General features: G+C 37.4%; 54 protein-coding genes and 1 tRNA gene (2 of these 55 running past the window's edge). 33 read left to right on the top strand and 22 right to left on the bottom strand.

From position 1 onward, the window contains the following. On the top strand, window positions 1–698 hold the final stretch of the coding sequence (locus ACKTS5_RS03800) for a prolyl oligopeptidase family serine peptidase (protein ID WP_408042511.1). 1468 nt of this gene lie to the left of the window's left edge; the window shows 698 of its 2166 coding nt (coding positions 1469–2166); its start codon lies off the left edge, out of view; the stop codon is at window positions 696–698. Window positions 699–771: 73 nt separating this feature from the next. Here ACKTS5_RS03800 and ACKTS5_RS03795 read toward each other — a convergent pair whose 3' ends face one another. From ACKTS5_RS03795 to ACKTS5_RS03700, 20 genes are all read right to left on the bottom strand, one after another. Continuing rightward, window positions 772–1101 (bottom strand): hypothetical protein, encoded by a 330-nt coding sequence (locus tag ACKTS5_RS03795; protein WP_408042510.1) that lies wholly within the window; start codon window positions 1099–1101, stop codon window positions 772–774. Between the two features lie 7 nt (window positions 1102–1108). Further along, window positions 1109–1567, bottom strand: a complete 459-nt coding sequence (locus ACKTS5_RS03790) for a hypothetical protein (RefSeq protein WP_408042509.1) — start codon at window positions 1565–1567, stop codon at window positions 1109–1111. A 7-nt stretch (window positions 1568–1574) separates the two neighbouring features. Continuing rightward, complete coding sequence (locus ACKTS5_RS03785) at window positions 1575–2180, bottom strand: N-acetylmuramoyl-L-alanine amidase (protein ID WP_408042508.1); 606 nt, start codon at window positions 2178–2180, stop codon at window positions 1575–1577. Window positions 2181–2183: 3 nt separating this feature from the next. Then, complete coding sequence (locus ACKTS5_RS03780; protein ID WP_408042507.1) at window positions 2184–4577, bottom strand: hypothetical protein; 2394 nt, start codon at window positions 4575–4577, stop codon at window positions 2184–2186. Window position 4578: 1 nt separating this feature from the next. Next, window positions 4579–6681, bottom strand: a complete 2103-nt coding sequence (locus tag ACKTS5_RS03775; protein ID WP_408042506.1) for a cohesin domain-containing protein — start codon at window positions 6679–6681, stop codon at window positions 4579–4581. A gap of 89 nt (window positions 6682–6770) precedes the next feature. Further along, window positions 6771–8282: a PKD domain-containing protein gene (locus tag ACKTS5_RS03770; RefSeq protein WP_408042505.1), complete on the bottom strand. Its 1512-nt coding sequence runs from the start codon at window positions 8280–8282 to the stop codon at window positions 6771–6773. A gap of 7 nt (window positions 8283–8289) precedes the next feature. Beyond that, complete coding sequence (locus ACKTS5_RS03765; protein WP_408042504.1) at window positions 8290–11205, bottom strand: PKD domain-containing protein; 2916 nt, start codon at window positions 11203–11205, stop codon at window positions 8290–8292. A 47-nt stretch (window positions 11206–11252) separates the two neighbouring features. Continuing rightward, window positions 11253–11903: a hypothetical protein gene (locus ACKTS5_RS03760; protein ID WP_408042503.1), complete on the bottom strand. Its 651-nt coding sequence runs from the start codon at window positions 11901–11903 to the stop codon at window positions 11253–11255. An 11-nt stretch (window positions 11904–11914) separates the two neighbouring features. Continuing rightward, complete coding sequence (locus ACKTS5_RS03755; RefSeq protein WP_408042502.1) at window positions 11915–12916, bottom strand: hypothetical protein; 1002 nt, start codon at window positions 12914–12916, stop codon at window positions 11915–11917. A gap of 1 nt (window position 12917) precedes the next feature. Continuing rightward, window positions 12918–13193 carry a hypothetical protein gene (locus ACKTS5_RS03750; RefSeq protein ID WP_408042501.1) on the bottom strand — a complete coding sequence of 92 codons (276 nt, stop codon included), beginning with the start codon at window positions 13191–13193 and terminating at the stop codon, window positions 12918–12920. Next, window positions 13180–13467, bottom strand: coding sequence for a hypothetical protein (locus ACKTS5_RS03745; protein ID WP_408042500.1), 288 nt, complete (start codon window positions 13465–13467; stop codon window positions 13180–13182). Before ACKTS5_RS03745 ends, ACKTS5_RS03750 begins: the two co-directional genes overlap by 14 nt. A gap of 12 nt (window positions 13468–13479) precedes the next feature. After that, on the bottom strand, window positions 13480–13794 hold the full coding sequence (locus ACKTS5_RS03740; protein ID WP_408042499.1) for a PAAR-like protein: 315 nt from the start codon (window positions 13792–13794) through the stop codon (window positions 13480–13482). A 6-nt stretch (window positions 13795–13800) separates the two neighbouring features. Then, a complete protein-coding gene (locus ACKTS5_RS03735; protein WP_408042498.1) occupies window positions 13801–14637 on the bottom strand; it encodes a hypothetical protein in 837 nt (278 codons plus the stop codon). Window positions 14638–14640: 3 nt separating this feature from the next. After that, complete coding sequence (locus ACKTS5_RS03730; protein ID WP_408042497.1) at window positions 14641–16104, bottom strand: hypothetical protein; 1464 nt, start codon at window positions 16102–16104, stop codon at window positions 14641–14643. Window positions 16105–16107: 3 nt separating this feature from the next. Next, a complete protein-coding gene (locus ACKTS5_RS03725) occupies window positions 16108–16869 on the bottom strand; it encodes a DUF6046 domain-containing protein (protein WP_408042496.1) in 762 nt (253 codons plus the stop codon). Window positions 16870–16871: 2 nt separating this feature from the next. Beyond that, window positions 16872–19145, bottom strand: a complete 2274-nt coding sequence (locus ACKTS5_RS03720) for a hypothetical protein (protein WP_408042495.1) — start codon at window positions 19143–19145, stop codon at window positions 16872–16874. A gap of 207 nt (window positions 19146–19352) precedes the next feature. Next, the gene (locus ACKTS5_RS03715) at window positions 19353–19691 is read right to left on the bottom strand and encodes a hypothetical protein (RefSeq protein ID WP_408042494.1); all 339 of its coding nucleotides are present in this window, start codon (window positions 19689–19691) and stop codon (window positions 19353–19355) included. 80 nt (window positions 19692–19771) lie between these two features. Then, complete coding sequence (locus ACKTS5_RS03710; protein WP_408042493.1) at window positions 19772–20197, bottom strand: hypothetical protein; 426 nt, start codon at window positions 20195–20197, stop codon at window positions 19772–19774. 17 nt (window positions 20198–20214) lie between these two features. After that, a complete protein-coding gene (locus ACKTS5_RS03705) occupies window positions 20215–21444 on the bottom strand; it encodes a DUF2586 family protein (protein WP_408042492.1) in 1230 nt (409 codons plus the stop codon). 19 nt (window positions 21445–21463) lie between these two features. Further along, window positions 21464–22114, bottom strand: coding sequence for a hypothetical protein (locus ACKTS5_RS03700; RefSeq protein WP_408042491.1), 651 nt, complete (start codon window positions 22112–22114; stop codon window positions 21464–21466). Between the two features lie 310 nt (window positions 22115–22424). Between ACKTS5_RS03700 and ACKTS5_RS03695 the strand changes: the two genes are divergently transcribed. The 28 genes from ACKTS5_RS03695 (at window position 22425) to ACKTS5_RS03560 (ending at window position 50641) form a co-directional block, all read left to right on the top strand. Beyond that, window positions 22425–24857 carry a tetratricopeptide repeat-containing sensor histidine kinase gene (locus tag ACKTS5_RS03695; RefSeq protein ID WP_408042490.1) on the top strand — a complete coding sequence of 811 codons (2433 nt, stop codon included), beginning with the start codon at window positions 22425–22427 and terminating at the stop codon, window positions 24855–24857. Window positions 24858–24884: 27 nt separating this feature from the next. Beyond that, complete coding sequence (locus ACKTS5_RS03690; RefSeq protein WP_408042489.1) at window positions 24885–25619, top strand: LytR/AlgR family response regulator transcription factor; 735 nt, start codon at window positions 24885–24887, stop codon at window positions 25617–25619. A 75-nt stretch (window positions 25620–25694) separates the two neighbouring features. Continuing rightward, window positions 25695–26429, top strand: a complete 735-nt coding sequence (locus tag ACKTS5_RS03685; RefSeq protein WP_408042488.1) for a YqjF family protein — start codon at window positions 25695–25697, stop codon at window positions 26427–26429. A 4-nt stretch (window positions 26430–26433) separates the two neighbouring features. After that, entirely contained in the window at window positions 26434–27078 is a 645-nt protein-coding gene (locus ACKTS5_RS03680; RefSeq protein ID WP_408042487.1) for a hypothetical protein, read from the top strand. A gap of 206 nt (window positions 27079–27284) precedes the next feature. Continuing rightward, window positions 27285–28043: a hypothetical protein gene (locus tag ACKTS5_RS03675; RefSeq protein ID WP_408042486.1), complete on the top strand. Its 759-nt coding sequence runs from the start codon at window positions 27285–27287 to the stop codon at window positions 28041–28043. A 91-nt stretch (window positions 28044–28134) separates the two neighbouring features. Beyond that, on the top strand, window positions 28135–28551 hold the full coding sequence (locus ACKTS5_RS03670; protein ID WP_408042485.1) for a DoxX family protein: 417 nt from the start codon (window positions 28135–28137) through the stop codon (window positions 28549–28551). After that, window positions 28544–28996 (top strand): MarR family winged helix-turn-helix transcriptional regulator, encoded by a 453-nt coding sequence (locus tag ACKTS5_RS03665; RefSeq protein ID WP_408042484.1) that lies wholly within the window; start codon window positions 28544–28546, stop codon window positions 28994–28996. Before ACKTS5_RS03670 ends, ACKTS5_RS03665 begins: the two co-directional genes overlap by 8 nt. A 3-nt stretch (window positions 28997–28999) precedes the next feature. Continuing rightward, window positions 29000–29413, top strand: coding sequence for an organic hydroperoxide resistance protein (locus ACKTS5_RS03660; RefSeq protein WP_408042483.1), 414 nt, complete (start codon window positions 29000–29002; stop codon window positions 29411–29413). A gap of 205 nt (window positions 29414–29618) precedes the next feature. Next, window positions 29619–30788, top strand: a complete 1170-nt coding sequence (locus ACKTS5_RS03655; protein WP_408042482.1) for a flavin monoamine oxidase family protein — start codon at window positions 29619–29621, stop codon at window positions 30786–30788. Between the two features lie 810 nt (window positions 30789–31598). Next, on the top strand, window positions 31599–31775 hold the full coding sequence (locus ACKTS5_RS03650; RefSeq protein ID WP_408042481.1) for a hypothetical protein: 177 nt from the start codon (window positions 31599–31601) through the stop codon (window positions 31773–31775). A gap of 55 nt (window positions 31776–31830) precedes the next feature. Further along, entirely contained in the window at window positions 31831–32568 is a 738-nt protein-coding gene (locus tag ACKTS5_RS03645) for a GLPGLI family protein (RefSeq protein ID WP_408042480.1), read from the top strand. Window positions 32569–32607: 39 nt separating this feature from the next. Further along, a complete protein-coding gene (locus ACKTS5_RS03640) occupies window positions 32608–35241 on the top strand; it encodes a carboxypeptidase-like regulatory domain-containing protein (RefSeq protein ID WP_408042479.1) in 2634 nt (877 codons plus the stop codon). A gap of 206 nt (window positions 35242–35447) precedes the next feature. Beyond that, window positions 35448–35879 carry a hypothetical protein gene (locus ACKTS5_RS03635; protein ID WP_408042478.1) on the top strand — a complete coding sequence of 144 codons (432 nt, stop codon included), beginning with the start codon at window positions 35448–35450 and terminating at the stop codon, window positions 35877–35879. Between the two features lie 138 nt (window positions 35880–36017). Then, window positions 36018–36713, top strand: a complete 696-nt coding sequence (locus ACKTS5_RS03630; protein ID WP_408042477.1) for a YiiX family permuted papain-like enzyme — start codon at window positions 36018–36020, stop codon at window positions 36711–36713. Window positions 36714–37160: 447 nt separating this feature from the next. After that, window positions 37161–37481 carry a hypothetical protein gene (locus ACKTS5_RS03625; protein WP_408042476.1) on the top strand — a complete coding sequence of 107 codons (321 nt, stop codon included), beginning with the start codon at window positions 37161–37163 and terminating at the stop codon, window positions 37479–37481. A gap of 114 nt (window positions 37482–37595) precedes the next feature. After that, window positions 37596–38156, top strand: coding sequence for a hypothetical protein (locus ACKTS5_RS03620; RefSeq protein WP_408042475.1), 561 nt, complete (start codon window positions 37596–37598; stop codon window positions 38154–38156). Window positions 38157–38325: 169 nt separating this feature from the next. Beyond that, entirely contained in the window at window positions 38326–39126 is an 801-nt protein-coding gene (locus tag ACKTS5_RS03615) for a hypothetical protein (RefSeq protein WP_408042474.1), read from the top strand. Between the two features lie 145 nt (window positions 39127–39271). Further along, window positions 39272–39544, top strand: a complete 273-nt coding sequence (locus ACKTS5_RS03610) for a hypothetical protein (RefSeq protein ID WP_408042473.1) — start codon at window positions 39272–39274, stop codon at window positions 39542–39544. A gap of 116 nt (window positions 39545–39660) precedes the next feature. Then, window positions 39661–40497: a hypothetical protein gene (locus tag ACKTS5_RS03605; protein WP_408042472.1), complete on the top strand. Its 837-nt coding sequence runs from the start codon at window positions 39661–39663 to the stop codon at window positions 40495–40497. 9 nt (window positions 40498–40506) lie between these two features. Then, complete coding sequence (locus ACKTS5_RS03600; protein WP_408042471.1) at window positions 40507–41058, top strand: hypothetical protein; 552 nt, start codon at window positions 40507–40509, stop codon at window positions 41056–41058. 200 nt (window positions 41059–41258) lie between these two features. After that, a complete protein-coding gene (locus ACKTS5_RS03595) occupies window positions 41259–42110 on the top strand; it encodes a hypothetical protein (protein WP_408042470.1) in 852 nt (283 codons plus the stop codon). A gap of 36 nt (window positions 42111–42146) precedes the next feature. Continuing rightward, window positions 42147–42596 carry a DUF4844 domain-containing protein gene (locus tag ACKTS5_RS03590; protein WP_408042469.1) on the top strand — a complete coding sequence of 150 codons (450 nt, stop codon included), beginning with the start codon at window positions 42147–42149 and terminating at the stop codon, window positions 42594–42596. A gap of 917 nt (window positions 42597–43513) precedes the next feature. After that, window positions 43514–44098 carry a DUF6624 domain-containing protein gene (locus ACKTS5_RS03585; RefSeq protein WP_408042468.1) on the top strand — a complete coding sequence of 195 codons (585 nt, stop codon included), beginning with the start codon at window positions 43514–43516 and terminating at the stop codon, window positions 44096–44098. Between the two features lie 472 nt (window positions 44099–44570). Continuing rightward, a complete protein-coding gene (locus ACKTS5_RS03580; protein WP_408042467.1) occupies window positions 44571–44738 on the top strand; it encodes a hypothetical protein in 168 nt (55 codons plus the stop codon). 106 nt (window positions 44739–44844) lie between these two features. Further along, on the top strand, window positions 44845–45885 hold the full coding sequence (gene gwsG / locus ACKTS5_RS03575; protein ID WP_408042466.1) for a grasp-with-spasm system ATP-grasp peptide maturase: 1041 nt from the start codon (window positions 44845–44847) through the stop codon (window positions 45883–45885). A gap of 173 nt (window positions 45886–46058) precedes the next feature. Continuing rightward, entirely contained in the window at window positions 46059–47057 is a 999-nt protein-coding gene (locus ACKTS5_RS03570; protein ID WP_408042465.1) for a hypothetical protein, read from the top strand. Window positions 47058–47148: 91 nt separating this feature from the next. Beyond that, the gene (locus tag ACKTS5_RS03565) at window positions 47149–49341 is read left to right on the top strand and encodes a peptidase domain-containing ABC transporter (RefSeq protein ID WP_408042666.1); all 2193 of its coding nucleotides are present in this window, start codon (window positions 47149–47151) and stop codon (window positions 49339–49341) included. Between the two features lies 1 nt (window position 49342). Then, a complete protein-coding gene (locus ACKTS5_RS03560; RefSeq protein WP_408042464.1) occupies window positions 49343–50641 on the top strand; it encodes an HlyD family secretion protein in 1299 nt (432 codons plus the stop codon). 138 nt (window positions 50642–50779) lie between these two features. Here the strand turns inward: ACKTS5_RS03560 and ACKTS5_RS03555 are convergent. Continuing rightward, window positions 50780–50852, bottom strand: a tRNA-Met gene (locus tag ACKTS5_RS03555). A gap of 139 nt (window positions 50853–50991) precedes the next feature. Between ACKTS5_RS03555 and era the strand changes: the two genes are divergently transcribed. Further along, window positions 50992–51873 (top strand): GTPase Era, encoded by an 882-nt coding sequence (gene era / locus ACKTS5_RS03550; RefSeq protein WP_408042463.1) that lies wholly within the window; start codon window positions 50992–50994, stop codon window positions 51871–51873. On the opposite strand, the gene ACKTS5_RS03545 is transcribed toward era, so the two are convergent. Further along, the gene (locus tag ACKTS5_RS03545; RefSeq protein ID WP_408042462.1) at window positions 51870–52385 is read right to left on the bottom strand and encodes a GTP-binding protein; all 516 of its coding nucleotides are present in this window, start codon (window positions 52383–52385) and stop codon (window positions 51870–51872) included. The two genes, era and ACKTS5_RS03545, sit on opposite strands and share 4 nt — an antisense overlap. A 122-nt stretch (window positions 52386–52507) precedes the next feature. On the opposite strand from ACKTS5_RS03545, the gene ACKTS5_RS03540 reads away from it, so the two are divergent. The 3 genes from ACKTS5_RS03540 to ACKTS5_RS03530 form a co-directional block, all read left to right on the top strand. After that, window positions 52508–54031, top strand: a complete 1524-nt coding sequence (locus ACKTS5_RS03540) for a choice-of-anchor I family protein (RefSeq protein ID WP_408042461.1) — start codon at window positions 52508–52510, stop codon at window positions 54029–54031. Between the two features lie 65 nt (window positions 54032–54096). Continuing rightward, window positions 54097–55407, top strand: coding sequence for a ribosome biogenesis GTPase Der (gene der / locus ACKTS5_RS03535; protein WP_408042460.1), 1311 nt, complete (start codon window positions 54097–54099; stop codon window positions 55405–55407). A 180-nt stretch (window positions 55408–55587) separates the two neighbouring features. Then, window positions 55588–57671, top strand: the 5' portion of a protein-coding gene (locus ACKTS5_RS03530; RefSeq protein ID WP_408042459.1) for an outer membrane beta-barrel protein. Its footprint extends 682 nt past the window's final position; the window shows 2084 of its 2766 coding nt (coding positions 1–2084); its start codon is at window positions 55588–55590; its stop codon lies off the right edge, out of view.

Here is a 57671-nt window from a genome sequence, read left to right as displayed (position 1 = left end):
TCAGTTCCTATGGGGCCTACGGACTTTCAGGAACTCCTTTGATGTACCCTATTTTAAAACACTGGGTAGAACTAGGAGGCGTCTATGCGGAAGCGCACGTGCGCGGTGGTGGCGAAAAAGGAGATGCTTGGCGAAGAGCCGGATATAAAACTACTAAAGCCAATTCGTGGAGAGATTTTATTGATTGTACCCGCTACCTCGTCAATCAAAAATATACCAGTCCGAATAAAATAGCGGCTTGGACGGCAAGTGCCGGTGGCGTTTGTGTAGGACGTGCCTTTATTGAAGCTCCCGAACTATACTCAGCGGTAATGATCCGCTCAGGAGTATTGAATCCACTTCGTTCAGAATTTTCTCGCAATGGAAAAAACAATATCAAAGAATTTGGAAGTGTTAAAGACTCAACGGAATTCTTAGCCTTACGAGCTATGGATAGTTATCACGCAATACAAAACAATACCCGATACCCAGCTGTGTATTTAACCGCTGGAATTAATGATGCCCGAGTTCCGGTTAGCCATTCATCAAAGTTAATCGCTCGATTACAAGACGCTCACCCCGAGAATACCGCTTTGTTGTCAGTTGACTTTAACGGTGGGCACAGTTTTGATGCCGCTCAACAAAAGCGAAATAAAGAACTCGTTGATTTTATCACCTTTGCGTTTTGGCAATTGGGCAAAGAAGACTTTCAACCCTAGCCAGTGCTGGGTTCATAAATATCAAATAAAAAGGTTGCCAATTGGCAACCTTTTTTCTTAGACCAACAATTTGCTAGACTTTCAATAACTGAGCTTGTATCACCTTAATCAGCTTTCCTAATAGTTTATTCTTTAGGTGACCGATACTGGTTTTATGCACTCCTAAAAGCTGTAAGCTATTCAGTTGTAATAAATTTTTCTGACTCTTTACCAGCCAGGCATACTCCTCCAAACTCAATTCTTTCATCGCCAGTAACACAGTCCAACGCTTGAGCTTTTGTTTACTCTCCAATAAAAAAACGTCGAGTTCTTTGAGCGTATCCTCCTGCACATCGCTCCACTTATCAGACAACACACCTGTTAATTCCGCTCTTAACTCCTTTAAAATCATATCAAAATCCATCTACCTATCAATTTAAAATTAACTGTAATACACCTTCTTTACTCCTCGCATCTTTTTGAGCTTCATAAGCGATCAACGCATCAAAAGCTGCCATAATCTGTACTTTTGCCTCTGCGACAAAGACCGCTGGTAATTTTCCTTTACTTTTCCAGCGTCCTAAATAACCTCCCAATAGGTTTCTATCTTTATCGATGAGTACCTTCCACATAGAAAGGGAAATTTTTTGATGCTTTTTATGTTGCTCATAAACCATCAAACTGTCAATTTTGTTCATCAAGGCTCGCACTTCTGTTTCATAGGATTCATAGGAATATACTCCTTTATCGATCAATTCCTCAGAACTGGTTTTAATCGCGATGGTCTGTTTATGAGCATAGGCATCATAACTCGCTGATTTCATAGTGTCACAAGCGCAGAACAGTGACACCAAACACAGCCCTATTAATAATTTTAGTACTCTTTCCATAAGTTGTTTATCTTTTTTTAAATAGTTCGTTATTAATTCGTTGAATGGCAGCCACGTGATAGTCTACAATTCGCATTCTTCCTGCCGAAGTACTCAAGTAGTTTTTGTATTCTGTATAATTATCCATAAAAAAACTCTCGGTTAAAACAGCAGGCATCTTAGTTTTGGTTAGGACGTAGAACCTCGCTTCTTTATCCAAATCTCCATCTGAATAATCAGTTCGCAAGCGATCATTCGGGAACTCTTGTTGAAAAGCTTCACCAAATCTACTCGCAATAGCATCGCTTTTAGTATCTCCTGGCGAAGTAAAAAACTCTGCTCCTGCACCTCCCCCCGCATTGGCGTGAATACTGAGATAGAAACAAGGAATTCCTGCATAGTTATTAGCTCTCTTTACACGTGTTCGCAAGCTGATATCCTGATGTTCTGGTACCAGATTGATGTAGGGAATTTGGAGTTTTGTCAACTCCTGCATAATTCCATTGACGATGGCCCTATTAAATTCGCCCTCGTAAAACACCTCGTTATCCTTCCATCTTACTTGCTTTCCCTTTGTCTGATAAAGTCCATTGATCAATCCGCCGTGACCATTGTCTAGTAGTACTGTCATCATCGTTTATTTACAGTCATTTAAATCTCCTATAAGAATTCCGATAAAAGATTGATTTGTTTCATTCTTTTGCAATGGATTAAACTCAAGTTGTTCAGGAATCGCTGCCGACCAAGGATTTGAAGCCACAGGAAAACTGTGATTGACAGGTACAAATTGCCATTTTTTAGTAATCAAATCATTGCCATTCAATACTTGTAAAACAATGTTAGCATCTGTCATATCAATGCTTTTTGATCCGTTTACATCAGCAGCTAACAACTTATATGGACTTGTCAAAACACCGCCGTTATTGATGTGGTTTAACAAACTGATGTAATCGAAAAACTCAATACAACCAGCTACTGGCGTGGTGTAATTGGGCTTCACCGTATACTTTTCAGACGGCAAGCCAGCAAACGAATAACCGCTGGCATCTGTTGTTGTATTCCTATTTGAACCAGAAGACTGTAATTGGAGTTGAACCCCCGTCAATACGGTACCTTTAGGTGTTCGTATCGTTCCGGAAATAGTATAAGATGCCCCCGCTATAGTGATGCTACTGGGCGTCGATTTACCACATGCATTGATGGCTTGTACACTAAGTATCCCTCCGGTAAAACCCGCTGTTGTCACCAAGGTAATCTCACGTTGATTTGTAGGAGTTGAAGGTACCGCAGTCATTCCGCTAGGTAAGGTCCATTGATAACTCACTGCTTGTTGAATACCGGTAACTGCATATTTTAATCCAGATTGACCTGCACTCACACTGGTGGGGCCCGAAACAATTCCGGTTCCACTAGGAACTCCTTGCACGATTACAAAAAGGGTTGCTGGTATGGATTGGCAGTACTGATTTACGGTATACGCCTTCACATTACCACTGGTTGCTCCAGATCCAAAAGCAACGGTAATACTATTTGACCCCGCTCCTGAAATCACGCTTGCTCCCGCTGGTAATTCCCATTTGTAACTGCTAACTCCTGCAACAACCGCTACGGTATACGTGACCGCATTTTGCCCTTTACACACCTTGACAGCTCCACTAATAGCTCCAGGTGTTGGAGGTTTGGTTCCTAATCCTGGTGGCGTACTCCCCGCCAAAGGATGCGTGGCATCGTGATACTGTACACTAAAACCCCAGAGCCCACCGGACCTGTACTCCGGACAATCAAAAGATGCCCGACCTTGTGATCTACCAGCCATGATCACCTTCCCTTTTTTATTCGTCCCTAAGCGGAAAGTATTCTCCGAGCTGATTCCTGCCGAGGCTTTCGCCCATTGAAAACCTCCTTGAGTGTTGTACTTTGCTAAATAAGATTTTGATAAGTTTACCGAAGTTCTAACACCTTTCAATTCCGTGCCTCCTGGAAAGCGTAAACTGGTATGAAAATAGCCGGTTGCATAGACACCTTGCGTATCGGCAGCGATATCTGTTGCAAAAGGAGGTGGATTTCCTTCACCCTCCGCAGTTCGAATCCACAATTCATTTCCACTGGGCCCGTACTTAGCGATAAAAATATTATCTGAATCACTCCCTATCGGTACTGCAGCTCCTGCAAAAAAAGATTCCTTATGATAACGATGCGCAGTGATGTATCCATTTCCATTGGTATCATTTGCCAAGCGCACTGGTCCAGAACTTCTAATTCGAGTATGCTTTAAATACGCTACGGAATTGGCTCCATTGGTGAACTTAGCATAATAAATATTGGTAAAACCAGAATCTGAAACAATTTTATGTGGTCCTAACTCCAACGTAGCGTAAAAATTACCAGCGATGTACAAATGCTTTCCGTCAGAACTAATGTCTGTAGGTCGAATATCAGAACGGCTCCAAACGACACTTCCATTTAACGGATTAATCTTAGCCAAAAAAGGTTGACTCCCACTGGTTCCAGTTACGTAACAATTTCCATTGGCATCTACTACAAGTTCTGTTAACCCTTCATTATTTCCAGCACCTCCAAACTGTTTTGCCCAGATAAAGTTTCCGAGTTTGTCATACTTAACCATAAAACCCGCTCGGTAATGCTGGGTAGTACTCAAGCTTACCTTTGAACTTCCAGTTCCAAAAACGATACTGGTCTGAAAATATCCCGAAGCGTATACATTTCCAGTAGCATCTACGGCTACTGACAATCCTCTTGAATTTCCACTACCTGCTACTCGAGACCAGATTACCGTCCCTTTATCATCGTATTTCGCTATAAAAAAACCAGATCCGCTATGTGTTTTCTCCAAAACTATCCCCGAATAATAATGTCCGGTTGTATAACTATTTCCATTACCATCCATGGCCAATCCGTTGATAACAGAAGTACCACTGACAGTATTTACGGCCCATTGAGCCAGCTGTGCACGTCCTTCATAAGAGAAGAATAGCACGATAAAAACTACGATTATTCGATATCTTTTCATCTTAATTCACTATTATTTTTTGTATGGATTTACGTCCTTCTTGTTCACTCTCGAGCAAATACATGCCTTTCGGTAAGAAACGAAGATCTAATTGCTTTACTCCTTTTGTCATTTCCAAAACAAAAGTTTGGTTCAGTACCACTTTCCCTGTAGGATCCATCAATTTTAGTCGAACCTGCTCTCCCGTGCTTCCCTTTACTTCAATGGTAAACACCGAGCCTGGGTTTGGATATATTTGGGGGAGTGTTGAGGAATTTGAAGGAGAAATTTCCAACTTTTGAACATCCATTTTAAGGCGATTCAAGCCCTCGTCAAAAGCCATCATAGGAACAATACTACCCTCCATTGCCATCCTAGAGCTTTTCATTAAAGGCCTTTTCCTTTTAAACTTTAAGGCCAACAAGGAAACTCCGCGACCATGACTATGCCCCTCAGCCTGATTATCGGTGTACAACAGGGATACTTTCCCCGGATCTTTCGCTAACAATTCGTAATCCAAATCACTGCGATTTAAAACTCCAGATTCTAAGCCCAAAAAGTGAAATTCGTTAGCATCATAAGAGAACGTAGCCTGAAAAGCAGAGATATCAACATAGTTATCAACAACTTTTAAACACACACTAAACTCTTCACCAACAATACTTTCACATTCAAAAAACCCTAACTCAACAACCTTATCAACACCTCTATTGTTAACAACATGGTCGTTATTAACATCTCCCACTTTAATTCCGACAAAATCTTGATTCTTAACACTAGCATCAAGTGGTGTCATAACAATTCGATGTGGAATGGTGGATACAAAAGGATTTTGGGGATTTGGAAATACAAAGTTTTTAGGAACAAACTTCCAACTTTGTGAAAATCCAGCTTGTCTTTGCAGTATTACTTTTCGAAGAGTGATAATATCTGCCACATCAATGGCATTGGAAGCATCCGTATCAGCTGCGATCAATTTATAGGGTGACAGTGCAATAGATTTTCCTAGCAGGTACTTTCTTATCAGTAAAATATCAGCCACATTGATACCATTGGTCATTGCCAAGGCTCTTTGAACCGTAAGTGTCCCACCACTTTCGGGCAAGGTGTTAAACAAAAACGTTCCGGTAATATTGTTGAGCTGCTTCTTTTCTTTAGTATCGGTAGTAAGAACTACGGTTGACTTCGGCAAGGGTTTATTATCTTCATTTACGATAGTTCCTGATATTTTCAAATATGCTAAGATTTTAATCATCGCCTTAGCGTTAGCACTCAACTCTTCTTGTGCCTGATTGTTGAAAACCTTTAAATCAACTACCTCCAAAGGAAACTCCCCTACCGATTGTCGGGCCTGAAATGACAACTCAAACAGTATTTCATCATTGTCAATCGCTGTATTTAGCAGTTGTGGTTGATCCCAAACAACGCGAACTTCCCCTGGTGTCAATTCAAAAAAATTAGCAGTGCTCATCCCCGTTAAATCACGGTGAAAATTCGTCACTGACTCAAATTTCAATGCATTTTTTGGATATTTAAAAACTGCCTGAAACCCTGCTACTCCCGCAAAGTTTTTTGCTCTCACAGGAATTTTAAAGCTGCTTCCAACTCCGACCACCTGTGAACTCAGTGCCAACTGACAGGCACCAAAAGTCATCATTCCTCCTGCTGTCTCTGTCGTCATGGGAGCTCCTTGAGCGTTCGCTACTTTACTAGTTAAAAAGGTAAATTTCCAGCGCTCTCTTAATTTGGTTATCACCTTGAGTTTTACATAAAACAATACTGATTGCTCAGAAAGCGTATGGGGTTTAAAGCCCGTATCAGCCCAAACGACACTCAGCACTCCACCTGAATACCTATAATTTAGGTTTGAAAAATTTTTAAGTGCCGCATGTACTTTCGTCAGTGCAACAAACTCAAACTTCTCTTCTGGCAATTGCATTTTTAATTCAAAGCCTACCGCATTGGTAAACTTGTCAACTCGAATCGGGATTTCTATCAATTCAGAGGCATTGGCAACGACTTCAGGAGTGCTAAAAGCCACCTGAGCTGTTACCCACAAGGTTTGTAGGAGACTTATCAAGAGTATAAGCCTCCTCTTTCGGTAAATTTGTAGTTGTTTTTTCATGGTTATAATTAATTTGATTACTTACTTTTAAGCAAGAGTAGCCCTCAAGAGCTCTCCTCTTGTATCGATATGTATTATGATTGATTGCTTTATTTTTGGGCTGCTAGTAACTTGACAAGCTGATCGGTATTCTTGATTTGAATATGAGCCTCGGTACGTCCAGTTGTATTTCCAGCCCCTACAGAAACGGCAAATTCTGCACGTCCTTCGTTGTTTAAATTGACTAAAAATTCTTTTTCACCCAGCAGTAACCCTACCTGAGGAAGGTGAACAAAAACGTTTCCTTTGGAGACATTTGTTTTTATGGAAGCGATCATGGTTACCGCGCTACTTGGAGCTCCCGCTAGTTTAACGCTGTACGATTCAACTTTGTTCCACGGTCCAGTAAGTTGACGATTCAGGAGTAAACTCACTGTTTGCTGAACTTCTACGGTTACTAATGAACTGATCTCAGCTCCCTGAGGGTCTCTTGCGGTAATTTTGAATTGATAATTTCCTGCTTGAAGTCCGTTTAACTGCAACGAAGGAGCATTCACCGGTTTCCAGTTGGCTAGCGTACCCGCTGTTTTGGTCCAGGTATATTTCAAAACATCCTTATCCGGATCCGTCGCCGCTGCTATGAGTTCTGTTTGAGCCCCTCCGTCTTGCGCAGTGTAGCTTAAAACAGTTTTTCCTGTCACCTTGAGTCCCTCAGGAGGTCGGTTTGTGTAGCGTACATAAATAATATAACGCGTTGTGCCTTTTGCCTGCTTACGGAGATCTGGAATACTCATTCCTTGAATCGGAACTCCTGCATTGCCATCACAGTCTACCCAACCATAAGGTAACTTGATACCGTTCCAGGCAACGATGAGCCCTAGTGGCACCGCTCCAATAAACCCTCCTTGACTTTTTCGCAGAGTTCCCTGCTCATCAATGAGCAAGCACTGTTCGTGAATTTCTTTGCTCTTAGCCTTTTGATAAAGGGTCACAGCCCCTCCAAAATGTAGCTTTGCTGGCACCGAGCCTTTATTGATTTCCAACATCTTACCGGTATCTAAAAATCGCCCGTCAAGCTCCTTAGTTCTTACCACAGCTCGTTCTTGTTCTGACACATCTAACGCTGAAATTGCGTGATTGCCAAGATTTAAATCTCCTTGCATCACTCCAGTTCCATTTAAGGAGAGCAATTTTGTATGCAACTCAGGGATATGCACAAGCGACTGAAAACTAGACAACTCGAAATACGAAAAAGACACCCTTTTCTCTTCAGTGGTCACAGGAACAGGAATTTGATGAGGAATTTCTTGGACAAATGCTGCAATTTTATGAGTGTATACCTTTCTTTTCTGTCGATCTCCGAATTCCAAAAATTCTTCAATCGTTTTCACTCTTAAAAAAGGAGTACTTACCCCCTGAGCAACATAAATAAGCTCCCCGGCAATAACCACCCAGCCTCCTTGAGACTGTGTGGTGTTTTGCAATACGTACTTTCCAGTTGCAATTCCCAGTTGTTTTGAAAAGCTAGCAAACAAATTGCCAGCATACATTTGTTGCATATCCGCAAGCGTTTCTTGTTCTAACAAAAAGCCACCTGCTCTGGTAAAATCAATACTATTCATCGGTCTTTTATTTTTTAGGATCACCTGTATGTTCGTTGATTTCTGCATTGTGCGCAACGATCCCTCCAACACTAAAATTATCAACCGATTCTACATCGAGTACGGCCACTTCAATGGGTTCTTCCACCGTCAGGACCTCAGTAATATCAATGGTATTTCCTGAAGGTGCTAATAAGCTCATTCCTTTTCGAAGATCCATAGGTTTTATCCAAGCAAGCTCATCTCCTCCTGTACAAGTTAGTACTGGATGCGCTGCTGTAACTCTAATATGCTGGTCATTTGCTAAAGAAATTTGTAAATATTCATCAACCACAAACGTCGATTTTCGCAATACCGTTACCGGACATAATGTTCCTTCCGATATTCTTCCTTTCCAATTCATATAATCACCCTCTGAGGCATCTATCCTATTCGGGTAATCCAGTCCTATTAATGTATCCCCTACCTCGACATCACCTAACCTTTTTTCACCTCCATCATACAACGGCACGGTAGTGGTAACATCGAAACACTTGATTCCTTTACTCACCGCCGAAGCAGATGTTGACATGCCCCTCAACGTAAATTCGGCGCGTATAGACGAGCGGGTAACCACATCGGCAGACAATTCAAAATTCAATGAAATTTCTCCTGTACTGCTCATGTCTGCAAAGGTTTTTGTTCGAGATCCATTCGATGACATCCCTAAACCTGAGCCACTTCGGTCAATTAAGACACCATTTCCTTCCAGAACTTTAAATTGTACTCCGAGCGTAATATTATCATCTCCATAATTTGGAGGTCCTTTCAATACTACCCTAAACACATACTTCGAATCTGTACTGGAAACATGGACTATGCGTATGGTTAAATGAGGGTATTCCTTGTACATCGCAGTTCGCGAGCGCAGACCGTCAGAATCGGTTACAAACACCGAGAAATTGTGATATCCGGGAGCGAGCTGATTAGGAGCTACATCAAACGAAGCACTGCGAATTGGCTTGGGCAACATCGTCGACTCTGTCCAATGATAGGTTAAATTACCATTGGCTCCATCGGCATCATTCCCTGTGGCAGTAACGCGAATTGCACCGTTTCTACCTGGAATTCGGGCGATTGAAATATCCGAAATCGTAGGAGCTACCAAAGCCTTTTTCACCAACACATTAGTATCTGCCTGTGCCTGCATTCCATCAACATCAGTCACGGTAACTCGAAAAACATAGGATCCTTCCTGTAAATTTGTCACTGAAGTTGCTGTACTTGTAGGACTTGAAATCGTTGCTCCACCCCCCGAAACTTTTGTCCATCGCACAGACAGCGCATCTTGGTTTTCATCACTTACAGTTGCAGATAGATTCACAGAATTTGTTGGCAATTGAATGGTCTGATTAGCATTCACACTTACCTTTGGAGCCTTTTTTATCTTAGCTACTGTGACGATCACTTCTTTTGACGTGCGAGCCCCACGATCATCTGTAACTACGGCTACAAAACGATGCGTTTGAACGCCCAAGCCCGTCAACTGGATAGCAGCCTCAGTACCTATCACTGTGCCCGCAGCATTTTTCCATTGATAACTCAAGGTTCTTTTTTCTGGATCACGAGCCACTATAGTTAAACGGGTACTGCTCGTTCCGCGCACCACGGTTAAACTCTTAGTTCCATCAATTCGATCAATAATAGGTGCTTGATTTTCGGTTACCGTCAATGTCATTTGATCAAACCATGACAGTCCTTCATTATCCGTTGCTGTAAGCTTAAATTGATAAATTCCAGGGCGTAGTCCTCGTATTTTGGTTTTCAATGCATTGGGAGTTTCAAACACGCAGGGCAAGCCGGGAGGAACAGAGGTATAGGTCCATTTCGTCGAGGCTATAGTTCCGTCTTCGTCTGTACTCGTACCTTCTAAAACGGCATAATCTATACCAGGTTTCCAAGGCAACTCCAAACTTTGGTCAGTTCCTGCCTGTACCAAAGGATACTTGTTATATACCCCAACATACATGATGTAACGCACCGGTCCCATAAATTCACTTCTCAAATCTGGAATATTAAATCCATTTACCGATCTCCCTAGGTATCCATCGCAAAGTATCCAACCTGCAGGAATAGTCGTTTGGTGCCAAAGTGCTATCATACCAAGTACAACACTACCTATAAAGCGCCCACCACTTTTCATTAACTTTCCATCGGCATCCAATAAAACGGGATGTTGATCGGCTCGTGTGCTTTGCGCTAGCCCTGACATGCTTACCTCACCGTGCAAATGCACATTTTCCCAATCGGCTTCGTGATTGATACTCAAACTAGATCCTGTATCTACCAATGCCCTTCCTAAAGGTTTTTTGGGATACGCTTTTCCACGCAGTTCAGAGTGGCCGAACCACAGTTCTTTTGCTCGAATAAAAGCCTTTTCTCCCTCCTTTACATTCAGTGCACTGAGCTTATGTCCGCCTAAATTGAGATCCCCCTTCATGGTATTTGAGCCATCGAGTGTTAGGTACAAATTTCCCAAATCAGGAATATTGGTAATTCGCTGTAAATCGTCGAGTTTATAAAAAGTTGTATGCACCGTTTCCTCCGAGGTATTTTTTACAGGTACCGGATTTGCGGGAATAGACGCCACATAACTACCTTCCCAAGTGACAAACACCTTGTGTTTAGCACCTGACCGAAAAATTAATGCTCTTTTCGACTCTTTAACTTGAAGAAATGCTGTTGGATTCGCCGTTGGTGTTATCGGAATGAGTTCTCCTTGAATAATAGCCCAACCCCGATCAACGGCGTTTCCTGGAAACAACAGATAGTTTTTGGTTTCTTCAACTCCCAAATGTTTTTTAAAAGCCATAAATAACTGATCTTTATAGGCAGTTTGCATTTTGGCTAATGTATTTTGTTCCAGAGGAAATCCTCCGGGTTTCGAAAAATCAATTTGATGCATAACAATGCTTTTTAAGTAATTAGAAACTAGAATTTAAGGGAAAAACACTAGTATTTATAGGTTTCATAAGTTTTACCTGTCAATTTGTAAAACCTCAACAACTCATGAAACTTAGAGGTTTTGACCGCTACGGGAGCAAGGGCTGAATTTTGAGGATTTGGACGATCTTCAAAGTAGAGTTCATTCACTAATTTTTGAATTTTCTCGACCCCTGAAACCCCCGTTAATTTCTCTTTAATATTCAGTGCCTCCGGAATCAATATTCTAAAATCGGCATACTCCATTTCAGTATAGTCTTTGGTTTCTACCAGATACAACCCTTTACCTGATGATACCGTCACCTCATTTCTTCGATACACCAAGGGGGCTTCGTAGCCCAAACGGTGTTCTTCGTGTAAATAAATATGTTGAATGGTGGGCTGTAAGCTTTCAGCGATATAGATGTATTTCTGCTGAATTTTATCTTGTAGGCTTATATTCGGATTGTATGAAATTGCTGTATTAAACTGTTCATTCAACACTTTTTCTAAATACATCACCTGCCCGCTGTGTTGCATTTTATACAGGTTCTCTTGGTACAAACTAAACAAGGGGCTCAGCATCGTATGCATCCATACTACATGCCTCTTTTTACGAAGTGTCGGAGGAAATAGCCACAAGAGCAGCTTATTCCAATCTAAGGTCATATAATTCTTCATAATAGTACTGATTAACGGTGATCTCTATAAAATGTATAGGGTAGGTATCGGAACGATAATTTTACCTTTGCCAAATCGAAATATCCAGAACGTGGTATAAAGTACTCCTCCCTATCCGGAACAGTTACTAACGGAGCACCTGCAGGCCCTGTTTGTATTTTTCTAATCATAGGAATTTCAACGCCATCAGCTTTTTGAAGGGCGTCTATCAAATACGTTCGAACCAGTCCGCCGTTGAACTCTAAGCCTTTTAAAAAATTCATAATAGCCACTTTTGCGGTATGGACTTCCGGCTTTGCAATCAACACTCCATTGTTCTCATCAAAAAGGTGATTCTTTGCTGCTGGCGTTTCGGGATTTAGATAGTGTGGAATATCTATCGGATTGATGTATACTTTTAGTGGATCCACGTACATATCGACTTCCAAATGCAATACATCTCCATCAATAGAGCTTATTTGAATCTGGTTTCCGGCATCTTTGATTTGGCGCATGTATTCACGAAATACAACCAGCTCATCCTTACTTAACTTGCGAATTTGACCGGTACTACTCTCTCCTGCAACTTTCATAAAGATCACACCTACTTGATTGTGAAAGTAATTCGCCACTGCGGCATTGATTTGATCTTGCGATTTCGGGTTGACATCTCCTTTGAGAATGGTATCTAAATCAACCTCTCCCACTGCACAAAATTTCACGACTTTTTTAGCGTTCAGCTCGCTAGCCGCAAGTCCTAAAGTATCAAACTGAAAAAAACCTCGATCCCACTTCAAGGGGTGTCCATATACAAATTGCAATGCTTGCTCGCGATACCAACTCAGGGTATGTGGGCGGGAAACCATGGTATTTTTTTCCACTATTTTCTCATGTGTCCATATTGCGGACGCCGTAATGTAAGACCACAACTTCCAAATGGAAGTCTTAGAACTATTGGTCAGGGCTTTCAATTCGGGTATCGACTCTTTTTGTCGAAACATTTCCTGCTGTATTTCAGCAATTGTTCTTGCCATTTTACTTGATTTTTAAATTCTTAATTCGACGTAAAATTTCGAGTTCTTCCTCGGTATGTAAGGTGGCTGGCGCTAGGTAACCCCTATGGTTTTCTCGGAGGGCATCGCGGTATTTCCCTGAAGAGGGGATGCTAATGTCTTCGTATTCCGAAGGCAACTGAGTGAGGCTATTCCAATTGTTGGCCTCTAAGATTTCGAAAATGCGATCCACACTGCCAAAATGAACAATGGCCAAATCCAGTACATTCTGATTTTCTAAAAGTCTAGTAGTTTCCATCGATCTGAATAGCATTTAAATTCGTCACATCAATTAACCGCACTTTGAAGTTGTCAAACTCTAGCTGCTTTTCAATTTCAGCTTCTAAACGGAGTTTGTTTATCGCTGAATTTCCCCTCAGGTAATTCTCTATTCCTACCCCCAATAATGGATACTCCTTATAACTTCCCTTTTGAGCGAGTAAGAGATGTTCTATGTTCTGCTGACTCGCCTCTGCCAAGTACAAATCTCCTTGGTAAAACAGCAAGTCTTGGTCTATTCTAAAATCAATCATAGTTTGTATTTTTTAAGTTTTTGTAATTTTTCCGATACCTCCTCCAGGAACACAGAGCAGTTCGGAGGATTCAAGTAAGAGTTCATTGGATCCCTGAAAAACATTTGATTGGAACCCCTTCCACTTTTGTATTTGTGGTGAGCAGGCTGCATTATTTAAAAGGGCACAATTCCCAAAAGGCTGAATAGTGGTATCCGCAACCGTGGCTACTTTCTTATTCCGTATCCAAAACTTCTTATTACTTGCGACTTGCAGCGGTTGTACTCCTGCTGACTTGTCGCAACGCAATAGAGCTCCTTCACATAAAAATTTGGTACTAACTGGCATGATTCATCAATTTATTTTCACGCTATCACTTCCTTTAATAGCCACCGATTTCCCAGTAATTTGAACTTCTCCATCATTACCAGCAACCAGCTCTAACTGCTTTGCTTCCAAGCGTACCTTCGTATCACTTTTCAACAGAACGCCCTCCTCTTCACTTATGCGAATTTCATGCGCCTCTTGCTTTGCTTTCAACACCAACTTCTTTTTTTCAAAGCACACTGTTGACTGTACTTTCTTATCCTCGAAATAACGGTATTGCACCCGGTCTTTGGTATGGATTACATCGCTCAATACTTCCTCTTCTTCTCCTTGATCTTTCGTGGGAGGTTTCACAAATTGTATCGTAGTTTGCTCCTTGGTCACAGCTGCTTTAAACTCATTATTAAAATTCAGCTGAAAAGCCTGTAGATTCAACTTCAACTCAACAAAGGACACTTTCTTTTCACCTTCTTGTTGCGCAGTTTCCTCTTGTACATTCAACAAGAGTCCTTCCAGCTCCGAATACTGACTTACAAAGTTCTTCCCTACCAAGTTGTCAACCGTCGAAACCATGACCCAACTCCCTAACTTAGGAATACAAATCAGGCCTCCTGCTTCACTTTGCAAAGAAGCTTTTAAACGCACATTGTGCAGCTCGAGTCCCTCGCTATTGCTTTTACCTGATTTCACCTCTTTTACCACTTCCTGAAAAGACTCGTGATCTTGTAATATTCTTACCGAAATCACATAATCAACAGGATCACTTTGGGTATCAAATTCATTGTGACTTACTATTGCCGGAAAAGTGCTTGGCAACTCCTTTTTTCGAACGAGTTCTTTTATTAAATATCCTATTTCATTCATAGCTTATCCTTTGGTAATTGATTGCATTACTACACCTTCGAGTTTGACATTGGCTGTTAACAAACTTCCGCCTTCTTCCGCTAGAATGGCAACTTCTATGGTTTCCAATACCGATTGTTCCATGCGAATCCTTGGATCAGGATCGGCATTAGCTCCCAGAAATATGACCTCTCTATAGCCATTGACACCAAACGAATGCTCTACAGCATCGACAAAGTACTTTTGGTTCTCCAAATGAAAATCAGCAATCGTACCTTGTTTCGACTGGTCTCTCAGTTCTATGATATCTCCAGGACGTATAAAGTCACCAACTTTTTCTCCTTCACTAGTGGTATAAATAGTTTCGCCAAACGTTGTAAAACTTCCTCTGAAGCCACTGTATTTTAACTGCTTAAATTTCTTTACCGCGAGTTTCATTACCTTGCGAATCACAGGATCTAACATTTCCATGCGGTCTCCGACATAGATTTTCTTTGCTGTTTTTCCTCCTAGTGTTTGCTTGGTCAGCTTAAAACTAGGGTCATAAAATTTATACGTATACTCTTCAAAATCATCTTCATCATCACCCGGTTTGGGTCTGGGAATTACAATACTCAACTTATCCGACTCTGCTTTACCTTGCAGTACGTATTTCACACGTACTTTTACGTTGTGATAATCGATATACACTAAATCATCATCAATAATATTGTCGTGGAATCGGAAAAAGCCCAACGGTTCTTCGCTTGTCAGTGCTGCGAAATTGATATTGGAAAAGCTAGGTCTCGATTTCCAATCAGCCTCTGATAACACCGGACTTACCACAGGTAATTTTTCATACTCTGTTCCAATACACAAAACAGGAATATAAGTACGCTCACCCTCTGTAGTGACCGATGTTTGTACATAGCGCATAAAGCTATAAATACCGTACTCCTCTTTTAACAGCTCAAAAAAATCGAGAACTGTATGATTTTTTAACACCAAACTCCCTAAGGACAGATCGACAATAGCCGAGCTCCTCAAGGCTATTTTTCGCTGCTCAAAAAACACTGCTACGTGACGACTCACAAACTCAAATACACTGACGTACTCGAGTGATTTCCCTACTTTTATGGGATAGGACTGACTGAGGAGTTTAGACTTTAAAAAGAACATGTGATCCTCACAAACTAACACCACAGGAACCCTGCCTTGTATTTCCCTGATCACCCCTTTAAATGCCAAATCACGCGGTGTTTCGTAGCCTAAATAGATTTCGATATCCGGATGAGTTTGCAACCAACGCAGCATACGAGAACGGAATTTTTTATCCAACACATCAAACTCTTCCAACTCTCCCTGAATAAATCGCGGTAAACGCACTGTTGCTGTATCCGTAAAAGATCGCCAGGACTCTTCTATTTTGATTTCATTGACGAAATTGATAATCAGAGGCTTCTGTTTATCCACTTCATGCACTACTATTTTACATGCTAATCGTAACATCCGCTAAAAATTTGAAAAGATTTCCTTCGCTGTACTCTTCGCAATTCCGCTCGCTGAGAAATCGCGTGAACGTTTCTTTATTTCCAAAGGAACCTCAGAGAGTGCGTTAAAGCTAAAAGGCTGAATATTCTTCATACCGTTATTACTCGGAAAATCATAATTTGTTACGACCAATTCAAAGACTCCCAGCTTACGCAACACTGGGTGAATGACTTTTAGCGCATAATTAGCATCCAAAATCCTCCTTAACTGGACCACCTGCGCAGTTGGATATCCTTTACCATGGGTTGCGAGTACCCCGTTCACGGTAATCTCGTGATCTCCGTTAGAAATAAACTCTTTAACCGTATAATCTCGGCCTTGAATGGCTGTAGTTACAATATTTTTACTTCTTTGAACATTCAATGCAACTCCGTCTAACCGGAAACCAAAAGTGGCTCCAAAGAGTTCTGTTACAAAGGCATTTTTTTCAAAGACTCCTTTGCCTTGCACCTTAATATCAACGACATCTCCTTCTGGGATTTCTATGACTAAAGGAGCAAAAACAGGCAAATTGAACGTACCGCCAGCCATGATAAACTCATCTACTTCGGTTAGCTCTTTTACCGACTCTAAAAAGTACTCTTCTGTCAAGTTTCTCAAACTATCGAGGTACTCTCCCTCATTGGTCGTAGTCAAAATATTTGTGACGTTTCTCACCATTCCTCTGCTGTTCTTCAATCGCAGCGAACTGAGTAAATTGGGTATGTTATACGTAAAACTCATGGTTATCGTTGGGTGTAAGTTGAAATTTTAGCATCCTGTAATGCTTCTTTTAATATTTTGGTCATCATACGTTTTACTTCGGGCATCGATTCTTTCAGCTGGGTGACATTAATATTCAACTCTCCAACTAAGGTATCGATGTGCAACCCTTCTCCTGCTAGGTTTGCTCGACCAGAAAAACCGGTTCCTGGCTTCGCAGTAATTTGTACTCCAGCACCTTTGACCTCAGCACCATCTCCATCTTTTCCGAAAACACTGTGAAATCCGGTCGTAATAACCTCTGATGACTTGTTCACTACGGTATTAACCACACTTCCTGCGTTGGTTGCCAAGCTCTCTAAAAATGACCATACATTTTTGGGGGCTTCACGATGGACTGTACCCTGATTGTTGACCGCCTGAATTACCGAAAACACACCGGAAGCCAAGGACTCGAAAAATTCTGAAAACAGTGACCTCATCAAGGATAAAGCGGCTGTAAACTCCTCGCTAAAAAGCGCTACCTGAGCTTGGACATTCTCCATCACACCCGCTAAATTTTCAAATACACTTATCAAGGAAATTACCTGCTGATTAACCGTGGTAAACAGCGCATTAAATTGGCCTATAAGCATCGCTATTTGTTCGGAAATTTTCTGAAATAACACCACAGTACTGTTTATAATTAGCTGTACTGCTTTTACTACCGCCACTGAAAGCCTTCGCCAAAGCGATATAATCTTTGTCAAAAACTTAAATTTCTGAATCACCTTAAAGAGCTTAAGGAGAATTCGATGGGTATTTCTAACGAGCTTGAATTTTTGAATACTGATAAATACCTGCTCCAATACATTGATGTACTGCTTTACTTTGTTTATGGCTACGAGCTGTATCTTTTGAACATTTACCGTTAACTTCACCGGAATCACTACCTGTGTTAAACGCGCTATAAAAAGTTGAAACACCTGTGTTATGCGTTGCACAAATACTGTAGTCACGCGATTCCAATGCACAGTTAATAGGGTGATACTCGACTCCAAAACAAATTTTAAGCGCGTCACCACCTGTGAAAATTGCACAAATACCGCTTGTATTGTTGCAATACTCTGTATCCAAATAGATACAACGTTCTCGAGTTGAAGAACAAAGACTGTCAAATTAACAAACAACTTCTGCACCTTTAAGGAAAACTGCGCCAGCATAAGCTTCCATTGCTGCTGTACACTCACAAAAGCGGTAATAAAATTGACAACAGTTAATTGAAAGCCTTGAAACACGTACTTCAGGTTTTCAATACTCAAACGGAATTCAGTAATCACCTGTTTAAAACTTAAGCGCAGCTTATTGATAATGCTGACAAAAACGAATTTCAAATTTTTAATCACCAATTGAAACCCATTGATCACCTGCTTAAAACTAAGGCTCAGCTTATTGGTAATCCTATTAAAAACGAGTTTCAGATTTTTAATCGTCAATTGGAAACCGTTGATTACCTGCCTAAAACTAAGACTCAGTTTATTGGTAATCCTATTAAAAACGAGTTTCAGGTTTTTAATCGTCAATTGGAAACCGTTGATTACCTGCTTAAAATTAAGACTCAGCTTATTGGTAATACTGTTGAAAACCAGCTTTAAATTCTTAATCGTCAATTGAAAACCGTTGATTACCTGTTTAAAGCTGAGGCTCAACTTATTGGTGATACCGTTAAAAACCAACTTTAAATTCTTAATGGTCAATTGAAAACCGTTGATTACCTGTTTAAAACTGAGATTCAACCTATTGGTCATGCCCTTAAAAATGAGCTTAAGATTTTTAATAACCAAGCGAAATCCTTTCACTACTTGTTTAAAGCTAAGGGAGAGTTTGTTTGTAATTCCTTTAAAAACGAGTTTTAAATTTTTAATGCTCAAGCTAAAGCCCTTAAACGATTGCTTTAAATTCGTAACAAACTTTGTTGTAAACCCTTTAAAAACATTTTTGAATTTTACTGAAATTCCCTTGAACACATTTTTTATTTTGCCCAGCGATAACTTAAAGCTTTTATCAAGGGTTTCATTGGTTTTAGCAATGATGTGTTGCACCGTTTCTAACTTGTTTACGATGTCGATCGAAAAATTATTCTTAACATTTACCTTTTGATTTTTGGTCGTGTTGACACGGATGTTTTGAATTACATTTTCTCCCGCATTTGCCACGGTGGCTATGGACTTGTGAATTGCACTCGAGGCCAATTCTGCCTGTTTATTAAAAATATGCAGGGCGGCCACGGCCTTCCCTATAGAAATATTACTAATCATCTTCGCCAAAAATTTTAGCCAAAGCCTTCGCTGTGACGTATTCTTGTTTTTTATCTAAATACTCTTGGAGCCAAAGCGCTTCACCGATAAGCCTCAAAAACTGTTCATCGTTCTGTTGATAAGGGTCTACCTTAAAATAATAGCGAATCAGTGCAGCTGCTTTCAGTATTTCATCCTCTCCCGCTAGCTCAGAAATAAGGAAAGGATCTAAATCTTTTTTGCCGTTGCCTCTTTGGGTTGTGTCACATCTGCAAACGCGGTAATTACGGACAGCTTCAAGTCGTCATCCATTTCTATTTCCTGATCTCCGCCGAGAAAACAGTTTTTAAAGAGTACCTCTAAGGCTTTAAACTCATCGGCTTTTGAAGTTTGTAACACTGCTGCTCTCGTAGCCATCGTAGGTTTCCTGAAATAGGCATAACACTTCTCTGACTCGTCGTTATCTACTGATACTTTAATGAGTTTTCCGTATTTTGATTTCCAAGTTTGTAATTGTGCTGTAGTAATGTTACCGTCTAATACGGTTGTGTTTTTTGTTGTTTCCATGTTTCTTTGTTTCTTTTTTCTTTTTAAATCCGAGCAACAAACTGCAATTATTGCCCGGATAGTTTATAGTAAATTGTCGCTTAGTTCCATTCAATATGAGAGACGATAAGGTCTAGCTGAACTTCTACCTTAGAATCTCCTTGTTTCATATCTCGTTTGTTGGTTTTGAATTCACAATTCCTGATAACATGTGTTATCACATTGCTAGAATTATCTAAAAAGCTAACCTTGATATCAAACAGAGGAACATCTTGAAGTCGTTTTCCTTTTGGCAATGCTTGTTGAATGGATTCTACCTCAAAAGCGTACAGCGTAATCGATGCTTTGGCCTCGTATTTTCCTCTGCCTCTAAAAACAGGCATGTCTCCTGCTCCGTAATGATTTTCTTTTACTTGTGCATCGTCGTAACTAATGGCAGTGATTCCGGTAACGATTCTATCTAATATATTTACTTCAACCGACGACCATCCGTGACGATGGCCATTTACTAATGGTAAATGTGGCATGATTTTAAGTCTTTAAGTTATTTTGATTTTGCAAAAGGATTTTTAAATCCTAAGTCTACAGTGATCTTTCTGGCCGTTCCGGTAGGAATAATAGAAACCACTACTTTGAGTTCGCTCGTTGCTAAAATATTTTGCAAGGGATCAACAAATACTTCCAATGCTGATATTTCTCCATTGGCCAACATGGCCTCTAGTGCCGCCTTACAAAGTGTTTCCATACCTTTGACTACAGAGGGAGCCAGTGTCCCATTTTGCGGATCGACAAGTACGGGAGAGTTTACTTTTGGCAACAGGGCCTGACGTACCAATCTCGATGCCTTATGTAAAGTTCTATTGGCTTCGATAAACGTATAATCCGAGGTCTTTTCAATACAGGTATGACTGTCGTTAAAATACACTCCTCCAATTCCGACATGGGTGCGAGTAAAAACGTATTTCGCCTCGTCTAAAACCGTTTGTGCTCCTTCTGTTGGTAAATTTTTCCCTCCGACAAAACCTACTTTTTGAAAACCATCACCACTGAGGTTAAACTTTTCTATCCAAGCAATGTTTTCGGATACTTTCGCTTTTGATACCGCGCCGAGTAGTACGCCTACCGCTGCTGTATTTTTGTAATTGTCTTCTTTAGCCTTTGCGGAGTCCATAGCAACCACGACTGAAACTCCTGAAGCCCCGATACCTTTGATTGCCACAGGTGCTTTGGTCGCATCAAATCCCTTACCTTCTAAAAAAATTTCCATAGGGCGGTGATTTTTAAACGCCTGTTCTGTTGCCGTTTTTGCTGCCGCCACTGCCTTGAGAGTTTGACTAAAATACTCTGGAGCTGTTTTAGATTTCGACTGATCTTCTCCTTTAAAAACAATCGCTAACTGTCTGATTTCTCCCAATGCTAATTCTTGCATCTTTCCAGCATCTTTCACCAAATTTGCATAGGTAGTCGCCTTGCTGTTTTTGTAAATAAACAGATCACCCGAAGGATTCATTCTAAAATACTGTGCTATTTGATAATACGCAGATTCCCCGCCGTTATCATAAGCTGGGATGATTCCCAAACCTTCTGCATCCTTCAAGGATGCCAAACGATACAATGTTTCATCTTTAAGCTGTAATGCAGTATCTCCAATTTTTGGACCGGTAGCATCAGCTCCGTTAAAGAGTAACCCTGAGACCATGTCTCTATTGGGAATTCTCCTTCCTAATCCGCCCGAGACCTTGTTGATTACAACGTCATTAAATAGTGCGCCCATAGTGCTAATTTTTATTTATTTATTTTCTGTTTTGTTCTTTGTTTAGTTCAATTTTATGGGTGATGATTTTGTCGACGAGCTCCGCCTTACCATCGGTATATACAGTTACATCAATTCCCTGTTTCCCTAACTTTTCTATCAGCGCCTCTTTCTTTGCGGGCTGTTTTAAATCGTCCTTACTAAACGCGTTGTTAAGAAGTAGGTTGTAGTGTTTTACCTGCCCTGTATCAATCAGGGTGGTTGTATACTCCATTTCCCATATTGAAAAATCAATCTTTTCCCATACCATCTGACTCTCTAATCGTTGACCTTCTCTAATTTTAAGAATGGGATTACTCACGGCAACAGCATTCGTCGAAGCAGAAGACACAGCACGCAAGGCTTTATCTATTTCACTCGCCATGGAGAAAACACCTGAAAACTGCTGATACAACTGGGGTGGAAAGACGATTGATATCTGAAAACTCACCTGACCTTGTCGAAACCCAGAGGCTCCTTGCTCCCACAAAACATCTTTGTACCGGAAAAAAACTCGGGGCGATTTCAAGGGGCCCTGTTGTCTGAAATAGGCATCACTATACAGCGATAGTTTTACCGGTGTTCCATCGGAACTTTTCAAGTGACTTTCAATGTGACTTTTTACAGTCTTAAAAAAGGAATTCAATACCATCTTGTTTCTTTTTCGCTACCTGACCCTCTGATTCACAAAGCATAGCTCGGTAGGTTCAAAGCCAAAAGTAGCCGCTTATTACAGCGCAAAATGGTCATTTTCATAAGTGTTGTAGTTTTATCAAAAAGCGCTTCATCTAATTTGATAAGCGAAAAAACACATTCAAAAAATCGTGAGTTCTCCTAAATTTTACACCTCTTTATTCTTATTTTTTTATAGATTTGCCCTCTCTTTTTGAACCTTTCACTTTCATCGTTAGAATTTTCTGTTCTGGTAATCTAGTATTTTATCAAACTAAAACAGAGAACATATGCTACCCAATCCTTCGCCCATGGCAACCTCTAAGAGGAGGCTCAAACACACCATTACATTATTTTTCTTAATTCTAACTCACGTACTGGTCTTAAACGCCCAGCAAACCCCAAAAATAGACTCGCTCATTCAACGCAGTCATGAAGAAACTTCGGCCGCTGCCAAAATCAAACTCTACAATAAAATAGCGCAGTTATACCCCCCTAAAGACTCATTGCAAAAACTGGCGTATATTCAAAAATCCATGAAGCTCTCTGAAGAAACAGGGCTGATATCAGGTACCATTGGCGCCTTGTTAGAACTCGGTTATTTCAGAATCAAAAAAGGGGAATACCAGCTCGCTTCAAAACAGTACCTCAACATTACCTCTCTGGCCGGAGATAGCCTCTTACAGCAAAAAGCCAAGGCCTATAACAACCTCGGAATTTTAGCCTACTTGCAAGACAAAGACAGCAGTGCCTTGGTATTCCACAAAAAGAGTTTGGCCATCAAACAACAGATTAAGGACACCATTGGTATTGCCAAATCACAAAACAATATAGGCCTCTTATACGAAGAACTCGGACAACACAACAAAGCCTTGTACTTTTACGAACAGTCCATCAAAACAAAAAAACTACGCAACGACAAAAAAGGACTCTGTTTTAGCTATTTAAACATCGGGGTTATCCATCAGAACAAAGGCGATTATCAGCTCGCTCTCGACACCTATTTAAAGGCCTTGAACTACGCAGAAGACATTAAGAATGCCAGTCAAATTGCCATGTGCAATACCAATATCGGAATCGTCTACAGCAAACTCGGTGATAAAAATAAAGCTATAGCATATTACCGTGCATCACTTGCCTACGAAAAAGAGCAGGACAATAAAAAGGGGATTGCAGCAAACTTGAACAACATAGGAGCGGCCTATTACGACCTCGGTCGCTATCCTGAAGGTCTTGAGTACTATCTTCAATCGTCAAAAATTCTTTCGGCAATTCCAGACACTCGCGGATTGACAATTAACTACAACAATATTGGAAGTATTTACAACGAATTAATGCTCTTTACCGATGCGCTCCATTATTTTAAAAAAGGACTTGAACTGGCCAAAAAATCAGAACACAAAGGCCAAACTCCCTTGCTGTATAACAATATTGCCAACACCTATGCCTCTATGAAAAAATTTGACCAGGCATTGGAAAATTATCAGTACTCCTTGCAAGCTGCTGAAAAGCTAGAAAACAAAGAATTCATCGCGGTAAATTTAATCGATTTAGGACAGCATTTCCTCGACACAAATCAACTTGAAAAAGCCATTAGCCACGCAGAAAAAGGCTTAGCCTTAAGCCAACAAATAGATTTTAAATCCAATATTGCTGAAGCCTACATCCTAGCAGGAAGAATTGCTTGGAGACAAAAAAACCTCACCAAAGCACAACAACTGCTCGAACGCGGAATTGCCCTGGCCCATACTATCCAAAATGTCACCAATATAAAACTAGGTGCTCAAATTTTAGTTGCTATTCACAAAGCACAAGGCAACTACAAGGGAGCGCTACAGCGTCTTGAAACCTTCCATACGCTCTATGATTCACTTCTGGGAAAAGAAAAAAACCTCACTATTGCAGGATTAAAAATTAAACACGAAACTGAATTAAAAGAACAAGAAATCGTCAACCTCAATCAAGAAGCTGCCATTAAAGAACTTCAACTCTCTGAGTCAAAATTAAAAACTACCGCACTGATCATTACCGTACTTGTACTACTGCTCTTAGGAATTGTGCTCGTGCTTATTTATCAGCAAAAACAATTCAAACTCACGCAGAAAAATCGAGATATCGAACAGAATTTGTTACGCGTTCAAATGAATCCTCATTTTATTTTTAATGCCATGGCGGCCATTCAGGACTATATTGATAGTGGTGCTAAAGAAAAAGCAGGATTGTACCTCGCTAAGTTCGCCAAACTTATACGGCAAGTTTTAGACAATTCTCGCAATCAGTTTGTGCCCCTCGAACAAGAAATAAAAATGCTCGATAACTACCTCGCTATCCAAAACCTGCGCAGAGCTGTACCATTTAACTATCACATTGACGTTGATGAAGCCATATTCACCGATGAAATTGCCATTCCACCTATGTTTGCACAGCCCTTTGTAGAAAATGCCATTGAACACGGTATAGCCTCACTGGGAGCTGAGGCGACTATCACCATCAGCTTTAGCCTAAAAGACGATCTCATCATTTTAGCCATTGAAGACAATGGTATCGGTATCACCGCCCTCGAACAAGAAATCCCGACAAATCACACCTCTCATGCAATGGCCATCACTAAAGAACGAATAGACCTCCTCAAAAAACGAGGATACAAAGAGAGTTACTTCAAAGTACACTCCGTAGCAACGGGTACCCGTGTTCAACTTCAACTCCCCTCTTTTACTATGTAAGTCTACTATCTACAGAACTATACTACTATGCAAACAGTTATCATTGAAGACAATAAAGCCGCCCAAAAAAGCCTGATAAGGCAACTGGAAAAACACTGTCCAAACGTACATTTGTGCGGTGTGGCTGAAACGGTAGAAACTGCTATCGCACTTATCACAACCACGGCTCCAGAACTCGTATTTTTGGATGTCGAACTCCCCGACGGGAACGGTTTTGACATCCTGGAGAGTTTGCCCGACAAAAACTTTCAGCTGATCTTTATCTCATCCTTTCAGCAGTACGCCTTACAAGCTATTAAGTACAGCGCGTTGGACTACTTGTTAAAACCTTTCGATTACGAAGATCTCGTCACCGCGGTTGAGAAGGCCTTGACCGAACGCCATACCCACGCTACGTCACAAAAACTAGATACCCTTCGTGAAAACATGACCTATGAACGCCCGCATAAACTCATCGTAAAAGACAAGCACGGACTCCAAATAATTACTATAAACGATATTTTTCACCTGGAAGCCAATGGGAGTTATACAGAATTCTTTATCAAAGACCAACATTCGCTCATGGCAACAAAGTCGATAAAAGAGTACCAGAACCTATTACCTAATCAAACTTTTTTTCGCTGTCACCAATCCTTTTTGGTCAATTTAAACCACCTCATCCGATACGATAAACGCGAAGGTGACTTCCTAGTACTCAAAAATGGCTATAAAGTCCCCTTGGCAACGAGAAAAAAAGACACTTTTCTTAAAATTTTACAATAAAATAGGCTCCTTGGATCATTTATCCGAGGAGTTTTCTCGGTATTTCGTAATTTTAACACTGCTAAACTCAACGCTATGAATATTACGAAAGAAACGGCGCACAGGCCCTTTTCTATACCCAGCACTCCTTGGAAATTTTACCAAGAATGGAACCGTGCCATTTTTTTGCATTGGCCCGTTCCTAAGACACTCTTACAACCCTATATCCCTTCCTTAGTACAGCTTAACACCTGTGATGGAACAGCATGGATAAGTTTTGTCGCTTTTAGTATGGAAAAGATGAAGTTTCGCTATGTCCCATCCTTTCCACCAATATCAAATTTCGATGAACTCAACCTGCGCACCTATGTGCGCAGCAATGGTAAAAGTGGTGTCTATTTTTTAAGTATCGAAGCTTCTAAAAAATGTGCTTGCTATATCGCTAAAGCAATTTCTGAACTTCCGTATACTCATGCCGCCATGCAACGCGAAACAGGGAAATTCTCTTCAAAAAATAGCGAAAAAGCTACTCAATTTTCGGTTTCCTTCACAAAAGAAAAGCTTATACGGAACAAAACCACCCTTGACCTATGGCTTACAGAACGCTATGCTTTGTTTCAAGAAAACTCCTCTGGTCAACTGCTGCAATTTGACATTCACCATGTGGAGTGGCCCTTGTATGCTATTAAATTAACATCTTTGGATTTTAAATTTCCGAAATTTGAAGAGCTACTCAATACGCCACCAGTACACGCCCATTACTCACCAGGAGTACAGGTTATTGCTTGGGATAAAAACACTGTACACACTACTGCTCCTCTCGAACCTTAATACTATGAAACATTCTTACCTCTTATTTTTATTCCTATTACTTTTTGCGGTTCACAGCTTTGCACAGCAAGCAAACGCCAAGCATTATAACGAATACGGAATAGAACTATCAGACTTCTTGTATAACAAACGACTACAAGAACCACAGTATCTAGACTTACATTTCCGAAGAGACCAACAAGAAATCACCATTCTTGTACCTAAAGAAAAAGTAGGTCAATTGGCTCCTAGTGCTCTGAAAGCATTACAAGCATACCTCCAAAAAATGGGCAAAAGCAGCCTAGCTGATAACGGTTACCTCGTTATTAATTATCTTTCCCCCTTGGCCTCTAATCAGAAAAAATTTGCTGCTTCCAAATGGAACGTGCTGGACGCTAATTTTAGTAATCGTCTAGCTCAACGCGATGCAATCTCCCTCTTTTGGATATACGACCCGAATTCAAAGAGAGCTTCGGACTACCAACGAAAGTACATTCACTGGATTCCCGATAAAGAACGACTCTTAAACAGACTCTTTTTTCCCTATGCAGTTCCCCATGGAAGCTTTTTACTCATCAAGCCTAACGGTGCATTCTATTATCATCAAGGTCCTTATGACAAGGACTATATTTGGAAACAAATGAAGCGTTTTTTCTTTCCTAAACTTTAAAACTCTATAATAAAAATGAGACTTTTCCATCCTCTACTCCTTTTATTCTGTTCCTGCGAGTGTTGGAATGCCTGATATCATATTTGTCATCAACAAATCCGGTTATAGTACTGCCCCCCTTAACCCCAAGAGACAGTGTTATTTCCTACATAAAATGAGCTCTCGACATCCATAGCGTCGTAACTTAACACGAAAATCCTGATTTTATGAAAATCATTACGCAGCTAAATAACTACTTTAAACAAAAGTACCGCCAATACTACATATACTATCGTTATCAAAACCTCGATGAGGTTCTGTTGGCGGATCGACTCCATCTTTTAAACAACATTGCAAGCCCCCAGTTGGCAAATATTGGACTGCCTCATTGGAATGGAAAATATTTATGGTACTCAGACTTCAACGAACAGGGAATTCAACATATAGTACAATACTCCGTAGGTAAAGGATATAGAGGCTTGCTAACCTTCGGGAATGCTTATCGTTGTATCCCTTCATATTCCGGAAATACACTAAGGTATCACCGAACAGCCAAAACGACTAAACTCATGTATCTAAACCATACACCACATTGGTACGGATATATGGAAGGCAAAAAAATTGTTAATTCGGATGAAATTAGTACCGTCAACAAAGCTTCTTTCCAAAAAACCTTGACGAAAAATCTTAGAAGAAATATTGCTATCATAAAAGAATGGTTTGACAACCATCAATCGATAGATCAAAATATTGCTTCTCTACATCAAAACCTACAAAAACCTCCATTTCGCATAGGAACTCCTTTGCTCACGGAAGAGTATCTACTGGCATTTCTTTACCATCAACAACATAACGAACAAGAAACCGCTAAGTGGATTCAAGCTCATTTTTCTAAAAACCTAAACTCCCAACACCAAAAAGAGCTACTACTCCGTTATTTACAAATAGACCCACAAAAAACAACACATTCATTAACAAATACTTAAAAACAAAACCCTTATAAAACCCATTATAGCTTTCCAATTTGCAAGGAAATCTTCGTACATTTGCATCGTGCACGATTTAATCTTTAACGATATGAAAACATTACAAAGCATCGCCCGAATAGTTTTGGGAGCCTTTATGACCTTTGCAGGTATTGGTCATTTAACCTTTCACAGGCAGGAATTTCTAGCTCAAGTACCGCGCTGGCTAACCCATCACTCAGACTTTATGGATCTCATTGTCCTGACCTCAGGAATTGTGGAAATTGCCTTAGGTATCGCCATGATCTTTTTATGGAAACATCAGAAAAAAGTAGGTATTCTGTTGGCAGTCTTCTTCGTGCTTATCTTTCCAGGAAATATTTCACAATACACCAATGAAATTAGTGCTTTCGGACTCGACACAGATCAAAAGCGGCTGATTCGATTATTTTTCCAACCCGTGCTCATAGTATGGGCACTGTGGTCAACAGGATCATTTACTAAAAAAAACAGTACGCAACATGACTAAAACTTGTGAACAACTAAAATTGGAAAACCAACTGTGTTTTCCGCTGTATGCAGCTTCTCGCTTAACGACTAAATTATACGCTCCCCATTTAAAACAGTTGGATATCACCTATCCACAATACCTCGTGCTCTTGGTACTCTGGGAATACGAAACCATGGCTGTAAAAGATATTGGAAGCCTGCTATTTTTAGAAAGTAATACATTGACCCCACTCCTCAAACGTTTAGAACAAAAAGAATTGGTTAGCAGAACGCGAGCTACCGACGACGAACGAACAGTACATATTGCATTGACAGCGAAAGGAAAGCAGCTTCAAGTAGCAGCAGCTTCCATCCCTAAAGAAATTGAACGTCACTTTGCCAATGATTCCTTTAGCGACGAGGAGCTCAAGGATTTCCGAAACAACCTCGTAAAATTATTAAGCTTATTACACAAACAGTTATAACCCATGAACATATTATTTGAAACAGCAGCAACAACTACAGGAGGACGCAAAGGACACGTAAAAAGTGCCGATGGTGTGCTCGATTTTAATCTAAAAATGCCTATCCAATTAGGAGGTGACGGCGGTAATTATACCAACCCAGAGCAATTATTTGCAGCGGGATATTCCGCTTGCTTCGACAGCGCTCTGCAAATGGTAGCCGGAAAAGAAAAGTTACCTATAACATCGAAAACAACAGCGGTTATCGGACTCGCCATGACAGATGTATCGACTTATTCCTTAACAGCGCGTATCGATGTAGCTATAACCGGTGTTTCCGAAGAGGTTGCCAAGACATTACTCGAAAAAGCACATGCCGTTTGTCCTTATTCTTTAGCCTTAAAGGGTAATGTAGCCGTTGAACTCAACTTAGTATAGTCCTGTTGACATCAATAAACCGCATTTCCACGAAAAAGCAGCTCAGGCCAAGGTTTGAGCTGCTTTTTTCATAGTACTGTATTAGTTCGCTCTTTGTATGCCCTAACAAACACGCCCCTATACTACTGGCTTACAAAACCCTAGGCAACTTTTGCTATTTTAAAAAAAGTAATCTAATATTACCAGACATTAAAAGACACCCGATATGACACGCAAAGAATTCCTTAAAATTTGTAGTATTCTCGGAATCAGCCTCCCCCTTCAATCGGTATTCGGTGCTGAACAATTCATTGATTCCCCTAAAAAGTCAGTGAATTTTAAGGGTAAAATACTCATTATAGGAGCCGGAGCTGCTGGCCTGACAGCGGCCTACCGATTGGCCCAATTAGGTATTGATTTTCAAATTTTGGAAGCCTCGCCAAATTTGGGAGGCCGAATGAAAACTGTCAACGATTTCGTCGATTTTCCCATTCCCTTAGGCGCAGAGTGGTTACATGTTGAAAAGAGTGTCTTTAACGATATTGTAAACGATGCTGAGGCGAGCATAGCTATCGAGACAAAAGGATATGAAAGTTCCGATTATGGACTCTATGATGGTGAAGAAATTTCTATGGATGACATGGGCTTTGACATCGACCAAAAATTTGTCAATTCATCATGGTTAGATTTTTTTAAAACCTATGTAGTTCCAACAATCGAGAGTAACAAACAATACAACCAAATAGTCGAATCCGTAACCTACCATTCCGATGGTGTTAGCGTTGCCACCTCTACTAAAGAATTTAAAGCAACTAAGGTTATCGTAACTGTACCGGTAAAAATGCTCCAAAAAAAAGCCATCCGCTTTGTCCCAGCACTACCAGAAAAAAAATTAAAAGCCATAGAAAAAGTAACCGTTTGGGATGGTTTTAAAGCTTTTATTGAGTTCTCTGAAAAGTTTTATCCCACCGTTATCGAAACCTCAATTCGTCCTCGAAAATCTGGACAAAAACTGTATTACGACGCTTCCTACGGACAGCATTCTGAGAGAAACGTACTCGGGTTCCTAGCCCTTGGAACCGCAACTGTACCCTACGCCGAGTTATCAGACCAGGCCCTGCTCCAATACATGCTCAAGGAACTAGATGCGCTTTTTGATGGCCAAGCTTCCGAGCAATACCTTCAACACATTACCCAAAACTGGAGTCGTGAGCCTTTTATAGAAGGTGCCTATGTGTACGACCAAGAGCGTTGGAGAACTGTAAAAGTACTCGGTCAGTCCGTGAACAACAGATTGTATTTTGCTGGAACTTCTTATACAGATGGCAGTGATTGGGGAAGTGTTCATGCTGCCGCAAAATCGGCTTTGCGCTGTGTAGCAGAACTACTGAACTAGATATCGATTTTCTTTTGGACACTAATTCGCACGTTTCTCGAGCATCGTATTTTTAACTAGGTATAAATTGACGAGATTTATGTATATTTATGCAGTTACTTTTTAAAAAAGTACGTATCAAAATGCATTGCCCTATGAAACTGAATACCACTTTCGCTCACTATATATTATACTTTGCTCTCCTGAGTAATGGAGCACTTCTCTTACGATTCGTATTCGATTCCTTCTTTATTCTGTGTGAACCCTGTGCTCCCCATACTCCATGTCCTCCCTGCCAAACACCATTTATGACCGACGTATGGTGCTATAGTGCCATTTTAAATTCAGTACTCTTAATCGCATTTGTTATTTCAATCACTACAGCTACTAAAACCCGTAAAGATTAATGCTTACAGTTAGAAATCTCACTGGTACTGGTACTTCACTGGTATAAACGCCCCTCCTTTTTAACAATTATTCCCAGTTATCAACAAAAAGTTACCGCCGATAACACAATTCGTGGCGTTTTGAACAAACCTCTCTTCCTTATCTAATTTTCAGTCTATTTTTACTAAGTCCCTCCATCAAAGCAATCAGTAGCGCATACTTTACTACTGTAAGTAGCGATGCCCCTTAACAACGAGGATATCTTTGAAAGAGTAATTACCGAAACAGGTAACCACTATTTAAAGCAGGCAATCAAAAAAACCAAGTAGTTTGAAAACTTGCAAAAAAAATCAGGAATTATGAAAAAACGACTAATAGCCTTCGCTCTTCTTTTTATCACCACCAATGCGCTCAGTGCAAAATTTATATACTAGAGTTTTGTATATGAATTGTGCAGAATACGCAGATATTTCTCAAGGCATCGCGATAATGGCAGGAGTAAACTACGGCACTTCGCTTATAGTATGGCGTGCTTCTTATGATGGTTGTATTGCCTATCAACTCGAAACCTTTAAGGAATTCTCTGAAGATGACATAGACGATGGTGACGATCCCAAGTAAGTAAACTTAACAGACCGCTACAATTATTCATAGACAGTGAATTAAATAGAAACCTATGAAAACATGGATAACAATTGTTCTTCTTCTCTGTAGTTACACTCAACTCGTTTCGCAATCAGGAAATCATGTGATACTTTATGAGGTAAGTACCAAACCCATAGATATATCCAAGTACTTAAGTAAGGAAAACAACAATAACAAAGTGCTCACGACAAATTTAAATAAACTATTCAATTCGAGTAAGAAACTGACTTTTAAGCTAGTCTGTACTCCAAATGAATCGGGCTTTTTCATGCTAAATAAAATGGATATCCCAACTAGTAAAAAGAACCTAGCAGAACTCGTGCTAGGCAATGAGTACTACTATACCAACCTAAAAAACAGTACTATTTTATGTAAAAAGGAAGCGCTAGGAGAAACCTTCATTGTAAGTCATGACATGTTTAAGTGGAAACTTACTCAAGAAGAAAAACGGATTCAAAACTACCTGTGCAAAAAAGCCATAGGCACCAAAAGAATCGTCAATAGTAAAGGAGTTTTTAAGTTTAAAATCGAAGCTTGGTTTACACCTGAAATCCCCATTAGCTTCGCCCCTTTAGACTATATGGGCTTACCTGGTTTGATATTAGAACTGACAGGAACACATTACTATTTCAAAGCCAAAAAGATTGAATTGAACACGACTATTCACGATAAGATTAAAAAACCAACATCGGGAATCACAGTAAGCTATAACGAATTTGAAACGCTCGTTAAAAATTCAATGCAAGCCTATAAAAAGAAATATCATTAAAATTTGAAACTCTTAAAATGTTTAATCTTGATGCTTTGCATGCTCTTGACAAACGAGGCCTTGACACAATCCGTATCTTTATCAGGCACAGTGAAAAATGACAAGGGCGAGATTTTGCAATTTGCTGCTATAATCGCCAGTTCCAAAGCTAACAACAATCGATTGGCATACACACTCAGCGATGAAGAAGGCCAGTACCATTTACCACTGAAGCAGCTCCATCGCTACACAATTTCCGTGTCCTATCTGGGATATCAAAAGTATAAATTTGACATTACTCCAAACTCCGACCTATCGAAAGATATTATCTTAAAGGAAGCTATACATAAGCTCAATACTGTGATTATTGAACTACCCGTAACAGTAAAAAAAGATACGATTACCTATAATCCCCAAACCTTTGTTGACGGTACAGAGCGAAAACTTAAAAACCTACTAAAAAAGCTTCCAGGTGTTGATTTAGATGGCAAGGGCGGCGTGACAGTACTCGGTAAAAGAGTGACTCGACTTCTGGTTGATGGGAAAAAATTCTTTGATGGTAACACAAAACTAGGTATAGAAAACATCCCCGCCGATGCCATTAAAAAGATTGAAGTCATTGATAACTACAACGAGGTATCCTTTTTAAAAAACATCTCAGATTCAGACAATATGGCTATGAACATCCAATTGAAAGAAGACAAAAAACACTTTGTTTTCGGTAATCTGGAAGCAGGTACTGGGCATACTGGTTTTTATAAAAGTACGGCTTCCTTATACTACTATACTCCAAAAACAACCGTGAACGTAATAGGGAATAGCAACAATACCGGAGAAAAGTCGCTTACTTTTAAAGATTATCTCAACTTTCAAGGAGGAATCAACGCGGTTTTCAACTCAGACTTTAACTGGACAGGGGGCCTTTTATCTCAATTTTTAAAAAACAAAAACAACCTTAGCAATACACAACATTTTGGGGCTGTAAACTTCACTAGGACTGTAACTGATAAACTGGAACTCTCGGGCTACGCTGTACTCTCGTACAACAAGGAGCGAAGTTTTCAGGAAAGCTCACGCGAATACACGGCATTTTCAGAACTAAGGCAGGTACATGGATCGTCAAAAACACGCTTTGGTGTCACAAAGCTAAACCTCTCATTTACCCCGACTCCTCAAGAACAATTTTATCTCAGAAGTCAAATTAAGTTCAATACCAACGACTATTTTAAGGATGTTTTGTCTGCCGTAAACCAACAAAGTAATTCCATTATAACTCAAAAAAACATCAAAACCAGCTATGCAAATCAAAGTTTTGAATGGCATAAAAAACAATCAGAAAAACACCGATTCTCCGCTATTTTACAAACCATAGTGGAGAAGAACACCGCCACCAAACACTGGAATGCATCTCAGCCCTTCTTAGCTAGAATAAAGCCAATCCTTCCCCCTATCAACCCACATCAGTCACAATTGGCAATACGCCAAATTAAAAAAGAGACTCAACAGCTTTTACAAACTACGTTGAAGGACTTTTGGCTTTTGAGTACTAACCATCACATCTACAATACGCTAGGTGACACGTATCAACGTGAAAAGTTTATCCATAGAGATGCCCAGCTATTAGACGATGCATCCGTGAACAACTTTGACCCTGGTGGTTTTAATAATCGTGTCGTATTCACATTAAACAACTTCTTTTCTGGGCTGCATTACAAATTCAAAGCAGGTATATTCACTTGTAAACAAGGTCTATTCTTACATAGTTACCATTGGCAAATTAATCAATCCAATTCACAAATAGACCATCATAAATGGGTACTACTTCCCGATTTTTTAATCAAAATTGAATTCAATAAATCAAAAAAAATACAACTCAACTACAAGCTAAAAACTCGTTTCCCCAATGTTTCCAAACTAACGAATCGCTATTACCTAGAATCTTACAATACGGTATTTAGAGGAAATGAACATCTCGAAAATGAGTTATACCATTCCCTCACAGCATACTACAGTAGGTTTAGCTTATACCGAAATGTCTTATTACTATTGAGTGCCAGTTACCAAAAAAAAATACGTGGATTTAGCACTACGGTCAATTTTAAATCGATCAATCGAATTACGAGTATTGCACTTTTAAACAATGCTATTGAGCATTGGAACCTTCGAGGAAGCATCAAAAAAAAGATTAAAAAAATTCAATATCAGCTGCGTTTAAACTACACACAAGCTAAATTTTTACAACAACTCAATTCCTCATTGGTCGTTAATACCAACAAGAAATTTTCTTATGAATTGAGTGCGAAAACCTCATTTCACAACTTCCAAAATATAGCAATTGGATACAAGGGAAATACCGGAAAATACATTACCGATGCTAACAGTACCACATTTGTTGTTCACAACCCTTCTGCGAGTATCGCATATTCACCATGTAAAAACCTCCGCTTAAAAGCAAATTATCATCACTACCACTATCAAAACCAAAACCTCCGTCAGCATACCTATTATACCATCGTAAACACCTCTTTGTCTTATCAAAAAAAAGACAGCCCGTGGAACTTCGAACTCCGCCTTCAAAACCTTAACAATGAAAAATTCAAGCAAAGCAATCGATTTTCAAGTTATGTTATTTCAGATACAAAAAACTATATCCTACCCAGAATATTCCTACTGAGTATTGGGTACAAATTGTAGTGCAAGAAACTCCCTACGCCTTTAAAAATACCACTGCCATACTTTGAAATTAACCATAATATCATCAAAAACCACCAATTGGCCCAACGCTTTGAGTACTCTCACAGCCGAATACATCAATAACAAAAATCCCGCAGCCCTTTGATGATGCTAGCATTTACTTTACATTTGGAATAACAAGCATACTTAGAAAAACTGCTAAAAAAATGACCGAAAAAGAATTAGAAAACATCATATCCTATTTAGAGGAACATCATAAAAAGGAAACTGCTCTTTTTGGATTTTATCATCAAGATGGAGATGAATATAATACTTGTATCAAGGCCAATGAACAAGGACTTAGCTTATTTTCGTCTGAACTGTTAAAAGCAATTCTAAAGGTTAGAAATCAAAAAATTAAAAAGGACACGGTTGATTATATTGATTTAGAACTTGACTGGACTGATCCGAATGCAAATTACTTTTTTGAAAATATCATTCTTACAAAAGAATTAAAAACAGCTAATCAACAGATCATTCCTGAAGAAAAACAAACATGGAAAGACCAATTTTATGGATTCTTAATTTTTAGTAGCATCCTGCTACTCATCGCTATGATACTGATAGGATTTTTTACAACTATTAAATGGATATTCTAAACCAGTGTACTAGAGTAGTATATTGGTCGTTACTATTTCTGAGTGGATGTTAACAGCAGCCACCTAAAACTAACTTTTGGAGTTTCGAACAACTAATTCGAGCGAGTACAGAAAAACAGTCAAAACAGTCAAAACAGCATGAAAAAAATTAGTCTACTACTAGTAACAGGAAGTTTAGCTTTCCTGACGTACTTCGGAACGAAAATGTCTTTGTTTGCAACAGGAGCTAAAGAACTCGTTCAACTCGAACAAAAAAAGGTTATCCAACTTCAGGGATCCGAGCAAAAAGTTAAAATAAATGAGGGCGATATCATTTTTCAAACCTCAACATCTCCCCAAAGTAAGGCCATTCAATTAGCTACAAACTCCCAATACAGTCATATGGGGATTATTTTCAAAAAGGATGGACAGTTTTTCGTTTACGAAGCGGTGCAACCCGTAAAATTTACACCACTAGCAGTTTGGATACATCGCGGTAAAAATGGACATTACGTTATAAAACGACTTAAAAACGCCGATCGACTGTTGTCCAGAGCTACTTTGAGTAAAATGAAGAAAATTGCGGAGCAATATAAAGGGAAGCCCTATGACCTTTACTTTGAATGGTCAGACGATAAGATCTATTGCTCTGAACTCGTTTGGAAAATCTATAAACAGGCAACCGATATAGCAATTGGACAACTGGAAAAGCTATCGGACTTTAACTTAACCAAGGATATTGTGAAGGCTAAAATGAAAGAACGCTACGGAGACCATATTCCCTGGAACGAACTAGTGATCTCTCCAGCAGCAATGTTCAATTCGGACCAACTCATGACCATTGAAGAGAATTGAAAACCGCAAATAAAAAAGCCAGCCGCTAAAAACATATATAAAACACAACTAATAAATAGTTAACCAAGAGGTTTGTTGTATAGGATAAAAAGGAAGCTAAATTCTTAATGTGCTTAAAAGAAATGACAAACTAAAAACAAAACATCAATATTCGACTCGGTATTAATCAGAATAGTTACTGTCTTTTCACAGGCCACATTTCATACACAATCACGTTATCCCTGCTATGAAAAGAAGCTCAATGTATTATTTAAGGTCGTCTTTAAGTATTCGTGCTTTTATTTTTCTACGTTTAAACACGTACTTAGCAGGTCATGACGGAGATTTACATGGAGATTTTATTCCTTCTTACTTCATCTCTAAAAGCCAAAAGCTCATCATTTTTACGTAACTTTACAACAAAAAATCGCAAATAACGCTACTCAAAACGTTAGCAAAAAATTGAAAATGAAAAAAATAACCTATGTTATACTGGTAACTTTAGTTATTGTTTCTTGTAAAGGTACTTATTATCTAAAAAAAACTAATATCGAATTAGATACTTATACTAATTCAATTTATAAAGTTGGATTAATCATTTCTGCTTTAGATAAAGAAAGTAACTTTTATTCGATGTTCTATGCAGAGATTAAAGCAACATCTGATTTCAAAAAATTAATAAAGTTTAACTTGAAAAATAGAGAGGATTTTTACAATATCTCTAATGGTATTTATGCCCCTATTTCTAACGAATTTTATTTTACCTCAAACACTAAGCAATCACGGTAGTTAGCACTGTATTTGAATCCATTCGGTATTGCGAGCGTGCGTGTTTGATAAAAAATTAAAGCACCTAAATCAAGGTCATACAAGACCGTTTACAACAAAATAAAAAAATTAAAAATGATAAAAGAGATCAAAAAAAAATTAAAAACAAACGTAAATGTTCTAAAAGGAATAGGGATACTTGAAATAGTTGGAGGAATATCAGGAATCGGAATGATTCTCTGGTTGATATTACAACGAATGGAAATAAACCTGTATGTCTTATTAATTTTATTAATCGCCATGGGCTTCTACGCATACTCTATTTATGCTGGAATAATGTTGTATAAACATAAAGAGAATGGAGTGTTGCACTCAAGAATCTTACAATATTTCCAACTATTTGCTATTTCAACAGGTGGAACGACTTATTTATTAACTTCTGGTGGAAATTTCTTTTTGGGTTACAATATCACAAAATCGATTATTGAATTCAAATTAGGAATAATTTCAAGCGAATTTAAATTAAATATCATGAGCACTGGACAAAATGATTTTGTCTATATGAACATTATGGCAATTGTTATTATACTATTACTTGATAACGCTGTGAGTAAAATTCAAGAACTGAAGATTTCAAAAGAGAATTACGAAAAGAATAAGGAGGAATTCTTAGCAACTCAAAACAATGAAATATAGGACAGTTTACAACGATGCTTAACCGAAATTCCGAGTGGATCCTATTGCGTCCGAATTTACTCAGAAATACGAGTCGTAAAAATTGATCGAAAATTAAAAAACACATAAAACTATAAATAAAAGCTATACGAGACCACCATACTCCATTTAACCCGAGAGAACTACAATAATGAAAAATATCTGTTTTATAATTTTTAGTACATTGCTTTTTTGGGGCTGTCATAATTCAAAAAATATAGAAGGACATTGGCATTTAAAACCGAAGTTTGCTGAATTTGAATATCACACTTTGGACATCAGTAACCAAAGTGACACACTAGTATATTCTGAAAAATATACTTTTGAACCGTATCAAATCAGACATGAACCAAAAGAAAAGTATTTAATTTTTGGAGGTTGTGGAGGTTTTTTCTCTTACACTGCAGGCCCCAAAAGTCTTCTCCTTAAAAATGTTCAAGATTATGGAGATTATATTGGAGAAAAACACGAATTAACAAACGCTCATATTTTAGAAGATTATAAAAAAAATCTAATCATTGATGTTAGATTTCCTGAAATAGCTAATCAGAGTCTCGTCAAAATAGATGAAATACCTATTGGAGCGGGGATAGAAAATATAATCATTGGACGTCCGAAACCTAAAAAAAATGTTTTTTTCATAGACAGAGATAGAATTCAAGTAAGACATGAGTATATAGATATTGAAAATCTTGAAAAGTTCTTAGATAAAGTAAAAGGATGTTATACAAATGAAAATTTACCTTTTGTTAGTTTTAGACTTATTTCAGATAAAAATGTGTCTGGTGAGTTAATTTTTTCAATAAAAGAAAAACTTAACAAAGCTAATTTTAAAAGAGTATATTTAACTTTCTTAAAAAAGGACATTCAGGAATTAGGAAATTTATTTGAATACATAGATTTGAAAAATATCGAATTGAATTCAGACAAAAATATTAACGATATGTTCTGACAAAAGCGTTATACAACCACCTAGTCAGTTCATTGCTACTATCTTGAAGAATCCTAGTAAATTTTCTGCTAGGGGATTCACTTAAAAACTTTAGTAAACCCCCATGTAACTATGCATAAATGAAACTACTAGTAATAATTAACAAATGATTAATAAATTGGTTTCTAATTTCGAAAAAGATAAAAGGAAAAATGAAATTGAACGATTAAGAAATAGCATTAAACTCGACGATATTGTGTTTTCGTACGAGAAATACTTAGACTATCTGACAGAAGGAGATGTACCGATCTATTCTGAACGAAGTGAAATTACTATGAGGTTTTTAGACAGAGACTTTTTAGACTCTCATGAAATTATTGTAGAAATTGACTCAAATAATGATTTTGCTTTCAAAGACGCCTTCTTTGAACCCATATAAAAAACTCTTGCCAGTCTGGTATAAAAGCAATTATGGTAGTTTCAACTATATCAGAATCCACTCGAAATTGCTAAAGTCTTTGCTTAACCGAAAAATTAGTGCGATTTATCAAAAAAATGAGAAAACAAATTACAGTTGAAGAAGCAATAAAAAAAGGACATTTAATCGTAAATGCTCCCGTGTTTATTGTAATTATTGGTTGTCCAGCTTTTGCTATGTACTTATCAGTACAGTATTCAATTCCGAGCTGGGGAATTGGAGCAGGGTTTTTAATAGGATTTCTTTTTGCTTGGTTGATTTGGAGTTTTATGATTACCAAATGGAGAATTTGGGCTTTTGAAAATGTGAGAAACGTTCACGAATTAAAGAAAAGAGCTATCCAAGAAAAATTAATTTGGAATGACGGAAATATTTTCGAAAAAACGGAAATTAGGACTGCCAAGGATAAAATTAAGCTTAAAATACTTGAGAAGAAATTTGAACAAAAAGATAAATTTAGAGAAGACTACTCTCTCCCACCTAAAACAGAAATATACCACTCTAAGGTAGATTGTTATGTTAATCTCATAGTTTCTATTTTAATAATTGGAGTTGGAATTTACCTTTTTAGTAAAGGGGGAATCAAACTCTATATTTTGAGCATAATTACTATAGGGATTGGAATTTACAGCACCATAAAAGAACTTCGAAAAGTACTCGATACAAAACCAATACTAATAATCGACTCGAAAGGAATCCAAACTAAGAACCTGGCATTTAAAAATTGGTCAACTATAAAAAGTGAGGAAGTTGTTCAAGAAGGTTTCGGCAACTCAGCTAAAGCCTATCTAACTTTCTATTACGACGAAGACAAGTTTGAACAAACAGCAATTGATTCACTGAATATAACACAAAGAGAATTAGAAAATATAATTAGAACATACAGAATACGAAACAATAAAAATAACCGCTAATACAGTGCCATGAAAAAAGAGAAAATTATAGCAAAATTAGAAAAACATTGTTCTGAAAAACTATACGTACGACTGACTAGGAAAAAAGGTGGTTTTCAAGGAATTTCTACTGGATTTATCCTTGATAAGTCGCCTGATTTTATACTACTACAAGAAACTGATGATTTCAGAGTTTTAGGATATCAAATTATTCCCATTCAAACAATTAAACACGTTCGATTTAATAAGAACGACAAAACTATCCATCGAATTTTAAAAGAAGAAGGGGTAATAAATGAGGTTAAAGCCAAACACAAAATTGATTTGACCAACTGGAATTCAATAGCAGAAGACATTAAAGCAACGGAATTAATAATAATATCGGAATGTGAACATCCGAAGCAAAACTTTTTTTGCATTGGACAATTAAAGCGTATTAATAAAAAGTCTATTTCAATCAGATATTTTAATGCTCAAGGTGTTTTGGATAAAAAAAACACAAAGCACAAATTCAAGGATATAACAAAACTGAGTTTTGACGACCGCTACGCAAACGTATTTTCAAAATATCTAAGGGAATAGTAGAAAGATTAATAGACTTCAAAAACATCCTAAACAACAACTGAATAAATAACTATCACCAACAGCGTATAGCATTCATTACTACCGATAGCCTATTGATGAACAGCTTCGTCTATTTTCTATTCGGTTTTTATTGACTAAATTACGTATTAAATTGTGCAACAACATGTTGTGTTTATTGAAAATAAATTGTTTATAAAATGAAAAGAGCATTATTAATTATTACTATTTCAGTAATTACCTCGTGTAACAAAAAGATTCAGAACACCTGTAAAATTCCAAACTCATTAAAGAATAAAATAACGGATGTCTTAAACAACAAAATTGATTCTGAGGAAGGTTTTTATGATATCAATAATTATCTTTTTGCAAAAGAAGCAGAAAAAAAGTATCACAAAACTGACAGTCTTAAAAACATTAAGAGTTGTGACCTATATGCTAAATCCTTAGAAAGTTTTTTTCAATCTGAGAATGTATACAAGCGAGCATTATCTTACAGATTAATTGGTTTTATGAAAGATTCTCTATACAATAACAAACTAATAAAAAGATTATCAGAAGGCGAAAAAACTATTTTAAAACAGTGGAATATCATAGCTTTAATGGATAATAAAGTTCCGAATACTTCTGATTTAATTTTTGAACAATTTGTAAATGACACGAGTTTACCTATTCAAATATTGGGTGGGATATTTGTAAAATATGATGATGTAGCCGTAAAGCAAACTTGTTGGAAAAATATAGATTCCAAAAACAAAAAAGCTCAAATTTTGTCGATTCAGTTTTTAGCCTCTTACGGTAGAGATGAAAAACTACTACAGAAAATCAGAGAATTTACAGTTAAATGGGAGGAAGACTACCAAGGATATCTACTTTCGGCTTTGTCAATGCAAAATGAAGGAAACATTAAGGAATTAGTTGTCCCTTATGAAAACACTAAAAACGACCGACTTAGAAATCAAATTATAAGTACCTTAGAAAACAGCCCAACGTCTGAAGATCAATTATACGCTGAAAAATTGAAAAAACTAAATACGGCAAAACCTAAGTAAAACGCAGGTTGGTTTATACCTTCGTACATTTTAGAAATGAAGAAATACATTAACATAATTGTCCTGTTGTTAACCTTAACTGGTTACGGACAAAGTGCTATTGAGATGAAAACACCAGAAAATGCGAATGAAAAATTTGCGCAATTTATCGCAAAGAAAAAGTTCGTAGCTGAAAATTACTATAACGGAGTCGCAAATGAAAAAATGCGCTCAATTTTTACAGAGAAAATTAACAAGGTCGCATCCGACTTTCAAAGTGTTGCAACATCCGGAAATCCGACTGACAAAAAATATCAAGAGAAAATTAAAATCGGACTGTCAAGATTTGCAGATGTTTATATGAAATTGGATACGGAAGACCGAGAACGAGTTTGTTCGTATTTTGAGGAACTCATGGACATCGTCGGACTGAATAGTTCGAATGGACAACTGAATACATTTATGTACGGTTTTGATCCAATGGAAAAGGCTAAAGAAAAGAATTAGATCTATTCTTACGGGAACCTGTTTACTCAAATTCGAAAGAAACATAGTATATTTTAAATTAGTTTTTGAAATAGGAATTATCCTTTTTAATACTGTTACGATCCATAGAGAACTCTTCAAAAAGAATACAGCGAGATAGAGAGCTTTAAAATTACACGTATCGATCTAGACTAGAAGGTACTATTTTCAATGACACCAACTATTGATTTTTTCCTTTGGGGATTGACAATTAGAAAATCCAACCTGTGGAAAAACTGCCCATTTGATTAAAAAAAACTTCAACTTCTAAAAGAAGTATTGCTATCAAGACAACAAAATCTCACTCACAGGATTATTGGCGAAATCCCTAATCAAATTGTAGCTATGTTGACTTTCCACTAAGAATGACTCAATATTTTTTCTCGATAAGCATTCAGATGTGCGGTGGTTGTACACCTGTTGAGATATTTAGAAAGAATAAAAGTTTACGAATACCATTGTTTTTTATCAAATAATTTTTACTTTCGTCAAATATTTAAGAATTGCTATCTGAATATTACTATTTAAAATTTACTATTTGAAAATTACTGCCTGAATATTACTATTTAAAATTACTATCTGAAAATTGCTGCCTGAATATTACTATTTAAAATTACTATCTGAAAATTGCTGCCTGAATATTACTATTTAAAATTACTATCTGAAAATTGCTGCCTGAATATTACTATTTAAAATTACTATCTGAGTATTACTGTTTAAAGATTGCTGTCTGAAGATTATTCTCTGAAGATTTTTTTCCGAAGATTTCTGTCTGAAAATTCTTTCAGGCTCCATTTTACAAAATGAACTTAAAAGATCAAAAATATTTATCGTAGAACAAATAGGTGGAAGCCGAAAAACCTAAAAAAGAGTAGGCCTTCAAAATAAATACCAAACAAATGAAAAAAATACTCTTGAGTATCTTAACTATTTTTATTGTATCCGTATCAATTTTTCTCTATATCAAAAGAGATAATTTTGTCTATGTAGGATCAGTAGACATTATTGACGTTGATTGTAGTAAAAAACTTCAAATTTTGAGCGAGGTTTATGAGAGTGATCAAAAGATTAGAAAGGCCAATGATCTCATCAAACATGCTAAAGAAGATCATAGAAATCAAGAATTAGTAATTAGCATTATTGAAAAGTGTGGTATCCCAACATTAAATGAAGTAACTCAAAAAGAAATGACTGCAATATGGTTGGGGCTACAACATACTACTAAAAAGCATAGAAAAAAATACTTCCCACAGATAGAGAAAGCAGTAAAAAATGGAGATTTATCTAAACAGCAATATGCATTGATGAAAGACAGAATTTTAATGGATGAGGGAAAACCTCAAATATATGGTTCACAGATCAAAGACGGCAAATTGTATCAATTAGAAAATCCTGCAACGGTAAACGAAAGAAGAAAAAAAATGGGAATGGGGACGATAGAAGAATATTTAAAGCGCTTCAACATTCAATTTAATCCGAATTAAAAATTCCACCTGTCCTAAAAACAGGTGACCCAAGTTATTGAAAAAGTATTAATTAAAATAAGAAAAAAATTGCAGTTTATTCAAAAAATACAAGTTATAGAAAGAGTCGATAGCTTAATCAAGCTAAAATCAACGGGAACAGCTCATGAATTATCACGACGTCTATGCGTTTCTAAACGAAGTGTATATAATATTCTTGAGCTAATGAAAAATATGGGGGCACCTATAGAATATTGTCAAATAAGAAGAACATATTATTACTCCTATCAATGTGATTTCGTCCTTGGGTTTATTGAGAGTAAATAATCCTTAAGTAAACGAAGATAAAATTTCTAATAATTTTTTCTGAGTGCAAAATATTTGCACAAACGCAATTTAAATTAGCACCATCGATGGGATAAGCTGCAGATTATCTCAGTAGGAGATATTCTTCATCCTATAAAAGAAGAGTTAATATTTAAATTATTTTATTATGTTAAAATTAGAAGATTTTAAAATTAAAGAAATTGAGACTTTAGACACAATCAAAGGTGGTGAAATGGGGCGTCCACGTCAATGTGCTGAAATGACCCATTCATATGTAAACTTTTTAGGTTGGATTGTTAAAACTAAATCAGTTGGTGATATTCACGACGATTAAACCATTGCTCAATAAGTATTGAGTAAGAAGTTAACTTACAAAGATTATCTCTATTAGTAAATTATTATTTGAACGTAGAGATAATTTTATTTTAAAATAAAAATCAATGGAAAAGCATTTAATAGTAACTCAAGATAGTGATAAATCTTCAGATGAAGTTTGTAGCTGGTTTTATAGACATGGTGTACATTTCAAAAGATTGAATCTTGATTCATACAAAATGATTGATCGTAATAATGATCTGTATTTTGACTATTTTAATTTCGATAGTGTTGACATCAGCATTCCTGGTAAAACAGAAGTTAACGATGAAAATCTTGCAAAAAAGTATACTTCAATTTGGTATAGAAGACCGAGGGCTAATTTTGACAACATGGTAATAGACCAGACTGAATCAGATCTGTCTAAAATTCTTTTTGATAAAATAAAATCGAATCAAAAATCGGAATTAAGAGAACTTTATGAATACATTTTCAATTCTTCTTTACATGGCTCAGTCGTATTAGGAAATAGATTAAAAACTAGAGTAAACAAACTAGAAATTCTATCTCTGGCAAACAGATTAGGCATTTGCATTCCTAGAACCAAAGTAGTTACTAAAAAGAGTCAAATATTAGAATTCCAAAAAGAGGTTAATAATTCCCTTATAACGAAATCGATCTTTGAACCAATATTTGCCATAGACAATGACTTAGAACAAAGACATATATCTTATACGAATGAATTGACAGATTCTATACTAGAAAAAATACCAAATTACTTCTCTCCGAGTTTATTGCAAGAAAAAGTAGAAAAAGATTTTGAAATCAGAACTTTTGTGATGGGAGAAAACTTTTACAGCATGGCTATATTCTCTCAGAATAACAAAAAAACGGCTGTAGATTTCAGAAAATACGATCGAGAAAAGCCAAACAGAAATATCCCCTTTACTTTACCTGAAGAATTAAAAGCTAAAATAAAAAAACTGTTAAAAGCGATCGATTTTAATACGGGTTCAATTGATATTATCAAAGGTACAGATGGAAAATACTACTTTTTAGAAATCAATTCAGTTGGACAATTTGGAATGGTTAGCAAGCCTTGTAATTATAATATAGAGTATCATATATATAAATATTTAACCAGAAATGAAGAAAAAACTTCTTAATTCGGATATTTCACTTGAACAGTTATCCCTTAACACTATTTTAATTGATTCATTTGAATATTCAGATGATAATAATGGAAGCCAACTTTTTTTAGGTCGAAATTCCTTGATAAATACTAATCAATATCATGTCAGAGAATACTATAAATTAAACACAACAATAATTTTGAATTATGGATAAAAGCAAATTTTTGAGAGTTTTTACAGATTGCTATTTAGTTGAAGGGGATGATGGTTGTGTAATATATGATTTAACAAGACTGAAACTCATTTCTATCACTAAAATAACATACGATGTATTAAAAGAAATAGACGGAAAAAGTATCGATTTCATTATCTCAAAATTCGGAAATAATATAATTGAGATTATTGATTATTTTCTCACTGAAGAAATATGTTTTTTAACTGACCATCCTGAAAATTTCCCTAAGATTAGCGAAGATATATATTTTGAGAATGAATGCTATTCAGCAATCTTAGAAATTGGTTCCTCGTCTCAATATGATTATGTTAAAGTAATAAATGAACTTAATCAACTAGGCTGCCAAATGTTACTGCTTTCCATTAAATCAGATAGTAATATAACGTCAGAAGAAATCTCAAAAATTTTTAATGCTACAACAAATTCTTTTTTGAAATGTATTGATGTAGTTATTCCGAGTTCTTTTGAAAACGTATTTTCTATGGATTTTTTCAACCAAAATATCAGAGTTAATTCTGTAACTTATTTAGGTTCCGAAGAATTTAAGACGGAGACAAATGAGAATTATGTATCAATAAAAAGAATAAAAGATGAAGAATTAAATTGGACTGAAAAAATCGTTCCTACAAATTTCACTTTTACTTTGAAGAGCTTCATGGAATCAAAGAAATACAACACTGCTCTTAATCGTAAAATTTGTATTGATGAATTTGGTTTTATAAAAAATTACATAAATCATCAAGAGCATTTTGGAAATTTATCAACTACTGATGTTTCAATAAGCCAAGTGTTTCGAAGCTCCGAATTTCAGAAAAAGTGGGACATCCATAATGATCTAATTGAAAAATGCAAATCATGTAAGTTCCGCTATTGTTGTTTTTCAAATTCAGACCTTCATTATTCTGATGAGAAATGGTATAAACTAAATTCCTGCGAAAATTTTGAGCCCGTAAAGGTAAGCGCAAATTGATTGCTATCAATCTCAAAATAAAAACGTTACTGTAAGCCTAAAGAAAAAGACAATTAAGCACCTTAGAATTTAAGATTTTATAATAAGAATGATTAAATCATTTCCTCATTACAAACAACCCGATCAGAAGGATTGCGGTTCAACCTGTGTCAAGATAATTGCTAAGCATTACGGCAAAACAATCTCTATACAATACCTTCGTGAATTAAGTGAAACTACAAGAGAAGGAAGTAGTTTATTAGGGTTGAGCAATGCTTCAGAAAAAATAGGATTAAGAAGTTTAGGGGTAAAAATTAACATGCATGATTTATTGCAAGCTCCTTTACCTTGCATCCTTCATTGGAACAGTAAACATTATGTAGTTCTTTATAAAATTAAAAAGAATGTTTTTTTTATTTCTGACCCAGCAGCGCACGGCGTACTTAAATACAGTAAAGAAGAACTCTTAAAACATTGGATTGGTAATAATGCAACAGAGCAAACAGAGGAAGGTATAGCCTTATTAATAGAACCAACTCCAAAATTCTACGATTCAGATATTGAAAAAGACAATCAAGGTTTCGGCTTCAATTTTTTATCCAAATACCTATTTAAATACAAGCGGTTCTTGTGGCAGTTAGTTATTGGGTTGGTTACTGCAAGTTTATTGCAGCTAATTTTTCCATTTTTAACCGAAAGTATTGTTGATATTGGTGTTAAAAACCAAGATATACATTTTATATATTTAGTTCTATTTGCCCAATTAGCGCTATTCATTGGTAGAACAGCTATTGAGATTATACGAAGTTGGATATTATTGCACCTGAGTACAAGGATTAATATATCTTTAGTTTCAGATTTTTTTATAAAACTGATGAATTTACCTATTGCGTTTTTTGATACTCGCATGACTGGAGATATTCTACAACGGATTAACGATCATAAGCGTATTGAACAAATGCTAACTACGTCATCATTAAACGTGTTATTTTCCATGATGAATTTGTTGGTATTCAGTTTTGTACTGGCGTATTACAACATATTACTTTTTGGTATATTCCTGACAGGAAGTCTTCTATATTTTTTATGGGTTGTTATTTTCCTTAAAAAACGACGAGATTTAGATCATAAACTTTTTTCTGAAATGAGTCAAGAGCAAAGCAAAGTGATTGAACTTGTTAATGGTATGCAAGAAATAAAATTGCACAATGCAGAAAAAAGAAAACGTTGGTCATGGGAGTTTGTACAAGCTCGTTTATTTAAGGTTTCTATTGAAACTTTGGCTTTAGAGCAGTACCAAAGTGTAGGTTCAGGCTTTATTAATGAACTAAAGAATATTTTAATTACTGTACTATCTGCAAAATTAGTGATCGATGGTGATATTACTTTGGGAATGATGTTATCCATCAGTTATATTGTAGGGCAATTAAACTCACCAATAGCGCAACTCATTGAATTTGTCAGAGAAGTCCAAGATGCTAAAATCTCATTAGACCGTTTATCAGAAATTCACAACAAAGAGGATGAAGAACAACAAGATGTTGAGAAAACAACAAATATCCCATTGAATGTAGATATAAAACTTTCTAAAGTATCATTTCGATATATTGGGGCAAGCCAAATGATATTACAGGATTTAGATTTAACCTTTCCTGCAAAAAAAGTAACTGCAATAGTTGGAGTCAGTGGAAGTGGTAAAACTACGTTAATGAAATTACTCTTAAAGTTTTATGACCCCAATAATGGTCAAATAAAAATTGGTAATCACGATTTACAAAATATATCTCAAAAAACATGGAGACACCAATCTGGAGTTGTCATGCAAGAAGGCTACATTTTTAATGATACCATTGCTAATAATATCGCTGTAGGTGAGGATTATGTGGACAAAAAGAAACTTGCACATGCGGTCGATGTCGCCAACATTCAAGAGTTTATTGAATCTTTACCTCTTTCCTATAATACAAAAATAGGTATGGAAGGTGTTGGCCTTAGTACAGGACAAAAACAACGTTTGTTGATAGCAAGGGCGGTGTATAAAAATCCAAACTTTTTATTTTTTGATGAAGCTACAAGTGCATTAGATGCCAATAATGAAAAAGTAATTATGGAAAAACTCAATACTTTTTTTGAAGATAAAACAGTAGTTGTGATTGCCCACAGGTTAAGTACTGTAAAAAATGCACATCAAATTGTTGTCTTGGATAAAGGAAAAATTGTGGAGGTTGGAAATCACAATACTTTAATTCAGAAAAAAGGAAACTACTATCACTTAGTAAAAAATCAATTAGAATTAGGAAAATAAAATGCCAGAAAATAATCATTTAGATAATATAGAGCTACGAAGCGAAGAAGTACAAGAAATACTTACTAAAGTCCCCCATTGGATGATACGTTGGGGAAACTCTTTATTATTAGTATTAATCCTAATGTTGTTACTTTTATCTTGGTTTGTCAAGTATCCAGATATTATCACTTCAGAAACAATCGTAACCACTAAAAATCCTCCTCAAAAAGCATTTGCCAGAGTTACTGGAAAAATAGACACTATCTTCGTCAAAGACAACCAACAAATTACGGAAAATACGCCTATTGCTCTCATTGAAAATACCGCTAACCACGAAGATGTATTTTTCTTAAAATCTGTTTTAGATACAATTACCTTGAAAAAAGATAGCTTTTCTTATCCACTTGAAAAAATACCTCTTTTATTTCTTGGAGATATTGAAAATGTTTATGCCAATTTTGAAAACAATTATATACAATACATTTTAAATAAAAAGTTACAACCTTATTCAAATGAAGCGATTGCTAATAGTATTGCTACATCTGAATTAAAAAGAAGACTACAAAATCTTAGGTCTCAGAAGCGAATTAACAAAACCGAATTGGACTTAAAAAAGAAAGATTTGGATAGAAGTAATTCCTTGTTTGAAAAAGGTGTTATTTCAGCACAAGATTATGAGACTAAACAACTAGAGTATTTACAGACCGAACGTAACTATCAAAATATGAGTTCATCAATCTCTCAATTGCGTGAAGCTATAGCTAATAGTAATAAAACGTCTAGGGGAACTGAAATTACTCGTATTCGTGAAGAAATGACTTTATTAAAAAACACGATTCAATCTTTTAATTTACTTAAGAAAGCTATTAAAGATTGGGAATTACAATACGCTTTTATCTCTAAAATAAACGGAACAGTATCTTTTTTGGATTATTGGAACAAAAACCAATCGGTGACACAAGGTGATTTGGTTTTCACAATTATTCCTTCTGAATATTCAGACTATGTCGCTAAACTAAAAACTCCTTTACTAAATTCTGGAAAAATAAAAGTTGGACAACAAGTAAATGTAAAATTGCAAAACTATCCTGATTATGAGTTTGGTGTTTTGAGAGGAACCGTTAATAATATTTCTAATATTCCCAGTAAGGAAGGGTTTTACACTATAGATGTATTACTTCCTAAAAACTTAATTACATCCTATAATAAGAAGATTAATTTTAAACACGAAATGCGCGGGACAGCAGAAATTATCACTGAAGATTTACGCTTAATTGAACGTTTCTTCAATCAATTTAGAAAAGTCTTGAATAGGTAATGATTATAAATTCATTATTTATAAAATAAATTACTTTCTTCAAATAGACCTGGAAAAGGAGGCTCGTCTGAACCTTTTCCATGCGCTATTTACCCCAAATAAAAAAAGAGCCCCAATCTCTTGAAACTCTTTACTCAGTAGCGGGAGCAGGACTCGAACCTGCGACCTTCGGGTTATGAGCCCGACGAGCTGCCTACTGCTCTATCCCGCGATTTGCGGTTGCAAAGATAGGACTTTTTATTACTATTTTCCAAATAAACTTAACAATTTCTAAACATTTATTTTTAAAACCATCATTAACAAGCCATTAAAAAAAGTCGCTTCTGTAAAAAAGAGCGTATCTTTGCAGCATGACACATAAAGCTGGATTTGTTAACATCATTGGAAACCCCAATGTTGGTAAATCAACCCTAATGAACGCCCTTGTTGGCGAAAAACTTTCTATCATTACCTCTAAGGCGCAAACTACACGTCATAGAATATTAGGTATCGTAAATGACGACGATTATCAAATTGTCTTTTCAGATACTCCAGGAATTATTAAACCTGCCTATGAGTTACAAGAATCCATGATGGATTTTGTAAAATCAGCTTTTGAAGATGCTGATGTCCTCATCTATATGGTAGAAGTCGGAGAGAAAGAACTAAAAAACGAAGCTTTTTTTAATAAAATTATTCACAGCAAAATCCCTGTGATTCTCTTGTTGAATAAAATAGATAAGTCCACACAAGAACAGGTAGATGAAAAAATTGCCTATTGGAGAGCCAAAGTTCCCAATTCTTTTGTATTCGTCATTTCTGCTCTTGAACGATTTAATGTGGAGACCGTATTTTATAAAATCATCGAATTGCTCCCAGAAGGGCCTCCCTTCTACCCCAAAGATCAACTGACGGATAAACCAGAACGTTTTTTTGTAAACGAAACCATCCGTGAAAAAATCTTACAACAGTACAAAAAAGAAATTCCGTATTCTGTAGAAGTTGAAACGGAAAGCTTTGTCGAGGAAGAAAACATCATCAAAATACGTTCGGTGATCATGGTTGAACGCGATACGCAAAAAGGAATCATTATCGGACACAAAGGTAGCGCTATTAAACGCGTAGGAACCGATGCCCGCAAAGACCTACAGCACTTCTTTGATAAAAAAGTATTTTTAGACTTACACGTTAAAGTCAATAAAAACTGGCGTTCTAACGACCGTCAGCTGCGTCGCTTTGGTTATAAAGACTAAGCCGACGACTTGAGCTGTAATAGCAAGCCTTTTGTATAGGCTTTTAAATCGTCCATCTGTTTTTGACCTGTAGCTTTGCCAATACTCCCAATAAAGTATAAACTAATCCATATTAGGGGGAGTACTACCAGCATGGTTACAGGTAAAAACAAGGACTTTTCTAATCGATAGTTAGCATATGCCAAAACGGCGAATACGACAAAAGCCGTCCCTACTGCAAAGTGAATAAACATAAATAGCGTCCACACCTGAGGTTTCGGACCAAACAATCCCCGAATTTTACTGAGTCCATCTTCACCTCCTTCGATTTCCAACTGTAATTGCGGTGACCAATAATGTGCTTCCTTTTCAGGAACATCAATTACAATGTGCTCATCTACTACTTTAATTCTATAGGTATTTTCTAACCCTTTATGCACTTCAAAACGCGCTAAAAGCTCAGCGGCATTCATAGCAAAGTCGAATTGAAATCGCGGTTTAAGAAAAATCTGATTATACACTTGATCATCCATTGGTAGTATTGTTTGATGATAACAATTTACAAACATTCTGTTCACAATCATAACTTTTCATTTCTTTTTGTCTAACCTTCAGCTAATAGTGAAAGTGAAGTTTTGTAAAAACTAACAAAACAATGAACTACCTACGCAAAGGGCTATGTACCCTTATCTTCGCAGCCTTCCTAGGATGCAACGACGAACAGCCTCAAGACAGCCCTGTAAATTTAGCGGTCAATTTTCAACATCGAACAACCTTAAAAGTCGGTGGTGAAGGAGCTGCTGAAATAACCGCCTACGATACACGTAGCAAAAAACTATTTATCGTAAACGTGGAAAAAAAAGAAATTTCAGTCTACGACATCAGCGATTTAAACGCCCCTAAACAAAAAAACAGCATTCCTATAGGCAATGGTGCTCCCAATAGCGTCAGTTGCGCCAACGGAAAATTAGCCGTGGCCATTGAAAATACCGTCAAACAAAACAACGGGAAAGTACATATTTACGATGCTGCTACTCAAAACTTAGAACAGAGTTACACCGTAGGTGCGCTTCCCGACATGCTCAGTTTTAGTAAAGACGGTAAACTCTTGTTATGTGCAAATGAAGGGGAACCTAATAAAGACTATACACAAGATCCCGAAGGTAGCGTGAGCATTATCAATACAGCTAGTAAAACTGTCAAAACCCTCGACTTTAAATCTTTTAACTCGCAACTTTCAAGTTTACAGTCAAAAGGGCTTCGTGTTTTTGGCCCCAATGCAACCTTAGCACAAGATGTTGAACCGGAATACATTGCCATAGCTGATAACGGAAAAACTGCGTGGGTTTCCTTACAAGAGAACAATGCCATCGCCAGGGTAAATTTGACGAGTCAAACCATAGAGGCCTTGTATCCTTTAGGGTTTAAAGATTATAGCTTGGAAAAGAATTATATCGATCCTAGCGATAAAGATGGTAAAAAAGAACTCCGTAAAGTCCCCGTTTTTGGTATGTACCAACCCGATGCTATTTGTACGGTAACCATCAAAGGGACCCAATACCTCATATCAGCCAATGAAGGAGATTCCCGTGAATACGAAGGAACTCCTGGTTATGTAGGGGAAACACGCGTCAAAAAACTACGCTTAGACCCTACGGCATTTCCCAGTAGTGAAGACTGGCAAAACGAAGCGAAACTCGGTCGGCTAAAAATCGCTAAAGACCTTGGAGACACCGATAATGACGGAGATTACGATGCATTGTATTCGTATGGTGCCCGCTCCTTCAGTGTTTGGTCAGAAAACGGCAACCTACTTTACGACAGTGGAAATTCCATAGCAAAAGAACTCATGGCCCGCAGTGCCGATAGGTTTAATGACAATGACAAGCGCAGCGATGACAAGGGAGCAGAACCTGAAAGTGTAGCCGTTTTAAATATTAAAGATCAACGCTACCTGCTGTTCGTCGGTCTCGAACGCACCGACCAAGTACTTGTTTATGACCTTACAACACCTACGAATCCAAAGTTCTTAGACATCTTATCGCATTCAGGCGATGAAGCACCTGAGGGGATACTAACGCTAACCGCCGACGAAAGTCCTTCTGGTAAAGAACTCGTCATTATTGCTAATGAAGATAGCGGTACGGTTAGTATTTTCGAAAACATCGCATCAAATTAACAACTTAACAACTATTGGAGGCTTTCAATAGTTGTTTTGTTTTACAGAAACACTACCTTTGCAGCATGAGTAGTATTATTGCAATTGTAGGGAGACCTAACGTAGGTAAATCGACCTTATTTAATCGTTTAGTTAAGCGTCGTGAAGCTATTGTAGACTCAGTAAGCGGAGTTACGAGAGATAGACATTATGGAAAATCTGAGTGGAACGGGAAAGAATTCTCTGTAATCGATACAGGAGGATACGTGATCGGTTCAGATGATATTTTTGAAGGAGAAATTAGAAAACAAGTACAGCTCGCCATCGATGAGGCGGATATTATTGTATTTGTAGTGGATGTAGAACAGGGAATCACTCCTATGGACGATGCCGTTGCAAAAATTTTACGTCAAGTTAAAAAGCCATTATTTATGGCTGTAAATAAGGTAGACAACGCCATGCGTGATGCTGATGCCGTTGAATTCTACAATTTAGGACTTGGTGATTACTACACCATTTCATCTATAAACGGAAGTGGAACAGGAGAATTATTAGACGCTATTGCCGATGAAATTCCCGCTCCTTTTGACGATGAAGAACCTGTAGACGAATTACCGCGTTTTGCTATCGTAGGACGTCCGAATGCAGGAAAATCGTCGTTTATCAATGCCTTAATTGGTGAAGACAGAAACATCGTTACAAATATAGCCGGAACCACCCGTGACTCTATCGATACGAAATACAATCGATTTGGATTTGAATTCAACCTAGTAGATACAGCAGGGATTCGAAAAAAATCAAAAGTAAAAGAAGACTTAGAGTTTTACTCAGTAATGCGAGCGGTAAGAGCCATTGAACACTCTGATGTTGCCGTGGTTGTCATTGACGCTACCCGTGGATTTGAAGGACAAGACGAAAAGATTTTTTGGCTTGCTGAAAAAAACCGCAAAGGAGTTGTTATTTTGGTAAACAAGTGGGATTTAATCGACAAAGAGACCAATACCATGCGTGATTTCGAAGCAGAAGTACGAAGAAAAATAGCACCGTTTACAGATGTGCCTATCATCTTTATCTCTGCCTTGACCAAACAGCGTATTTTCAAAGCTATTGAAACGGCTGTAGAGGTATTTGAAAATCGCAAGCGCCGTATTCAAACGAGCAAGCTCAACGAAACTATGTTGGAGATCATGCAACACAACCCACCTCCAGCAACAAAAGGAAAATTTATTAAAATAAAATATTGTATGCAACTGCCAACGCACACGCCACAGTTTGCATTCTTCGCCAATTTGCCGCAGTACATCAAAGATCCGTACAAGCGTTACGTTGAAAATCAGCTTCGTGAACACTACGATTTCACTGGAGTTCCGATAAGTATATACTTTAGGCAAAAATAACTTTAACACATCTTTAACTCATATATATGTAATCTTATTACGAGTTTTGGGTCTTCAAAAACAATTATAAAAAAGACTCAAATTCGCAATAAGATTACTTTGTTTTTATCAGTAATGCAACGTTCGTATTCTTTTTTCGTTATTTGATCGGCACTAAAACTAACATTATACATTAAAACTATGAAAAAAATACTCATCGTTTTGGTCTTGCTGTGGGCCTCAAAAAACTATGCCCAGTCTAATCCCTTTAAGATTACAGGAACCCTTCAAGACGAAAAACTGAAAACGCCGATTGAGGCAGCCACCATACATTTAGAAAAACTAAAAGACAGTTCCATCGTTTCGTATACCATTTCCGATGACAAAGGGTATTTTAAACTAGAAGGAAAATCTTTTTACAAAAAACTTAAAATGGTCGTTTCGTTTGTAGGTAAGGATCCTTATACGAAAAGTATCGACCTCTCTAAAAAATCGGACTACGCTTTAGGAAAAATCCCACTCAAAGAAGAAGGCAATGTGCTGAGTGAGGTAGTCATCAAATCAAGAGCCCCTATCACGGTTAAAAAAGACACCTTGGAATTCAATGTAAAATCGTTTAAAACGAAAAAAGATGCCAATGTGGAGGACTTACTTAAAAAACTTCCAGGTGTTGAAGTTGACGAACAAGGGAAAATCACCATCAACGGGAAACCTGTGAATAAAATTTTGGTGAATGGGAAACCATTCTTCGGAAACGATCCTTCTATCACGACGAAGAACTTATCGAAAGAGATCATCGAAAAAGTTCAAATAACTGATACCAAAACCAAATCAGAAGCTTTTTCTGGGGAAAAAGGCGATAACAACAACAAGACCATCAATTTAACCATCAAAAAAGAAAACAATAAAGGATGGTTTGGTAGAGTCTCGGCAGGAGCAGGAACGGATAAACGTTACGAAGCCGCTACCATGGTAAACAGGTTTAACAATGACCGACGCATTAGTGTATTGGCCAGTAAAAACAATATCAACTCTCCCGGATTTAGCTTTGGGGAACTCGAAAAAATGTTCGGAGGTGGCCTGTGGATAAGTGGTAATGGAAGTATCAATGTTGGAGGACAGCGTTTTGGTGGTGGTCAGGGTATTGTTCGCTCTACAACTGCTGGTTTTACCTATGGTGATTCTTTTGGTAAAACTCTTGAAACCAATGTAAACTACATCTACTCGGGTAGTGATTCTAATAACGATGCCAAAAGAAATAGGGAAACGACGCTACCTACCGGTAAATTTTTCTCAGAATCTGTAACCAACTCAAATAACAATAATGAAAATCACTCTGTAGACGCAGAAATTGATATTGAAATTGATTCGACTTTTCTCATCAATATTACGCCGCGTTTTATCAGTAATACCCGTGAGGATTTCTTTAACAGAAATGAGAGTTCTTTTGACGCTGACCGTAAACTCATCAACCGTTCTCGTGTGAATACGCGTTCAGATTCCAAAGCAAATAACTTTGAAAATGAAATTGAACTTACCAAGCGATTTTCAAAAGGATCCTTTATTAGAGCGCGCTTGACAAATCAAATAGACAAAACAACCTCGAATAGTTTTAATATCTCCACCGCTGAATTTTTTGATGCTACCACAGCCGACATCAACAGAAATCAACACAGTGCCGTACAAAATAACCTCAACGCCATCCGCTCGAGTGTAAAATATCGTCATGCTTTAATTGCCAAGAAACTCTTTATCGACTTTGACTATCGCTACAATCAAAACGAACGTGAAAACGTAAACAACACCTACGATTTTGATGCCGTTAGCAACAGCTATAGCAACTTTAACACGAACTTAAGTTCTAATTTTACCTCCAACGACATCACCAAAACACCGCGTATTGGAATGAACTACAAAGGAAAAAAATGGAGTTTCAATTTCGATGCAGGATATATGATGAGAACGTTGGAAAACAAAGATAAACTACGTCCTAACCTGACCTTTAGTAAGGACTTTAACGCATTTGAATTCGATTCGAGATTCCGCTATCGCTTTGACTCTAAAGCGAGTATCAGTATCAATTACGAAATCCGTAACGATGCTCCTACCATTCAACAATTACAGCCTTTTACCAACGAGAGCAACCCATTAAATCTCATCACGGGTAATCCGTTCTTAAAACCGATTCAACGTCATTGGTTTTACGTGAACTTCAACAAGTTCAACTGGCAAAAAGGAACTGGAATTTACCTCTATGGTGGAGGTGGATTTACCAACAATCAGGT

Source organism: Tenacibaculum litopenaei (genome assembly GCF_964514025.1).
In the GTDB taxonomy this organism is placed as follows: Bacteria; Bacteroidota; Bacteroidia; order Flavobacteriales; family Flavobacteriaceae; genus Polaribacter; species Polaribacter litopenaei.
Note: the sequence above shows the minus strand (reverse complement) of the source record. Positions and strands in the feature narration are given on the sequence as shown.

Coding starts and splice junctions, on each gene's coding strand:
- ACKTS5_RS03610 (WP_408042473.1), top strand. CDS start 39,272: ATGATTAATAAATTGGTTTCTAATTTCGAAAAAGATAAAAGGAAAAAT.
- gwsG (WP_408042466.1), top strand. CDS start 44,845: ATGGAAAAGCATTTAATAGTAACTCAAGATAGTGATAAATCTTCAGAT.
- ACKTS5_RS03755 (WP_408042502.1), bottom strand. CDS start 12,916: ATGGCAAGAACAATTGCTGAAATACAGCAGGAAATGTTTCGACAAAAA.
- ACKTS5_RS03765 (WP_408042504.1), bottom strand. CDS start 11,205: ATGCATCAAATTGATTTTTCGAAACCCGGAGGATTTCCTCTGGAACAA.
- ACKTS5_RS03560 (WP_408042464.1), top strand. CDS start 49,343: ATGCCAGAAAATAATCATTTAGATAATATAGAGCTACGAAGCGAAGAA.
- ACKTS5_RS03625 (WP_408042476.1), top strand. CDS start 37,161: ATGAAAAAAATAACCTATGTTATACTGGTAACTTTAGTTATTGTTTCT.
- ACKTS5_RS03745 (WP_408042500.1), bottom strand. CDS start 13,467: ATGATTGATTTTAGAATAGACCAAGACTTGCTGTTTTACCAAGGAGAT.
- ACKTS5_RS03670 (WP_408042485.1), top strand. CDS start 28,135: ATGAAAACATTACAAAGCATCGCCCGAATAGTTTTGGGAGCCTTTATG.
- ACKTS5_RS03630 (WP_408042477.1), top strand. CDS start 36,018: ATGAAAAAAATTAGTCTACTACTAGTAACAGGAAGTTTAGCTTTCCTG.
- ACKTS5_RS03710 (WP_408042493.1), bottom strand. CDS start 20,197: ATGCCACATTTACCATTAGTAAATGGCCATCGTCACGGATGGTCGTCG.
- ACKTS5_RS03595 (WP_408042470.1), top strand. CDS start 41,259: ATGAAAAGAGCATTATTAATTATTACTATTTCAGTAATTACCTCGTGT.
- ACKTS5_RS03780 (WP_408042507.1), bottom strand. CDS start 4,577: ATGAAAAGATATCGAATAATCGTAGTTTTTATCGTGCTATTCTTCTCT.
- ACKTS5_RS03750 (WP_408042501.1), bottom strand. CDS start 13,193: ATGGAAACTACTAGACTTTTAGAAAATCAGAATGTACTGGATTTGGCC.
- ACKTS5_RS03615 (WP_408042474.1), top strand. CDS start 38,326: ATGAAAAATATCTGTTTTATAATTTTTAGTACATTGCTTTTTTGGGGC.
- ACKTS5_RS03700 (WP_408042491.1), bottom strand. CDS start 22,114: ATGGTATTGAATTCCTTTTTTAAGACTGTAAAAAGTCACATTGAAAGT.
- ACKTS5_RS03685 (WP_408042488.1), top strand. CDS start 25,695: ATGAATATTACGAAAGAAACGGCGCACAGGCCCTTTTCTATACCCAGC.
- ACKTS5_RS03590 (WP_408042469.1), top strand. CDS start 42,147: ATGAAGAAATACATTAACATAATTGTCCTGTTGTTAACCTTAACTGGT.
- ACKTS5_RS03620 (WP_408042475.1), top strand. CDS start 37,596: ATGATAAAAGAGATCAAAAAAAAATTAAAAACAAACGTAAATGTTCTA.
- ACKTS5_RS03740 (WP_408042499.1), bottom strand. CDS start 13,794: ATGCCAGTTAGTACCAAATTTTTATGTGAAGGAGCTCTATTGCGTTGC.
- ACKTS5_RS03585 (WP_408042468.1), top strand. CDS start 43,514: ATGAAAAAAATACTCTTGAGTATCTTAACTATTTTTATTGTATCCGTA.
- ACKTS5_RS03795 (WP_408042510.1), bottom strand. CDS start 1,101: ATGGATTTTGATATGATTTTAAAGGAGTTAAGAGCGGAATTAACAGGT.
- ACKTS5_RS03600 (WP_408042471.1), top strand. CDS start 40,507: ATGAAAAAAGAGAAAATTATAGCAAAATTAGAAAAACATTGTTCTGAA.
- ACKTS5_RS03695 (WP_408042490.1), top strand. CDS start 22,425: ATGCTACCCAATCCTTCGCCCATGGCAACCTCTAAGAGGAGGCTCAAA.
- ACKTS5_RS03650 (WP_408042481.1), top strand. CDS start 31,599: ATGAATTGTGCAGAATACGCAGATATTTCTCAAGGCATCGCGATAATG.
- ACKTS5_RS03730 (WP_408042497.1), bottom strand. CDS start 16,104: ATGTTACGATTAGCATGTAAAATAGTAGTGCATGAAGTGGATAAACAG.
- ACKTS5_RS03720 (WP_408042495.1), bottom strand. CDS start 19,145: ATGATTAGTAATATTTCTATAGGGAAGGCCGTGGCCGCCCTGCATATT.
- ACKTS5_RS03705 (WP_408042492.1), bottom strand. CDS start 21,444: ATGGGCGCACTATTTAATGACGTTGTAATCAACAAGGTCTCGGGCGGA.
- ACKTS5_RS03635 (WP_408042478.1), top strand. CDS start 35,448: ATGACCGAAAAAGAATTAGAAAACATCATATCCTATTTAGAGGAACAT.
- der (WP_408042460.1), top strand. CDS start 54,097: ATGAGTAGTATTATTGCAATTGTAGGGAGACCTAACGTAGGTAAATCG.
- ACKTS5_RS03675 (WP_408042486.1), top strand. CDS start 27,285: ATGAAAATCATTACGCAGCTAAATAACTACTTTAAACAAAAGTACCGC.
- ACKTS5_RS03775 (WP_408042506.1), bottom strand. CDS start 6,681: ATGAAAAAACAACTACAAATTTACCGAAAGAGGAGGCTTATACTCTTG.
- era (WP_408042463.1), top strand. CDS start 50,992: ATGACACATAAAGCTGGATTTGTTAACATCATTGGAAACCCCAATGTT.
- ACKTS5_RS03770 (WP_408042505.1), bottom strand. CDS start 8,282: ATGAATAGTATTGATTTTACCAGAGCAGGTGGCTTTTTGTTAGAACAA.
- ACKTS5_RS03545 (WP_408042462.1), bottom strand. CDS start 52,385: ATGGATGATCAAGTGTATAATCAGATTTTTCTTAAACCGCGATTTCAA.
- ACKTS5_RS03735 (WP_408042498.1), bottom strand. CDS start 14,637: ATGAATGAAATAGGATATTTAATAAAAGAACTCGTTCGAAAAAAGGAG.
- ACKTS5_RS03785 (WP_408042508.1), bottom strand. CDS start 2,180: ATGATGACAGTACTACTAGACAATGGTCACGGCGGATTGATCAATGGA.
- ACKTS5_RS03760 (WP_408042503.1), bottom strand. CDS start 11,903: ATGAAGAATTATATGACCTTAGATTGGAATAAGCTGCTCTTGTGGCTA.
- ACKTS5_RS03640 (WP_408042479.1), top strand. CDS start 32,608: ATGCTCTTGACAAACGAGGCCTTGACACAATCCGTATCTTTATCAGGC.
- ACKTS5_RS03680 (WP_408042487.1), top strand. CDS start 26,434: ATGAAACATTCTTACCTCTTATTTTTATTCCTATTACTTTTTGCGGTT.
- ACKTS5_RS03715 (WP_408042494.1), bottom strand. CDS start 19,691: ATGGAAACAACAAAAAACACAACCGTATTAGACGGTAACATTACTACA.
- ACKTS5_RS03570 (WP_408042465.1), top strand. CDS start 46,059: ATGGATAAAAGCAAATTTTTGAGAGTTTTTACAGATTGCTATTTAGTT.
- ACKTS5_RS03580 (WP_408042467.1), top strand. CDS start 44,571: ATGTTAAAATTAGAAGATTTTAAAATTAAAGAAATTGAGACTTTAGAC.
- ACKTS5_RS03790 (WP_408042509.1), bottom strand. CDS start 1,567: ATGGAAAGAGTACTAAAATTATTAATAGGGCTGTGTTTGGTGTCACTG.
- ACKTS5_RS03605 (WP_408042472.1), top strand. CDS start 39,661: ATGAGAAAACAAATTACAGTTGAAGAAGCAATAAAAAAAGGACATTTA.
- ACKTS5_RS03540 (WP_408042461.1), top strand. CDS start 52,508: ATGAACTACCTACGCAAAGGGCTATGTACCCTTATCTTCGCAGCCTTC.
- ACKTS5_RS03665 (WP_408042484.1), top strand. CDS start 28,544: ATGACTAAAACTTGTGAACAACTAAAATTGGAAAACCAACTGTGTTTT.
- ACKTS5_RS03655 (WP_408042482.1), top strand. CDS start 29,619: ATGACACGCAAAGAATTCCTTAAAATTTGTAGTATTCTCGGAATCAGC.
- ACKTS5_RS03660 (WP_408042483.1), top strand. CDS start 29,000: ATGAACATATTATTTGAAACAGCAGCAACAACTACAGGAGGACGCAAA.
- ACKTS5_RS03645 (WP_408042480.1), top strand. CDS start 31,831: ATGAAAACATGGATAACAATTGTTCTTCTTCTCTGTAGTTACACTCAA.
- ACKTS5_RS03690 (WP_408042489.1), top strand. CDS start 24,885: ATGCAAACAGTTATCATTGAAGACAATAAAGCCGCCCAAAAAAGCCTG.
- ACKTS5_RS03725 (WP_408042496.1), bottom strand. CDS start 16,869: ATGAGTTTTACGTATAACATACCCAATTTACTCAGTTCGCTGCGATTG.